Origin of the sequence: Pseudomonas sp. BMS12 (genome assembly GCF_001592875.1) — a bacterium.
GTDB lineage: Bacteria > Pseudomonadota > Gammaproteobacteria > Pseudomonadales > Pseudomonadaceae > Aquipseudomonas.
Map to the genome: position 1 here is coordinate 1 of NZ_LSOF01000004.1, position 52,796 is coordinate 52,796.

General features: G+C 63.7%; 66 protein-coding genes (1 of these 66 running past the window's edge). 35 read left to right on the top strand and 31 right to left on the bottom strand.

The genetic code is table 11. The features are described from left to right. Positions 1-238 precede the first annotated feature (238 nt). On the bottom strand, positions 239-1,138 hold the full coding sequence (locus AYB31_RS02185) for a LysR substrate-binding domain-containing protein (RefSeq protein WP_068825347.1): 900 nt from the start codon (positions 1,136-1,138) through the stop codon (positions 239-241). Positions 1,139-1,257: 119 nt separating this feature from the next. On the opposite strand from AYB31_RS02185, the gene AYB31_RS02190 reads away from it, so the two are divergent. From AYB31_RS02190 to AYB31_RS02200, 3 genes are all read left to right on the top strand, one after another. Continuing rightward, positions 1,258-1,959: an FMN-dependent NADH-azoreductase gene (locus AYB31_RS02190; RefSeq protein WP_068825349.1), complete on the top strand. Its 702-nt coding sequence runs from the start codon at positions 1,258-1,260 to the stop codon at positions 1,957-1,959. Between the two features lie 422 nt (positions 1,960-2,381). Beyond that, positions 2,382-2,993, top strand: a complete 612-nt coding sequence (locus AYB31_RS02195; RefSeq protein ID WP_068825351.1) for a hypothetical protein — start codon at positions 2,382-2,384, stop codon at positions 2,991-2,993. Positions 2,994-3,004: 11 nt separating this feature from the next. Further along, positions 3,005-3,592, top strand: coding sequence for a hypothetical protein (locus AYB31_RS02200; protein ID WP_068825353.1), 588 nt, complete (start codon positions 3,005-3,007; stop codon positions 3,590-3,592). A 271-nt stretch (positions 3,593-3,863) separates the two neighbouring features. Here the strand turns inward: AYB31_RS02200 and AYB31_RS02205 are convergent, their stop codons facing one another. Then, positions 3,864-4,607, bottom strand: coding sequence for a class I SAM-dependent DNA methyltransferase (locus AYB31_RS02205; protein WP_068825355.1), 744 nt, complete (start codon positions 4,605-4,607; stop codon positions 3,864-3,866). Positions 4,608-4,789: 182 nt separating this feature from the next. Between AYB31_RS02205 and AYB31_RS02210 the strand changes: the two genes are divergently transcribed. After that, the gene (locus AYB31_RS02210) at positions 4,790-5,470 is read left to right on the top strand and encodes a GNAT family N-acetyltransferase (protein ID WP_068825356.1); all 681 of its coding nucleotides are present in this window, start codon (positions 4,790-4,792) and stop codon (positions 5,468-5,470) included. 214 nt (positions 5,471-5,684) lie between these two features. Here AYB31_RS02210 and AYB31_RS02215 read toward each other — a convergent pair whose 3' ends face one another. Then, the gene (locus AYB31_RS02215; RefSeq protein WP_068825358.1) at positions 5,685-6,284 is read right to left on the bottom strand and encodes a DJ-1/PfpI family protein; all 600 of its coding nucleotides are present in this window, start codon (positions 6,282-6,284) and stop codon (positions 5,685-5,687) included. A gap of 227 nt (positions 6,285-6,511) precedes the next feature. Between AYB31_RS02215 and AYB31_RS02220 the strand changes: the two genes are divergently transcribed. Together AYB31_RS02220 and AYB31_RS02225 are read left to right on the top strand one after the other, a co-directional pair. Then, positions 6,512-6,877, top strand: coding sequence for an STAS/SEC14 domain-containing protein (locus AYB31_RS02220; RefSeq protein WP_068825360.1), 366 nt, complete (start codon positions 6,512-6,514; stop codon positions 6,875-6,877). 75 nt (positions 6,878-6,952) lie between these two features. Next, positions 6,953-7,399 (top strand): hypothetical protein, encoded by a 447-nt coding sequence (locus AYB31_RS02225; protein WP_068825362.1) that lies wholly within the window; start codon positions 6,953-6,955, stop codon positions 7,397-7,399. Positions 7,400-7,405: 6 nt separating this feature from the next. On the opposite strand, the gene AYB31_RS02230 is transcribed toward AYB31_RS02225, so the two are convergent. Continuing rightward, a complete protein-coding gene (locus AYB31_RS02230) occupies positions 7,406-7,906 on the bottom strand; it encodes a DUF2938 family protein (RefSeq protein ID WP_068825365.1) in 501 nt (166 codons plus the stop codon). Between the two features lie 73 nt (positions 7,907-7,979). On the opposite strand from AYB31_RS02230, the gene AYB31_RS02235 reads away from it, so the two are divergent. Both AYB31_RS02235 and AYB31_RS02240 read left to right on the top strand, forming a co-directional pair. Next, on the top strand, positions 7,980-8,408 hold the full coding sequence (locus tag AYB31_RS02235; RefSeq protein WP_068825366.1) for a helix-turn-helix domain-containing protein: 429 nt from the start codon (positions 7,980-7,982) through the stop codon (positions 8,406-8,408). Between the two features lie 164 nt (positions 8,409-8,572). Further along, entirely contained in the window at positions 8,573-9,226 is a 654-nt protein-coding gene (locus AYB31_RS02240; protein ID WP_068825368.1) for a peroxiredoxin, read from the top strand. Positions 9,227-9,238: 12 nt separating this feature from the next. On the opposite strand, the gene AYB31_RS02245 is transcribed toward AYB31_RS02240, so the two are convergent. After that, positions 9,239-10,087 (bottom strand): CAP domain-containing protein, encoded by an 849-nt coding sequence (locus AYB31_RS02245; protein WP_068825370.1) that lies wholly within the window; start codon positions 10,085-10,087, stop codon positions 9,239-9,241. 121 nt (positions 10,088-10,208) lie between these two features. On the opposite strand from AYB31_RS02245, the gene AYB31_RS02250 reads away from it, so the two are divergent. After that, a complete protein-coding gene (locus AYB31_RS02250) occupies positions 10,209-11,102 on the top strand; it encodes a class I SAM-dependent methyltransferase (RefSeq protein ID WP_082805173.1) in 894 nt (297 codons plus the stop codon). Between the two features lie 60 nt (positions 11,103-11,162). Here AYB31_RS02250 and AYB31_RS02255 read toward each other — a convergent pair whose 3' ends face one another. The 4 genes from AYB31_RS02255 to AYB31_RS02270 all read right to left on the bottom strand — a co-directional run bounded on the left by AYB31_RS02255 (position 11,163) and on the right by AYB31_RS02270 (position 13,692). Then, positions 11,163-11,621 carry a hypothetical protein gene (locus AYB31_RS02255; RefSeq protein ID WP_068825372.1) on the bottom strand — a complete coding sequence of 153 codons (459 nt, stop codon included), beginning with the start codon at positions 11,619-11,621 and terminating at the stop codon, positions 11,163-11,165. A 145-nt stretch (positions 11,622-11,766) separates the two neighbouring features. Beyond that, positions 11,767-12,951, bottom strand: a complete 1,185-nt coding sequence (locus AYB31_RS02260; protein ID WP_068825374.1) for an NnrS family protein — start codon at positions 12,949-12,951, stop codon at positions 11,767-11,769. Beyond that, positions 12,938-13,195 carry a transmembrane sensor/regulator PpyR gene (locus AYB31_RS02265; protein WP_068825376.1) on the bottom strand — a complete coding sequence of 86 codons (258 nt, stop codon included), beginning with the start codon at positions 13,193-13,195 and terminating at the stop codon, positions 12,938-12,940. The genes AYB31_RS02260 and AYB31_RS02265 overlap by 14 nt, the downstream gene beginning before the upstream one ends. A 173-nt stretch (positions 13,196-13,368) precedes the next feature. Next, positions 13,369-13,692 carry a putative quinol monooxygenase gene (locus AYB31_RS02270; RefSeq protein WP_068825378.1) on the bottom strand — a complete coding sequence of 108 codons (324 nt, stop codon included), beginning with the start codon at positions 13,690-13,692 and terminating at the stop codon, positions 13,369-13,371. A 151-nt stretch (positions 13,693-13,843) separates the two neighbouring features. Between AYB31_RS02270 and AYB31_RS02275 the strand changes: the two genes are divergently transcribed. From AYB31_RS02275 to AYB31_RS02285, 3 genes are all read left to right on the top strand, one after another. Further along, the gene (locus AYB31_RS02275) at positions 13,844-14,434 is read left to right on the top strand and encodes an NAD(P)H-dependent oxidoreductase (RefSeq protein WP_068825380.1); all 591 of its coding nucleotides are present in this window, start codon (positions 13,844-13,846) and stop codon (positions 14,432-14,434) included. A gap of 96 nt (positions 14,435-14,530) precedes the next feature. Further along, complete coding sequence (locus AYB31_RS02280) at positions 14,531-15,085, top strand: GNAT family N-acetyltransferase (RefSeq protein ID WP_068825382.1); 555 nt, start codon at positions 14,531-14,533, stop codon at positions 15,083-15,085. Between the two features lie 64 nt (positions 15,086-15,149). Continuing rightward, the gene (locus tag AYB31_RS02285; protein ID WP_068825384.1) at positions 15,150-15,431 is read left to right on the top strand and encodes a peptidylprolyl isomerase; all 282 of its coding nucleotides are present in this window, start codon (positions 15,150-15,152) and stop codon (positions 15,429-15,431) included. A gap of 64 nt (positions 15,432-15,495) precedes the next feature. On the opposite strand, the gene AYB31_RS02290 is transcribed toward AYB31_RS02285, so the two are convergent. Then, the gene (locus tag AYB31_RS02290; protein ID WP_068825386.1) at positions 15,496-15,912 is read right to left on the bottom strand and encodes an HPF/RaiA family ribosome-associated protein; all 417 of its coding nucleotides are present in this window, start codon (positions 15,910-15,912) and stop codon (positions 15,496-15,498) included. A 232-nt stretch (positions 15,913-16,144) separates the two neighbouring features. Between AYB31_RS02290 and AYB31_RS02295 the strand changes: the two genes are divergently transcribed. Next, complete coding sequence (locus AYB31_RS02295; protein ID WP_068825388.1) at positions 16,145-16,468, top strand: hypothetical protein; 324 nt, start codon at positions 16,145-16,147, stop codon at positions 16,466-16,468. A 59-nt stretch (positions 16,469-16,527) separates the two neighbouring features. Beyond that, a complete protein-coding gene (locus AYB31_RS02300) occupies positions 16,528-16,917 on the top strand; it encodes a DUF3597 domain-containing protein (protein WP_068825390.1) in 390 nt (129 codons plus the stop codon). Between the two features lie 114 nt (positions 16,918-17,031). On the opposite strand, the gene AYB31_RS02305 is transcribed toward AYB31_RS02300, so the two are convergent. Beyond that, entirely contained in the window at positions 17,032-17,955 is a 924-nt protein-coding gene (locus AYB31_RS02305) for a LysR family transcriptional regulator (protein WP_068825392.1), read from the bottom strand. A 113-nt stretch (positions 17,956-18,068) separates the two neighbouring features. On the opposite strand from AYB31_RS02305, the gene AYB31_RS02310 reads away from it, so the two are divergent. From AYB31_RS02310 to AYB31_RS02340, 8 genes are all read left to right on the top strand, one after another. After that, positions 18,069-18,818, top strand: a complete 750-nt coding sequence (locus tag AYB31_RS02310) for a 3-oxoacyl-ACP reductase family protein (protein WP_068825394.1) — start codon at positions 18,069-18,071, stop codon at positions 18,816-18,818. Positions 18,819-18,915: 97 nt separating this feature from the next. Beyond that, positions 18,916-19,278: a hypothetical protein gene (locus tag AYB31_RS02315; protein WP_068825396.1), complete on the top strand. Its 363-nt coding sequence runs from the start codon at positions 18,916-18,918 to the stop codon at positions 19,276-19,278. An 81-nt stretch (positions 19,279-19,359) separates the two neighbouring features. Further along, complete coding sequence (locus tag AYB31_RS02320; protein ID WP_068825398.1) at positions 19,360-20,061, top strand: YebC/PmpR family DNA-binding transcriptional regulator; 702 nt, start codon at positions 19,360-19,362, stop codon at positions 20,059-20,061. Next, complete coding sequence (locus AYB31_RS02325) at positions 20,061-20,249, top strand: hypothetical protein (RefSeq protein ID WP_068825400.1); 189 nt, start codon at positions 20,061-20,063, stop codon at positions 20,247-20,249. The genes AYB31_RS02320 and AYB31_RS02325 overlap by 1 nt, the downstream gene beginning before the upstream one ends. Further along, entirely contained in the window at positions 20,246-20,650 is a 405-nt protein-coding gene (locus AYB31_RS02330) for an NUDIX hydrolase (RefSeq protein WP_068825402.1), read from the top strand. Before AYB31_RS02325 ends, AYB31_RS02330 begins: the two co-directional genes overlap by 4 nt. A 124-nt stretch (positions 20,651-20,774) precedes the next feature. Then, positions 20,775-20,906 carry a hypothetical protein gene (locus AYB31_RS22105; protein WP_269085687.1) on the top strand — a complete coding sequence of 44 codons (132 nt, stop codon included), beginning with the start codon at positions 20,775-20,777 and terminating at the stop codon, positions 20,904-20,906. 196 nt (positions 20,907-21,102) lie between these two features. Beyond that, positions 21,103-21,426, top strand: coding sequence for a DUF2025 family protein (locus tag AYB31_RS02335; protein ID WP_068825404.1), 324 nt, complete (start codon positions 21,103-21,105; stop codon positions 21,424-21,426). A 68-nt stretch (positions 21,427-21,494) separates the two neighbouring features. Continuing rightward, on the top strand, positions 21,495-22,346 hold the full coding sequence (locus AYB31_RS02340; RefSeq protein WP_068825406.1) for a substrate-binding periplasmic protein: 852 nt from the start codon (positions 21,495-21,497) through the stop codon (positions 22,344-22,346). A gap of 139 nt (positions 22,347-22,485) precedes the next feature. Here the strand turns inward: AYB31_RS02340 and AYB31_RS02345 are convergent, their stop codons facing one another. From AYB31_RS02345 to AYB31_RS02360, 4 genes are all read right to left on the bottom strand, one after another. Continuing rightward, positions 22,486-23,772 (bottom strand): phospholipase, encoded by a 1,287-nt coding sequence (locus AYB31_RS02345; RefSeq protein WP_068825408.1) that lies wholly within the window; start codon positions 23,770-23,772, stop codon positions 22,486-22,488. Between the two features lie 101 nt (positions 23,773-23,873). Continuing rightward, positions 23,874-24,722 carry an FHA domain-containing protein gene (locus AYB31_RS02350; RefSeq protein ID WP_068825411.1) on the bottom strand — a complete coding sequence of 283 codons (849 nt, stop codon included), beginning with the start codon at positions 24,720-24,722 and terminating at the stop codon, positions 23,874-23,876. Between the two features lie 17 nt (positions 24,723-24,739). Then, positions 24,740-26,410, bottom strand: a complete 1,671-nt coding sequence (locus AYB31_RS02355; protein WP_068825413.1) for a serine/threonine-protein kinase — start codon at positions 26,408-26,410, stop codon at positions 24,740-24,742. A gap of 12 nt (positions 26,411-26,422) precedes the next feature. Beyond that, the gene (locus AYB31_RS02360) at positions 26,423-27,214 is read right to left on the bottom strand and encodes a PP2C family protein-serine/threonine phosphatase (RefSeq protein WP_068825415.1); all 792 of its coding nucleotides are present in this window, start codon (positions 27,212-27,214) and stop codon (positions 26,423-26,425) included. Positions 27,215-27,393: 179 nt separating this feature from the next. On the opposite strand from AYB31_RS02360, the gene AYB31_RS02365 reads away from it, so the two are divergent. The 5 genes from AYB31_RS02365 (at position 27,394) to AYB31_RS02385 (ending at position 30,493) form a co-directional block, all read left to right on the top strand. Continuing rightward, positions 27,394-28,083, top strand: a complete 690-nt coding sequence (locus tag AYB31_RS02365; RefSeq protein WP_068825798.1) for an endonuclease — start codon at positions 27,394-27,396, stop codon at positions 28,081-28,083. Between the two features lie 205 nt (positions 28,084-28,288). Beyond that, entirely contained in the window at positions 28,289-28,498 is a 210-nt protein-coding gene (locus AYB31_RS02370; protein WP_068825417.1) for a cold-shock protein, read from the top strand. Positions 28,499-28,571: 73 nt separating this feature from the next. After that, positions 28,572-28,751 carry a hypothetical protein gene (locus tag AYB31_RS02375; RefSeq protein ID WP_068825419.1) on the top strand — a complete coding sequence of 60 codons (180 nt, stop codon included), beginning with the start codon at positions 28,572-28,574 and terminating at the stop codon, positions 28,749-28,751. A 107-nt stretch (positions 28,752-28,858) separates the two neighbouring features. Then, positions 28,859-29,872 carry a GGDEF domain-containing protein gene (locus AYB31_RS02380; RefSeq protein WP_068825421.1) on the top strand — a complete coding sequence of 338 codons (1,014 nt, stop codon included), beginning with the start codon at positions 28,859-28,861 and terminating at the stop codon, positions 29,870-29,872. Positions 29,873-29,938: 66 nt separating this feature from the next. Next, positions 29,939-30,493: an NAD/FAD-utilizing enzyme apparently involved in cell division gene (locus tag AYB31_RS02385; protein ID WP_068825423.1), complete on the top strand. Its 555-nt coding sequence runs from the start codon at positions 29,939-29,941 to the stop codon at positions 30,491-30,493. Positions 30,494-30,550: 57 nt separating this feature from the next. Here the strand turns inward: AYB31_RS02385 and pdxJ are convergent, their stop codons facing one another. The 12 genes from pdxJ to rpoE form a co-directional block, all read right to left on the bottom strand. Beyond that, the gene (gene pdxJ, locus AYB31_RS02390; RefSeq protein ID WP_068825425.1) at positions 30,551-31,297 is read right to left on the bottom strand and encodes a pyridoxine 5'-phosphate synthase; all 747 of its coding nucleotides are present in this window, start codon (positions 31,295-31,297) and stop codon (positions 30,551-30,553) included. Continuing rightward, on the bottom strand, positions 31,290-31,988 hold the full coding sequence (gene recO, locus AYB31_RS02395) for a DNA repair protein RecO (protein ID WP_068825427.1): 699 nt from the start codon (positions 31,986-31,988) through the stop codon (positions 31,290-31,292). The genes pdxJ and recO overlap by 8 nt, the downstream gene beginning before the upstream one ends. A 137-nt stretch (positions 31,989-32,125) precedes the next feature. Then, on the bottom strand, positions 32,126-33,028 hold the full coding sequence (gene era / locus AYB31_RS02400) for a GTPase Era (RefSeq protein WP_068825429.1): 903 nt from the start codon (positions 33,026-33,028) through the stop codon (positions 32,126-32,128). Next, positions 33,021-33,710 carry a ribonuclease III gene (gene rnc, locus AYB31_RS02405; protein ID WP_068825431.1) on the bottom strand — a complete coding sequence of 230 codons (690 nt, stop codon included), beginning with the start codon at positions 33,708-33,710 and terminating at the stop codon, positions 33,021-33,023. The genes era and rnc overlap by 8 nt, the downstream gene beginning before the upstream one ends. After that, positions 33,707-34,084 carry a DUF4845 domain-containing protein gene (locus AYB31_RS02410; protein ID WP_068825433.1) on the bottom strand — a complete coding sequence of 126 codons (378 nt, stop codon included), beginning with the start codon at positions 34,082-34,084 and terminating at the stop codon, positions 33,707-33,709. Before AYB31_RS02410 ends, rnc begins: the two co-directional genes overlap by 4 nt. A 107-nt stretch (positions 34,085-34,191) precedes the next feature. After that, a complete protein-coding gene (gene lepB, locus AYB31_RS02415; RefSeq protein ID WP_068825434.1) occupies positions 34,192-35,043 on the bottom strand; it encodes a signal peptidase I in 852 nt (283 codons plus the stop codon). Between the two features lie 5 nt (positions 35,044-35,048). After that, positions 35,049-36,848 carry a translation elongation factor 4 gene (gene lepA / locus AYB31_RS02420; protein ID WP_068825436.1) on the bottom strand — a complete coding sequence of 600 codons (1,800 nt, stop codon included), beginning with the start codon at positions 36,846-36,848 and terminating at the stop codon, positions 35,049-35,051. Positions 36,849-36,999: 151 nt separating this feature from the next. Then, positions 37,000-38,421 (bottom strand): DegQ family serine endoprotease, encoded by a 1,422-nt coding sequence (locus AYB31_RS02425; protein WP_068825439.1) that lies wholly within the window; start codon positions 38,419-38,421, stop codon positions 37,000-37,002. Positions 38,422-38,455: 34 nt separating this feature from the next. After that, positions 38,456-38,899 carry a SoxR reducing system RseC family protein gene (locus AYB31_RS02430; protein WP_068825441.1) on the bottom strand — a complete coding sequence of 148 codons (444 nt, stop codon included), beginning with the start codon at positions 38,897-38,899 and terminating at the stop codon, positions 38,456-38,458. After that, positions 38,896-39,822 (bottom strand): MucB/RseB C-terminal domain-containing protein, encoded by a 927-nt coding sequence (locus AYB31_RS02435; protein WP_068825443.1) that lies wholly within the window; start codon positions 39,820-39,822, stop codon positions 38,896-38,898. The genes AYB31_RS02430 and AYB31_RS02435 overlap by 4 nt, the downstream gene beginning before the upstream one ends. An 8-nt stretch (positions 39,823-39,830) precedes the next feature. Next, a complete protein-coding gene (locus AYB31_RS02440) occupies positions 39,831-40,415 on the bottom strand; it encodes a sigma-E factor negative regulatory protein (protein ID WP_068825445.1) in 585 nt (194 codons plus the stop codon). 31 nt (positions 40,416-40,446) lie between these two features. Then, the gene (rpoE, locus tag AYB31_RS02445) at positions 40,447-41,028 is read right to left on the bottom strand and encodes an RNA polymerase sigma factor RpoE (RefSeq protein WP_068825447.1); all 582 of its coding nucleotides are present in this window, start codon (positions 41,026-41,028) and stop codon (positions 40,447-40,449) included. Positions 41,029-41,363: 335 nt separating this feature from the next. On the opposite strand from rpoE, the gene nadB reads away from it, so the two are divergent. Beyond that, on the top strand, positions 41,364-42,980 hold the full coding sequence (gene nadB / locus AYB31_RS02450) for an L-aspartate oxidase (protein ID WP_068825449.1): 1,617 nt from the start codon (positions 41,364-41,366) through the stop codon (positions 42,978-42,980). Here the strand turns inward: nadB and AYB31_RS02455 are convergent. Continuing rightward, a complete protein-coding gene (locus AYB31_RS02455) occupies positions 42,949-43,401 on the bottom strand; it encodes a protein YgfX (protein ID WP_068825451.1) in 453 nt (150 codons plus the stop codon). The genes nadB and AYB31_RS02455 overlap by 32 nt on opposite strands. Then, positions 43,385-43,639 (bottom strand): FAD assembly factor SdhE, encoded by a 255-nt coding sequence (locus AYB31_RS02460; RefSeq protein ID WP_068825453.1) that lies wholly within the window; start codon positions 43,637-43,639, stop codon positions 43,385-43,387. Before AYB31_RS02460 ends, AYB31_RS02455 begins: the two co-directional genes overlap by 17 nt. A gap of 119 nt (positions 43,640-43,758) precedes the next feature. Here AYB31_RS02460 and ygfZ point away from each other — a divergent pair, with 119 nt between their 5' ends. The 3 genes from ygfZ (at position 43,759) to AYB31_RS02475 (ending at position 46,535) form a co-directional block, all read left to right on the top strand. Continuing rightward, positions 43,759-44,700 carry a CAF17-like 4Fe-4S cluster assembly/insertion protein YgfZ gene (gene ygfZ, locus AYB31_RS02465; protein ID WP_068825454.1) on the top strand — a complete coding sequence of 314 codons (942 nt, stop codon included), beginning with the start codon at positions 43,759-43,761 and terminating at the stop codon, positions 44,698-44,700. 110 nt (positions 44,701-44,810) lie between these two features. Next, positions 44,811-45,647, top strand: a complete 837-nt coding sequence (locus AYB31_RS02470) for an HDOD domain-containing protein (protein ID WP_068825456.1) — start codon at positions 44,811-44,813, stop codon at positions 45,645-45,647. A gap of 135 nt (positions 45,648-45,782) precedes the next feature. Then, complete coding sequence (locus AYB31_RS02475; RefSeq protein ID WP_068825458.1) at positions 45,783-46,535, top strand: substrate-binding periplasmic protein; 753 nt, start codon at positions 45,783-45,785, stop codon at positions 46,533-46,535. On the opposite strand, the gene AYB31_RS02480 is transcribed toward AYB31_RS02475, so the two are convergent. Both AYB31_RS02480 and AYB31_RS02485 read right to left on the bottom strand, forming a co-directional pair. Continuing rightward, entirely contained in the window at positions 46,532-47,923 is a 1,392-nt protein-coding gene (locus tag AYB31_RS02480; protein ID WP_068825460.1) for a sensor histidine kinase, read from the bottom strand. The genes AYB31_RS02475 and AYB31_RS02480 overlap by 4 nt on opposite strands. Then, positions 47,916-48,587, bottom strand: a complete 672-nt coding sequence (locus AYB31_RS02485) for a response regulator (RefSeq protein ID WP_068825462.1) — start codon at positions 48,585-48,587, stop codon at positions 47,916-47,918. Before AYB31_RS02485 ends, AYB31_RS02480 begins: the two co-directional genes overlap by 8 nt. A gap of 207 nt (positions 48,588-48,794) precedes the next feature. Between AYB31_RS02485 and AYB31_RS02490 the strand changes: the two genes are divergently transcribed. The 4 genes from AYB31_RS02490 to AYB31_RS02505 all read left to right on the top strand — a co-directional run. Beyond that, positions 48,795-50,051, top strand: coding sequence for an OprD family porin (locus tag AYB31_RS02490; protein WP_068825464.1), 1,257 nt, complete (start codon positions 48,795-48,797; stop codon positions 50,049-50,051). Between the two features lie 30 nt (positions 50,052-50,081). Beyond that, entirely contained in the window at positions 50,082-51,056 is a 975-nt protein-coding gene (locus AYB31_RS02495; protein WP_068825466.1) for a Bug family tripartite tricarboxylate transporter substrate binding protein, read from the top strand. A gap of 87 nt (positions 51,057-51,143) precedes the next feature. After that, positions 51,144-51,590 (top strand): tripartite tricarboxylate transporter TctB family protein, encoded by a 447-nt coding sequence (locus AYB31_RS02500; RefSeq protein ID WP_068825468.1) that lies wholly within the window; start codon positions 51,144-51,146, stop codon positions 51,588-51,590. A gap of 1 nt (position 51,591) precedes the next feature. Further along, positions 51,592-52,796, top strand: the 5' portion of a protein-coding gene (locus tag AYB31_RS02505) for a tripartite tricarboxylate transporter permease (RefSeq protein WP_068825470.1). It continues 304 nt past the right edge of the window; only the first 1,205 of its 1,509 coding nucleotides appear in the window; it begins with the start codon at positions 51,592-51,594; its stop codon lies off the right edge, out of view.

The following is a 52,796-nucleotide window of genomic DNA, read 5'->3' on the forward strand; positions in this document are numbered from 1 at the left end:
CGCTGGTTGCTCATGGCACCTCCTGATGGACCTCATTATGAGGCTTGGAGATGTCTACGAAACCAGGGGCGATTCAACCCGGAGCGAAGCGCAGGGCCGGATGCAGGGGCAAGACCTTTTGGTTCCTTTTGGGGGCCGGCCATCCGGGCGACTGCCAAAAGGAACCCGCCCAGCAGGGCGGAACAGATGTATCAACAAACACAAAAACGAGCAGCGGCACGAAAACCGCGGAACAAAACTAAAGCGTACAAAGCCCCCCTGGCACCGCCATCACCCACTCCCTTATCGCCCTGATCGCCGGCTCATCCCGCCGCCCCTCCGGATACACCAGAAAGAACGGCTTACCCTCCAGCTCCGGCCCGAACGGCTGCACCAGCCGCCCTTCCCTCAGCTCATCCTCGATCAACTGCCGGCTCATCAACGCCACCCCCTGCGCGCCGATGGCCGCCGACACGGCGTGGGTCTCGTCGGAAAACACCAGCCCGGCACTGACATCCAGTCCCGGCACCTGGGCCTGCTTCTGCCACAGCGCCCAGTCCAGCGGCGACGAAGCCACCGCCTGGTTGCGGAAGTGAATCAGCGAATGCCGCGGCAGATCGGCCATATCCTGCAGGCCCAGCAACGGACTGCATGCCGGGATGAAGGTGTTGTCGAACAGCTTCTCCGCCACCAGCCCCGGCCAGCGGCCGTCGCCGTAGCGGATGGCGATATCGGCGGTGACGCCATCCAGCGCCACCGGCTCGTGCGAGGCGTGGATGCGCAGGTCGATATCCGGATGGGCATCGCGCAACAGGCACACCCAGGAAAGCAGCCAGCGCACCGCCACCGCCGGCGTGGTGCTGAGGGTGATGGCCTGGCGGCAAGGTTTGGCACTGAGGCGTTTGGCCGTGGCGCTGATGCTGTCGAACGCGCTTTCCAGCACCTGCTGCAGCTCGCGCCCCTGGGCGGTCAGTTCGAGCTGGCGCGGCTTGCGCAGGAACAGCGCGACGCCGAGCGATTCCTCCAGCGCGCGAATCTGGTGACTGATCGCCGTGGCGGTCACCGAGAGTTCTTCCGCCGCCTGCTTGGCGCTCTCGTGGCGAGCGGCCGCCTCGAACGCACGCAGGGCCGAGAGCGAGGGTAGCCAGCGCTGACTCATGAATGAGTTCCTCTCAGGCATAGCGAAAAATAATGATCGTTTGTCGCCAATTTCGGTGGGCAATAGCCTGAGTCTGCTGCGAAACACACCTGAGTACAACTTCAAGCAGGAGACTCAACATGTCACACCTACTGCACCTCGATGCCAGCGCCCGCCCCGGCCTCGCCGGGCAGGATCTGCACGGCTCGCACAGCCGCAACCTGAGCCAGCGCTTCGTCAGCCAGTGGCTGGCCCGCCGCGCGCAGGACAACGTCACCTACCGCGACATCGGCCAGAACCCGCCATCGTTTATCGACCATGACTGGATCGCCGCCGCCTTCACCCCGGAGCCGCAGCGCGAGCAGTGGATGCGCGACACCCTGGCGGAAAGCGACCTGCTTGTGGACGAACTGCTGGCCGCCGACGTGCTGGTGATCGGCACGCCGCTGTACAACTTCGGCATGCCGGCCGCACTCAAGGCCTGGGTCGACCAGATCGTGCGCGCTGGCCGCACGGTGGATATCGACACCAGCAATCCGCTCGATCCCTATGTTGCGAAACTGGCCGACCGCCCACGCCACCTGGTCATCCTCAGCGCCCGCGGTGGCATCGGCTTTGGCCCCGGTGGCGAGATGGCGCACATGAACCACCTGGAGCCGAACCTGATCACCGCCCTCGACTTCATCGGCATCACCCGCGTGCACCAGATCGCCATCGAGGGCCAGGAATTCGGCGGTGAACTGCTGGCCGCCTCGGTCGAGCAGGCCCTGCACAAGGTCGATGCGCTGGTGGTGGAGTTGCAGCAGGCGCTGCAGACAGAACGCACGCCAGAGCCGGCCTGAACTTGTAGGAGGCGCGGCCATCCGCCTTGGCCGCGACACAGGCAGAACCGAAGTTGCAGTGGTCGCGGCCAGTGCCCCTCCTACGAGAAGCAAGAGCAGCAGGGTGTCAGTTCAGGCTGTGTGGGAGCGGCTTTAGCCGCGATGCGGGGGCTACGCCGCCCACACCCACAGCGCCGCTACGAGAGCATCGCGATCGGCCGTCTGCCCCATCGATACTAGCTCAGCACCACGCCTCGAGCCCCCTACGCAGCACCTTTGCCCGGATTTCTGACGGGGGCTCAGACTCCGAGTTGCCTGCCAGCCTGATCATTCCCACACCCGCGTTTGAATGATCAGGAAACACACCTTCCCTTACCGCTCACAATCGCTAAAATGTCGCCCGCCCAACAGTGGCACATCGCCTCCATGAACAAGGACGCTCAATGAAAACCCTGCATTATGCTGTAGCAGCCCTACTCAGCCTGAGCCTTACAGGCTGCGTCTCCTTCAATCCCGCCGGCCCCATCAGCGAACCGGCACAGAAAGCCAGCACACCTCGCCAACAAGCCGTGATGGTCGATGACGTGGTGGTCTCGGACAGCAGCATCAACGCCGAAGTCCGCAAGAATCTGGGCAGCCAGTTCACCGCCCAGCTGAACAAGCGCATTGAGCGCGGCGAGTACTTCCGTGAAGTGATCAGCTTTCCAGCCACGCTCGGCGAGCAGGATGCCCTGCTCAAGCTGGAGTTCAGCTCGCTGAAAGGCAAGCGCACCCCTCATCCAGGCTATTTTCCCGGCGCCATCCTGACCCTGACCGGCTGGATCTGGTTCAACGGTCCTATCTATGTCGACAAGTACGACCTTACAGGCACGCTGACCTTCGAGGACGCGCAGGGCAAGAACCTCGCCAGCAGCCAGAAGACGCTGCACCTGGAACAGAACACCGGCCTGTGGGATGACGACTATTTCAATATCTCCCTCGGCGCCACCCAGCTCAACGAGCTGGTCGAACAACTGCTGCAGGATAGCCTCCAGCAACTGGCCAAAAAGCCCTAAGGACACACACCATGAACCGGATTTTCTCCCTGCTGCTGGCCACCCTGCTGCTTAGCCTGACGGGCTGCGCCACTTACTCCCACGATGATCTGAGCCCCATCACACAATGGCCACCGGCTGCCACCAGCAGCGACAAACCCAGCCTCTACCTTAAGGTAGAGGGCCAGTACCTGTTCAACGGTAACGCCGCCGGCGCAGGTTTCAATCAGGCCAAGCTGGCAGAGCTGGTACTCAAGGAATATCAGGGCAGCGAGCAGTTCGAGAGCGTCACCCTCGATCAGCAAACCTCCGATATCTACGCGTCCGTACAGGTCACCAACCATGAGCGCGGAAGCATGGCCAGTGCCTTCATCACCGGCTTCACCCTGTTCCTCATCCCCGGCAAGTACGACAACACGCTGACAATGGAAACTGTGTTCAAGGACGGCCAGGGCAAGGTACTGGGCCGTGTCGAGAAGCATGAAACCATGACCACCTGGATGCAGCTGCTGCTGATCTTCGCGCTACCCTTCAACGAATCCGCAGACAATGTGCTGACACATCTGGCGCAGAGCAGCCTGGAAGACGCCGTGCAACAAGGGCTGCTGGTCACTAAATAAGCCTGCAAAGCCGACTGAGAAAGGGGCCGAGACAAGGCAGCAGATTTATTTCCCAGGCCACTGGGTTAAACAAGCCGGTCAAGCCCCCTCTCACGGGAGCCCTCTGCCGCTGCATGTGGATCCTCGCCTGGCACCAGTGGCATCTTCCGTAAAAGGGGTCACGGCCAAGGCCCCTCCCACAGAGCGACAGAGTGTCAGTTCAGGCTGTGTGGGAGCGGCTTTAGCCGCGATGCCGGCGGCATCGCAGTTGTCCGGCCTCGACAGCCCCGCCCTACAGCTTCACGCAAGCAAACAGGGCGTTCCCGGAAGCCCCGTCCCAGGGCAGGAGCTTCTCGTAGTCGTGCTCCAGCACATGCACTTCGAAGTAAGGGCGCAGGAGTTCCTGCAACTCGGCGAAGCCCACGGCCACCATGGGGTGTTCGTCGTGCCAGACCTGGGTTTGCCCCGCCGTCGTCCTGGCGATGTTGAGTTTCAGTGACTGCCGCTCGCCGGCGCCGCCGTAGTGCCAGCCGGAGCTGAAGCGGAACTGGCTGCCATCGTGCTGGGCGCTATGACTGACAGAGAGCGCGTTATCGATCTTGTGCTTGTCGACCGCGTTGAAGCAGAACACGCCACCCACGCTGAGCGCAGCATGCACGCTGGCGATGCAGGCCTGCAGGCGCTCGATGCTGGCGCTGTAGTGGATGGAGTAGAGGAAGCAGGTGATCAGATCCTGCGGTTCGTCCACGTTGAACGCGCACATGTCCTGCAGGGAAAAACGCGCCTGCGGGCAGCGCAGGGCCGCGCGGTCCAGCATGGGCTGGTTGATGTCGAGCCCGCCGCTCTGGTAGCCGGCATCGAGGAAGTGGCGCACATGCGGCCCGGTGCCGCACGCCAGGTCGAGGTGGCGGCTGCCGCCGTTGCCGAACAGCTGCTGCAGGCGGTGGATGCAGTGGCTCTGCGCCTGGTAGTCGATATCGGCGCACATCAGGTCGTAGTAACCGGACAGGTCGGTGTAGAGGGCATTGGCGGACATGGCGACCTGGCGGTTTCAACCGGCATTTTTGAGGTCGCGCATCATACAGGCCGGAGCGCTGGATGGCCTGAATTTATTGGCCTGCAGGCTGCAAGCCAGCAAGATTGGCAGTACCACTACCCGGGCGCCCGGGCGTTACAATGCCGCCGCCCCTGCCGGGCACACCCGGAGCCAGATTGCCGATGTTCACCCTCGTCCACCTCGATACCCCTCCACCGGAAGCCCTGAAGAGCCAGGTGCTGCAGATGGTGGTGGACTACTTCAGCGACATCAGCCCGGCGCCACTGACGCCCAGCAACCCGCTCTACCAGCTGTACCAGTACGTGATCGGCTACGAGGTGCACCTGTACCTGCAGGCCATGGACAGCGCCGTGGCGAGCAGCGCGCGACTGATTCTGGCCCTGGATGATGACGACCCGTCCCAGGTGCTGGGTTTTGCCCTGTACCTGCCGAGCCAGGACGATCCCGAGGCCTGCACCCTGGTCTACCTGGCCGTGCAGGCCAGCCGGCGCCGGCACGGCATTGCCCGCGCCATGCTGCAGCAGATGACCGCTCGCCGCCCGCATGCCGAGCTGGCCTGCGTGGCCAGCCAGGTGCCGATCTTCGAAGCGCTGGGCTTTCGCGTGCTCGCCGCGCGCGGGCCGCAGGTGCTGCTCAATACCCGCGACTACAGCTCCAACGGCCTGGTGGCGGTGCAGGACCTGGCACCGATCTTCCAGTCCAAGGACGTGCGGCAGATCCACACCTACCTGCTCAAGCAGAACGGCAGCAAGGCCATGAGCGACGCGGAGCGCAAGCGCGACTACCTGCTCGACCAGTTGGCCCGCCAGGCTCAGGCGCTGGTGGCTGAGCGGCTGACTTAGAGAAAGGCTGCGGAAAAAGCGGAGGCTTCCCCGTACCAAGGCTCCCGCCAGCGCGGGAGCGACGGTGAATGGTGTTTCCGGAGCGTGCAGCCCGCGGACATTTACGGGCGCGGATACAGCCACGTGCGGGCAGCAGCGCTACTGACTCGCTAACACAGGTGAACGCCTGGCAAGTCCCCCCATCAGCCCAGAAGCTGCGTGACCAGGCTCGTGTCTACAGATAAGGCCCGATATTGCCCAGCGCCCGTTCGACGTATGCCTCCTTCTCCCCTACCGGTGCGACGTAGTGCAGCGCCTCGGCCGCCGCATCGCGCCCGACCAGACGCGCCAGGGCCCAGGCGGCGAGGTAGATGGAAGCCAGGCAGCCGCCGGCGGTCGCCAGGTTGCCGCGCGCAAAGAAAGGCTGCTCAAGCACCTCGATACCAGCCTCCTGCACCCAGGGTTTGCTGGTGAGGTCGGTGCACCCCGGAATATCGGCCAGCAATCCTGCCTTCGCCAGCAACAGGGTGCCGGAGCATTGGGCGCCGATCAGTTGCCGTGTGGGATCGAGCCGTGCCAGGGTCTGCATCACGGCGGTGTCCTGGGCAATCTCGCGGGTCTTGATGCCACTACCGACAAGCACCGCGTCGAAAGCCTCGATCTCGTCCAGCTCGGCCTGGCGGTACAGCTGTACGCCGTTCATCGAGGTGACCGTGGCGCTCGGCGCGGCCAGGGACACACGCCAGCCCGGTGCCTTGATGCGATTGAGGATGCCCAGGGCAATCAGCGAATCCAGTTCGTTGAAGCCGTCGAAGGTAAGGATGGCGATGTGCATGGCAGCCCCGGCGCGATGAAGTCCGTGAATTCTCCGGCTGAGCACGCCCGAACAATAGACACAGTGGCGCATGGCAATAGCGGAACAGAAGCCGGGCCGCACTCACTCGACCTACGGCGCTCTGCGGGAATAGACGCGGCGTCACTGGCGACCGATCATCCAGAAAAGCCCACTCACCCTCAGCCGGCGTATGGTGGAAAGAGCAGCCTGTTTAGGGAGGATTGCTCATGTTCCAGGTAACGCGAAATGGCGAGAACCGCCTCGATGTGGATTTCGCCGGCAAGCTCGACAGCCAGGCCATGCACAGCGCGCTCGACGAGCTGAGCCTGAAGGCGGAAGGCATCGAGCACGGCCGCATGCTCTATCGCATCGGCGAATTCCAGATGCCGACCCTTGGCGCCATCGGCGTGGAGATGTCGCGCCTGCCACAGATGTTCCGCTTCGTCCGGCGTTTCGAGCGCATGGCCGTGGTGGCCGACAAGCAGTGGCTGCGTACTGCCAGCCAGATCGAGGGCGCGCTGATTCCGGGCCTGACGGTCAAGGCCTTCGAGCAGGGCCAGGAGGCCAGCGCCGAGGCCTGGCTGCAAGGCTGACCTGGCGCTGACCGAGCACCGGCACGCGCCGGGCTAGACTCCCACGAGCGATAACGCCCCGAAGGAAACCTGCCCATGCGCGCAAGCCGCCTGTTGCTGCCAATCCTGCTCGGTGCCTGGCTGACCGGCTGTTCCGGCAGCGACGGCGCTGGCGACAGTATTGAGGTCAAGCTCACGGCGACGCCCCGCAATGCCGGCAGGCTCGGCCAGGCGACGCTGTCGCCACGCGGCGAGCGCACCGAGCTGTCGGCCTTCATCAGCGGCGTGCCGCTGGGCATGACCCAGCCCGTGCGCCTGTATGCCTACGTGTACGCCGGCAGCTGCGCGAAGCCTGGTGCGCAGCCGGCCTACGAGTTGAACAACACGGTGCTGACCTCTCGCCTCGGCCCGGTCGACGGCTGGCGTTTGTCGCGCAGCGCCCAGGTGCCGCTGGCGACGCTGCGCGCCACGCCGTATGCCCTGGTGCTGCGCACGGCGCCTGCGGATGGCGGCTACGACATCTTCTGCGGCGATATTCACTGAGCGCACTCATGCCGCGCAGCCCCACCCGCCTACCGCCAGCGCGACCAGATACAGACCGGCACCGAACACCAGATGGCTGAGCAGACTGCGCCGCCGCGCCACCCAGGGTGCGGGCGTGCGCGCGGCGGCGATGCCCATGCCGAAGGCCGGTTGCATCAGCAGCAGCGGCGCCGCGACGGTCGCCGCACCGAAGGCCAGGGCCGCCAGAGGCGCCGGGGCACACAGCCACTGCGGCCCGACGAGCACGAGGAACAGGCCGGCGAAGAGTACGCCGGTCAGGTAATGGAAACCCCAGCCCAGCAGCCGCTCGCCGCGCACGCCCGGCGCCTTGCCGATCGCCGCGTGGCGGAACTGACCATGGCGCATATGCCCGAGCCAGCGCCCGACCAGGGCATAGTCCAGCGCTGGGGTGGCGAACAGGCGCTTGCGCAGCAGGGCCCAGAGGTCCAGCAGCAGGGTTGCGCCCACACCGAGCAGGAGGGTTTGCAGAAGCATCTCGACTGTCATGGCTATCTCCTTCTAATCTGCCTGAAAGGCCTTGCTGAACAGCCTGCCAGTTCAAGTCGACTTGAGGTCAAGCATGAAAGAGATGGATATCGGACAAGTGGCGCGCTGGTCCGGCCTGCCCGCCTCGACGCTGCGCTATTACGAGGAAAAGGGCCTGATCCGCTCCATCGGCCGCAACGGCCTGCGGCGGGTCTTCAACGAGACGGTATTGCAGCGCCTGGCGCTGATCGCCCTGGGCCGCAGTGCCGGCTTCAACCTGGAGGACATCGCCGGAATGCTCGGCAACGACGGCACGCCGGCCATCGACCGCGAGCGTCTGCGCCAGCGCGCCGACGAGGTGGACCGGCGCATCCGCCAGCTCAGCTCGATCCGCGACGGCTTGCGCCACGCGGCCGACTGTCCGGAGGAAAACCACCTGCAATGCGCCAAGTTCCAACGCCTGATGGGGCTGGCGAGCAAGGCATCCGGCAAGCACAGAGCCCGCACGCCGCCGGCAGACTAAAGAGCAGCGACCAGGCTGCGCGCCCCAAGGAAGACAGAATGCAGGCGATTGCCGGTCAGCTCGCCCCATGAGCGCGCAACACCCTGGCAGGCGCGCGCGGACAGCAGGCGCGGTGAAACCTGCTATAGAGTTTCCCGGACTCAACCCACATGGAGCAGATGGCAATGGCACTTCGCATCAACGACAGCGTCCCCGACTTCAGCGCCGAAACCGATCAGGGCAGCCTGAATTTCCATGACTGGATCGGTGACAGCTGGGCAATCCTGTTCTCCCACCCCAAGGACTTCACCCCGGTGTGCACCACCGAGTTCGCCGCCGTCGCCCAACTGGCCGGCGAGTGGCGCAAGCGCAACACCAAGGTGATCGGTGTGTCGGTGGACGGCGTGGACGAGCACAAGAAGTGGAAGACCGATATCGAGCACTTCGGCGGCTGCGCAGCCGACTTCCCGATCATCGCCGACGACGGCCTGGCCGTCTCCAAGGCCTTCGACATGCTGCCGGCCGAGGCCTACCTGCCCGATGGCCGTACCCCGGCGGACAGCGCCACCGTGCGCTCGGTGTTCATCATCGGGCCGGACAAGAAGCTCAAGCTGGCGATGACCTACCCGATGAGCGTGGGGCGCAATTTCGCCGAGGTGCTGCGCGCCTTGGATGCCCTGCAACTGACCTACAACGTGCCGCTGGCCACCCCGGCCAACTGGGCCGCCGGTCAGGATGTGATCGTTGCCCTGGCGCTGAACAACGAACAGGCCGAGCAAAAGTACGGCCCGCTCGACATCAAGCTGCCCTACCTGCGTACCGCCAAGGCGCCGGCCTGACGCGAGCGCACCTCAGGGCGCGCCGAACAGCGCGGTCCAGTAGATACCCGCGTTGCTCTTGGGGTCGACCGCATAGGCTGCGCCCAGCTCGCTGAACTGCGGGTTCATCAGGTTGGCGCAATGGCCGGGGCTGGCCAGCCAGCCGAGCACCACCTTGTCCACCTCGTCCAGCCCGGCGGCGATGTTCTCGCCAATGCGCTGGCCGCTGTAGCCGGCCAGCTCGGCGCGGTCGCCCGGGGTGCGGCCGTCCGGGTCGCGGTGGTCGAAGAAGTTGCCGTTGGCCATGGCCCGGCTGTGGCTTTCCGCAGTGCTGGCCAGGGTGGTATTCCAGCTCAGCGGCGTGGCGGCGGCGAAATCCCTGTCACCACATTGACGTGCCTGGCCACGGGCGCGATTGATACGCTCCAGCAGCTTCTGCCCTTCGGCCTGCCAGTCACCCAGGCGCCCACCGAGCAGCGGCCGCGCCAGCACGATGCGCCAGTCGCGCTCGGCGCGGCTCACACCGATATCGACATACTGCGGGTCCAGCACCACCTGACAGAAGCTCTCCTGCAGCGCCTGCATGGCCGCGCCCGCATCGCGCGGACCGGACAGACTGATGGCCTGCACATTGACCATGGGGTAGCCGGCCCGGGCCAGGGCGTCCTGCAGATTGGCGCTGCCGTTGGCCGGCAGGATCAGGCGCGCATCGACCGCCAGCGGCGGCAATTCCGGCGAGGCCTGCTCGCCACAGCGCTGCACCTGGCTGCGGTAGGCATTGATCGCCTCGATCAACTGGGCCTCGTCGGCGGCCTGCACCGCCGTGGTGAGCAGCCCGAGCACCAGGCTGACGAGACACGCAACGGATGACTTCAAACGCATGTAGATCTCCCTTGATCGGCTGGCACTCATGATGCGCGATTGTGCCGCCGAGATGAAATGCCAGCTTGCCCGGGGCCAGCTGCGCGGCTAGGGTCATGACCCCACGCAAAGGAATGCCGCCATGCAAGACTCCTTCGACCTCAACCGCGCCAACTGGGACGACCGCGCCGAACTGCACGCCGCCTCGCCGGAGTACGAGGCCGAACGCTTCGTCGCTGACCCCGACCACCTCTCCGCAGTGGTGCGCTTCGACCGGCCCCGCCTCACTGACATCAGCGGGCTGCGTGCGGTTCACCTGCAATGCCATATAGGCACCGACACCCTGTCCCTGGCCCGCCTGGGCGCGCAGGTGACCGGACTGGATTTCTCCACGGCTTCGCTGAAGCAGGCACGCCGGCTGGCGGCGCGCTGCAACAGCGCCATCGACTATGTCGAGGCCTCGGTCTATGACGCCGCGCAGGTGCTGCAGCCGGCGAGTTTCGACCTGGTCTACACCGGCATCGGTGCGCTGAACTGGCTGCCGCGCATCGACGACTGGGCGCGCAACGTCGCCACCCTGCTCAAACCGGGCGGGCGCCTGTTCCTGCGCGAAGGGCATCCGCTGATGTTCAGCCTGGACGAGGAGCGGCAGGACGAGCTGGTGATCCGCCATCCCTACTTCGAGCACGCCGAACCCATGGTCTGGGACGATGACGCAACCTATATGCGGACCGAGCGACCGCTGACGGCCACGGTGACCCACGAGTGGAACCACGGCCTGGGCGAGGTTGTATCCGCCCTGCTGCGCTACGGGCTGGAGATCACCGGACTGGAGGAACACGACAGCCTGCCCTGGGAAGCCCTGCCAGGGCAGATGGAGATGGGCGCCGACGAGGAATGGCGCCTGCGCCACGACCGCCCGCGCGTGCCGCTGAGCTATACGCTACAGGCGATCAGAACCTGTTTCCGGTCTTCTGAATTAGAGCCAGACAAGGCAAAAACGGACGAAGAAGCGCAGTTTACGAGAGGTAAATGAGCATTCTGAGACCGCTTTTAACGCAGTCTGGCCGACAGTCAGGAGATCGTAAGCAGGTTCTCAGACGTAGACGCTGATACCGCCCTTCTCCTGCAGCCAGTCGCGGTAGGTGGCCAGCGAGTCGGTCTGCTGGCCGTCGTTGAAACCGACGAAGCTGCCGCTGTCACCCAGGCCGGCGTCGATCAGCTTGTCGACCTGCACCAGCAGCTTGGCCGCGTCGTCGCGGTCCATGACCGAAACATCGGGCAGCTGGATCTGCGTGCCACTGCTGCCCTGGCCACTGCTCTGGCCGACGCGATCACTGGCCAATGCCGACGTGGAAGACGACTGGTTGCTGCTGTTAAGCGCACGCAGCAGGCCACCCTCGCTGCGCGCCACCATCTGCGAAGCCAGGCGGCGCAGCTCGGCGATGGGGTCACTGTTGGTGTTTTCCTCGGCACTGCTCGAACTGCTGGCAGCTGACTTGCTGACGCTGGCCAGGTAAGTGGCCAGTGGCGAAGTGCTGTTGATGGTGGTCATGACCAATCCCTGCAAATGTTCTTCGCCGCCTATCAAGCAGGATGCGCGCCATAACCCTGCAGGGCGCATGGCAACTGGCTTTCAGACATTTACCCTGAGCCCCGGACGGCACTGCCTTGCCGCAGCCGGGACAAGCCTTGCCGCCTCATCCCGGGTGACCGTCCACCCGCGCCGCCCACAACATCGGCGCGTAATGGCGCAGGAACAGGGCGAAGGCCAGGCACCAACCCAATGCCGCCAGCCACAGCCCGTATGAGGTGAAGCCGGCCAGCAGCACCCGGCAGCCTGTCGCCAGGTGCAGCAGGACGAAGGCCCAGGTCATGGCCGCTGGCGGGGTCAGCGCACGGCCGGTGTGGCCCAGGCTGACGCGCGCCAGCATGGCCAGAATCAGCCCGCCCATGGCGCCCACGGCCAGGGCATGACTGGCCAGGCTCTGTTGCTGCAGCCAGCCGAGGTGCCAGAGCGCCATGCCGAGGGCAGCCAGCGCCATCCAGGCGTAGGCCAGGTGCAGCGACCAGAGCAGCGGCACGCGCCAGATGCCGGGCCGATACCAGTGCCACAGGCGCAGGCCGTGTAATCCGGCGACCAGCAGGAACAGCGGCGTCAGCATCACATGCGGCTGCAGGGAGAAACCCGCGGCCGTGAGCCCGGCGATGGCCAGCGAACCGCCGAGCAGGCTCCACATCAGCCAGGGGCGCGCCGGCGCCTGGCTGCTCAGCCCCAGGCCGCGTTGGGTGAAGAAGGGAATCACCCGCCCGCCGATCATGCCCATCAGCGCCGCCACCAGCCACAGCGTGGCCAGCACGCCACGCCGCTGCAGCGCGTCGTCGCCATGCAGCAGGCCCAGCAGGGTGAGGGCCTGGCAGGCGGCGAGCAGACCGAGCAGCAGCACGATGGGTGCGTTGTGGCGTTGCCTGGCCCGGTAGATCAGCCGCGCGAAGGCCAGCAGCAGCACCAGTACGAACGCCAGCTCAATCGCTACCAGGGCCACTGCCGGCAGCGGCGGGAACCAGGCCAGGCGCCCCACGATCCAGAGCAGGAACAATGCCAGCAGCGGACGACCGGCGAGGCTGGGCAGGCCGGTCCAGGTCTGCACGGCGGTGAGCAGGAAACCGGCGATGATCGCCAGCCCAAAACCGAACAGCATCTCGTGACGGTGCCAGGCCAGCAGGCCGCCGAGGGGCTGCACGCCAACATGGCCAGCCAGGGCCATGGCCCAGAGTGCGATGGCCAGCAGGGCGAACAGGGCGCCGCCCAGGAAGAACGGCCGAAAAGCCAGGCGCCAGAGCGGCGCTATGGCCAGGGCAGCCTTGCGATCAAGCATCTGCACGGCACGGCTCCTGGTCGGCCTTGCGCAGGTAGTGCTGGGCGATCAGGCGCATCACGTAGCCGATTTTCAGCAGGGTCGGGCCGATCACCACGCCGGAGTGGGCGATCACCAGCGCCGCGATGCTGAGCTGCCCCTCCAGGCCGTAGCCGGCACCTATGCCGGCCAGCAGCATCAGCAGGCCGACAATCAGCATCTGACCGGACACACGCAGAAGGTTCTTCGGGCAACTCAGAAACTCGATCATGGTGGCGCCTCCCTTGAAGTCGGGGGCCTTACGCCCCTGCCACCTTGCTTCAATCAGAAAGCGTGCCACTTATTTTTTACTTAAATAACAAATACTTAATAACAGATAGTCGTAATGACTCACCACACAAAAGAGTCATTACGACAACATAAAGTCAGAACAACAACACAGCATCACGGTGTGATGGCAGGCTTGCTGGCCGGGCTGAGCATTTCGATCTCGCGGATCTCGAAATCGCGCTGCAGGTATTCCATGCGTCGTTCGTGGAATTCGCGCATGTGCGGCAACGCGCTGTGCAATGCCAGGTGCTCCCGCGACCGCCAGACCTCGAAGAAGATGAACAGGCACGGGTCATGGGCGTCGCGCAGCATGTGGTACTCGATGCAGCCAGCCTCGGCGCGGCTCGGCTCGACATAGGCGCTGAACAGCGCCGCGAAGGCCTCGGCCATCTCCGGGCGGGCGTGGGCATGCAGGATGAATCCGTAGGGCGTGGTCATGGCTGACTCCTGGCAGGTTTTTATCAACCCTAACGCAAGTACCAATCATCAACTCATGCATTTGCAGCAAATATCATTTGCTCGGCACAGGGTTTTTCCCCAACCCCAGGGTCATTAGCCTGCCGTCCATTCATTGATGGAGGCTCACGCCATGCAAAAGATCCTGCTCCTCAACGGTGGCAAGCAGTTCGCCCACTCCGACGGCCGCTACAACGCCACCCTGCACGAAGCCGCCCTCGCCCACCTCGACCATGCCGGCTTCGAGCTCAAGGAAACCTTCATCGACGGCGGCTACGACATCGACGAGGAAGTGCAGAAATTCCTTTGGGCCGACGTGATCATCTATCAGATGCCCGGCTGGTGGATGGGTGCGCCCTGGACCGTGAAGAAGTACCTCGACGAGGTATTCACCGCCGGCCACGGCAGCCTCTACGCCAACGACGGCCGCACTCGCTCCGACGCCTCGCAGAAATACGGCAGCGGCGGCCTGATCCAGGGCAAGCAGTACATGCTCTCGCTGACCTGGAACGCCCCGCAGCAGGCCTTCGACGACCCGAGCGACTTCTTCGAGGCCAAGGGCGTGGACGCGGTCTACTTCCCCTTCCACAAGGCCAACCAGTTCCTCGGCATGACCCCGCTGCCGACCTTCCTCTGCGTGGACGTGATGAAGCGTCCGAACATCGAGGCCGATGTACTGCGTTACCAGCAGCACCTGAGCGCGATGCTGCCCGCCCAGGCATAGCGCACCGGGTGCTTGCCCGTGATCGTTGAACTGCCGGACGGCACGCTCTAGATTGAGCCTCTGCCGCCCGGCAGCTGCAATGGATTGAAGTACGACATGGACACCGCACTGCCCACTTTCAGCACCACACCCCTGCTCCTGCGCCCGCTGGAGCTGGCCGACGCGCCGGCCATCCAGCGCGTATTCGCCCAGTGGGAAATCGTCAGATACCTGACCAGCCAGATTCCCTGGCCCTACCCCGCCGATGGCGCGCTGACCTTCCTCCGCGACTTCGCACTTCCCGCGATGGCACGCGGCACCGAGTGGCACTGGACGATTCGCCCGCGCGGCGAGCCGGAATGTCTGATCGGCATGCTCAGCCTGCGCGAGGAAGCAGGCAACAACCGCGGTTTCTGGCTGGCTCCACAATGGCAGGGCCAAGGCCTGATGCAGGAAGCCTGCACGGTGGCGACCGACTACTGGTTCGAAACCCTGGACAAGCCATTGCTGCAGGCGCCGAAAGCACTGCCCAACATCGTCTCGCGGCGCATCTCCGAACGCAGCGGCATGCGCCTGGTGGCGACCCGCGAAAGCGACTATGTGGCCGGCCGACTGCTCAGCCAGATCTGGGAAATCACCCGGGAAGAATGGCGCGAGCAGCGCAGGTTGTAGGCGATGGATGCGCCAAGCCCGCCCCTGCGCTAGGCTCTGCACCTTTCTTAAAGGAGATACACCCATGCCCCGCGCTACTGCCCGTCACATCCTGGTTGCCAGCGAAGCCAAGTGCAACGAACTGAAAACCGCCATCGAAGGCGGCGCCGACTTCGCCCAGATCGCCAAGGAAAACTCCACCTGCCCGTCCAGCCGCCAGGGCGGCGACCTCGGTTCCTTCGGCCCGGGCCAGATGGTTCGTGAGTTCGACCAGGTGGTGTTCAGCGCCCCGGTCGGCGTGGTCCAGGGCCCGGTGAAAACCCAGTTCGGCTACCACCTGCTGGAAGTTACCTCGCGCCAAGACTAAGTGCGGAGGCAACAAAAAGCCGCCGGCAGTCGAGCTGCCGGCGGCTTTTTTGTGGCTGGAGGAATCAGGCGCTGCGTTGCAGCTGCCGGGTCATGAAGTCTTCTTCCAGCAGCTGATCCTGTTCGCCGCTGGTATCGAGTTCGACGTTGTCGCGATGGCTCGGCCCGCGCCGCTGGCGCAGCTTGCCGAGTTGGTGTTCGAGGGCGTGGTTGAGTTTTTCCATGGCGCCATCGAGGGCGAACTCCAGGGATTCGGCATGGTGAGTCACCGAGATCGGCTGCAGGCCCTTGGGCCGCGCCTCGATCTGGCAGCGCTTGTCGTGGCTGCCGGCCTTATGGCCATTCTCGTCGTTCAGGTGGACCACGACGCGGGTCAGTTCCTCTTCGAAACGTTGCAGTTGGCTGGTGATACTGGCGCTGACCCAGCTAACGAGACGGGCGCTGCCTTCAATGTGGTTATCGCTATGAACCTGGATTTGCATAAAGCCTTCCTTATTCAAACGTTCAGCCATATGTCGCTCTGCAGCGACGACCTCAGCCTACGCCTTCCAACGCCGAAATGGATAGAGCGAATAATCGAGAAATACTCTTTGCTGAGCTGGATCAAGGTTTCACCCGCCCGCTCAGGCGTTTCGAAAAAGACCACACGGTCGACAGCAACCGCTCTATCTGGCATCTTTCGGCCATCAGGAGTAATCAACGCAAGGAGCGCAGATGAAAGGATTGTCCGCCGGCCTGCTACTGGCCGGCACCCTGTTAGGCGGCTGTGAGCGGCCAGGCGAGCAGTACCTCGGCAAGTGGCAGGACACCCGCTCCACCAGCACCACCCTGGACATCGTGCGTAACGAAGACCAGTTCATGATCAGCGAAACCCGCCCCGCCATGAGCACCGATCAGCCCGATACCAGACAGATTCCTGCCCTGTACAGCGGCGACGCGCTGCAGTTGCGCAACGGCCAGAGCCCATCGCGGCTGAGCATCGACCCGGCCAGCGGCCACCTGAGCAATGGCCAGCGCGAATTCCGGCGCCTGAACTGAAGCCGCCCGCCCCATGGTCTAAGCTCCCGCTTCCATATCGGAAAACTGGAGGGAACCCCATGGGCCTGTTCAACAAGATCCTGCAAGTACTCGGCTTCGGCGACGAAGCCCAGGCCGCACCAGCAGCGCCCAGCGCCGCACCGGCAGCCAGCGCCCCGACCGCCGCACCTGCGCCGCAAGCCATCGCCGTGGTGGACGTGGTCGCCAAGCTCGAAGGCCTGGCCGCCAGCCACCCGGAAAAGCTCAACTGGAAAGTCTCCATCGTCGACCTGCTCAAGCTCCTCGGCCTGGACAGCAGCCTGGGCGCCCGCAAGGAACTGGCCACAGAGCTGGGCTGCCCGGCGGAGAAAATGGGCGACTCGGCGCAGATGAACATCTGGCTGCACAAGACGGTGCTGCAGAAGCTGGCGGACAACGGCGGCAACGTACCGGCCGACCTGCTCGACTGACGGAAACGCCAAGCGGATCGGCGCATACGCGCCTTTCCGTTCCCTCCCACGCCTGCATCAGCGCCGACAGGCCTGTCCCGAGCAGTTGACTAGGCAGGCCGTGCAATCTACCGTTCAGTGCGCACTGAAGCGCTTGGCCAAGCCCTGGGCACGGAACTGCTCGACCACGAAATCGACGAACACCCGGGTCTTCTGCGGCAACAGCTTCTGCGCGGCGAAGTGGATGGAGATGATGCCGGTGTCCACGTACCAGTCCGGCAGCACCCGCACCAGCGTGCCATGGACCAGGTGCGGCAGCGCATGCGGCATGGCCACCAGGCAGATGCCGAGATGCGACAGCGCCGCCTGGCAGGCCGCCTCCGGATCACCCAGAACGATGCGTGGGCGCAGCTCGATGCTGGCCTGCAGCCCCTCGCGATTGCGCAGCAACATGGCACGAATTCGTCCGATCTGCGGAGCACGGATCAGGATGCCGTCATGCCTGGCCAGCTCGTCCGGCGCACGCGGCTCGCCGTGCTCGGCCAGGTAGGCTCGCGAGGCCAGCAGTACCCGATGCGCCGGCGCCAGCTCGCGCGCCACCATGCCCGGCGACATCTCGAAGCCACCACCGACGGCGGCATCGAAGCCTTCGGCGATCAGGTCCACCGGGCGATTATCGAAGTGGAAATCCGGCTGCACACCCGGGTAGCGCGCCAGGAACTCGGGCAGCAGCGGCATCACGTAATAGCGGCCGAAGGCCGGGGCCATGCTGACCTTGAGCACCCCGGCCGGCTGGCCCTGCAGGCTGGACAGGTTGGCCATGGCCGCCTGCAGGCCACTCAGCCCGCTCGCCGCCTCGCGCAGGAAGTGCTCGCCGGCCTCGGTCAGCGACAGGCTGCGGGTACTGCGCTGGAACAGCCGCACCTGCAACTCGGCCTCCAGACGCGCCACGTTCTTGCCCACCGCCGCCGGCGTCAGGCCCAGGCGCCTTGCGGCCTCGGCAAAGCTGCCGGCCTCGGCGCTGCGCACAAAACACTCGATGCAGTTGAGGGTATCCATGGCCGGACTATAAACCATCAGTATCGAAAGAAACGCGAAAATACCGACTAATCAGAATTCAATTCCGGGCAGATACTCGTTTCCACCAAACACCTACCCCCGTGGAGACGATCATGACCAACACCCTCACCCTGCAAGACAAAGTGGCATTCATCCAAGGCGGCTCGCGCGGCATCGGCGCCGCTGTAGCCAAGCGCCTGGCCCGTGAAGGCGCCGCCGTGGCCCTGACCTACAGCCAATCGCCGGACGCCGCCCAGGCCGTGGTTCAGAGCATCGAGGCCGCTGGTGGTCGCGCCTTGGCGATCAAGGCTGACAGCGCCGACGCCGACGCCATTCGCGGCGCGATCCGCCAAGCCGCGGAAGCCTTCGGGCGCCTCGACATCCTGGTCAACAACGCAGGCGTGCTGGCCATCGCACCGATCGAGGAGTTCGCCCTGGAAGACCTCGACCGCACCCTGGCAATCAACGTGCGCAGCGTGGTCATCGCCAGCCAGGAGGCGGCCCTGCACATGGGTAATGGCGGGCGCATCATCCAGATCGGTAGCACCAATGCCGACCGCATGCCCTTCGCTGGTGGCGCCGTGTACGCCATGAGCAAGTCGGCGCTGGTCGGCCTGACCAAGGGCCTGGCCCGCGACCTAGGCCCGCGCGGCATCACGGTCAACAATGTGCAGCCCGGCCCGGTGGACACCGACATGAACCCGGCCAACAGTGACTTCGCCGAATCCCTCAAGCAGCTGATGGCAGTGGGGCGCTACGGCCAGGTCGAGGAGATCGCCAGCTTCGTCGCCTACCTGTCCGGCCCGGAAGCCGGCTACATCACTGGCGCCAACCTGCTGATCGACGGCGGCTTCTCCGCCTGATCCACACCACAACCCCGTGCCGGCATGCCCGCGCACGGGGTTTTCTTTTGCCCCGGCAGTGGCGAAACTGCGCGCCCTCCTGATCAGGAAACGCCGCATGGACCGCGCCGCCCCAGCTCCCCGCTCGAAACTGAAGATCGCTCTGTCCTTACTCGCCCTGCTGGCCGCGGCCACCATTGCTTACGGGCAGTGGCAGGCACTACCGCAGTACGCACAGCTGTTCGCCGCTTTTGGCGCCGAGGTTCCCTGGCCCAGCGCCCTGCTGGTCGAGCATCCGCAAGGCGTCTGGATATACCTGCGCTGCGCACTGGCACACAACTTCGTCTGGTTCTGTACCTGGCTGATCAGCAGAGAACGCTGGGCCTCCGCAGGGCTCGGCCTGGCCACCGCCTGCACATGGCTGTCTCTGGCACTGATACTGATCGCCCTCTATCTGCCGATGTTCACCATCGCCGTCTGAAAGCAGACCCGTTAGAATCTCGCCCCTCAGTTCGTCCCGCCATGCGGGGCTCCGTCAGACGCAACCAGCGAGAACACCGCCATGGGCGCACAGTGGAAAGCCAAACCTAAAGAAGCCGCAGCCAACGCCAGGGGCAAGATCTTCGGCCGCCTGGTCAAGGAGATCATGGTCGCCGCACGCAACGGTGCCGACCCGGACACCAACGCCAAACTGCGCGTCGCCGTGCATGCGGCCAAGAAAGCCTCGATGCCCAAGGACACCCTGGAGCGGGCGATCAAGAAAGGCGCCGGCCTGCTCGGCGAGACCGTCAACTTCGAACGCACCACCTACGAAGGCTTCGCCCCGCACCAGGTGCCGGTGGTCGTCGAATGCCTGACCGACAACGTGAACCGTACCGTGGCGGAAATCCGCGTGCTGTTCCGCAAGGGCCAGATGGGCGCCTCCGGCTCGGTGACCTGGGACTTCAGCCACGTTGGCATGATCGAAGCTTCCTCCGACAGCGGTGCCGATCCAGAGCTGGCCGCCATCGAGGCCGGTGCCCAGGATTTCGAGCCATCCGATGAAGGTAACACCCTGTTCGTCACCGAACTGACCGACCTCGACGCCGTGTGCAAGGCTCTGCCGGAGCATGGTTTCACCGTCAACTCGGCGAAGATCGGCTACATGCCGAAGAACCCGGTGACCAACCTGACGCCCGAGCAGCTCGAAGAAGTCGAAGCCTTCCTCGAAGCCCTCGACAACCACGACGACGTGCAGAACGTCTACGTCGGCCTCGCCGGCTGATGAGCCGGGCCAGCTTCCACCAGCAGCACGCCGCAGGCGCCGAGGCCGAAGCCCGACGCCTGCTGGAGCAGCGCACCGCACTGGGTGCGCGCTGGCTGGACTGGGTAGCTGCCGAGCTGTACCGCCTCACCCCGCCCGAATACGCCGCCATGGTGCGCCGCGAGCTGCAACGGCTACGCGACGCTTGAACCTGCTGAGCATCGCCGCCGCCTGCCTGCTCGACGAACAGGGCCGTCTGCTGCTGGTGCGCAAACGCGCTACCCGTGCTTTCATGCTGCCCGGCGGCAAGGTCGAACCTGGCGAAGCACTGCTCGACGCCCTGCAACGCGAGCTGCGCGAAGAGTTGGACTTGCACCTAGACCCGGCGACCCTCACCCCGCTCGGCCGCTTCCGCGCGCCAGCCGCCAACGAAGCCGACACCAAGATCGATGCCAGCCTGTTTCTCGCCCGCCTGACGCAACCGGTGCAGGCAGGTGCAGAACTGGAAGAACTGCGTTGGTACGCCCTACAGCAACCCGAGCCAGACGATCTGGCGCCGCTGCTGCACCTGCACGTACTGCCCGCCCTGCGCCGCCTGACGCGCGGCTGAACCGGCCTCGCCGTTCGCGACTATGCTTGCAGACACGGCATAGAGCAGGCTGGCGCAGCCTGGGAGGTGGCAATGATCCTGAAACCGAATCACCGCAACTGAATCGTTTTCGGAGGACTCCACCATGAGCAAGGCACTCGACCGGCACAAGGAGGCGAAGAAAAAGCCCCTGAAGACCGCCCAGGAAAAACGCATGGCCAAGCGCTCCAAGAAGTCTGGCGCCACCCTGCTGGGCAGCCACGCCGCCAATCCCTGAAACACCGGCACCCGGCTTCGGCCGGGTGCTCGTTTCTACGGCCAGCACCAGCGCTGGCGACCTCCTCTCTCCCGCCCCATCAGCAAACCTCCGCGTTGATCCACGGCAAGGCGCGTTACCCGCCAGCGCCTAATATCGCCCGCGAAAAAACACCCGCCCCTGAGACGGAACCCGTATCAACAAACAGGAGGTTTTCATGAGCATCACTTCATCGAGCATCTGCGCCGCCGCAGAGGCCCTGCAAGGTCTGGTCGGCTACAACGCCAAGCACCAGCAACATATCGTGCGTTTCAGCGAGGACTCCTTCGGCCTGGACGTCAGCGAAGACAGCATCCAGCCCTGCTGCGAGTTCGTCTGGCAACCGCTCAAGGGCAAGCTGATGACCCTCAGCCGGGCACGTCTGGGCCTGTTGCTGGAACAACGCATCGACGAGCGCCTGAACATTTCCGAGCCGCTGCGGGTCTATCTGCACCGCAGCGATCTGCCGGAAATCATCGCCGAGCGGCGCAAGCAGGGCTGACACGCGGAGAACGCTGGGCAGTATGGGCTGGCATAATGCGTGCCCGACGATTGAAAGGACTGCAATCGATGCTCTCGCGGCTTCTGCCCTGGCTGCTCGCCCTGTCACTGAGCGCTACGTCCTGCCTCGCGGCGGAGGGCGAGCTGCGCTATCCACGCGCCCCGCAGGGCGACGAGTTCCGCCCACGCTACCCTCTGGCGCTGCTGCAACTGGCCCTGGACAAGGCCGGCAGTGCGCTGCGCATCAAACCCTCCCGCCACCCTATGGAGCAGGACCGCGCCCTGCTCAATCTGGAGCAGGGCACGGCGGTCGATGTGGTCTGGACCATGACCAGCATCGAGCGCGAACAGCGCCTGCTGCCGGTACGCATTCCCCTGGACAAGGGCCTGTACGGCTGGCGTATCGCCCTGTTGCGCAAGGATCGCCGCGAGCTGCTGCGCAACGTGCATAGCCTCGCTGAGTTGCAGGCGCTGCGCGCTGGTCAGGGCCACGATTGGCCGGACACGGACATCCTGCGCAGCCACGGCCTGCCCGTAGAGGTCAGCGCCAGCTACGACAGCCTGTTCCTGATGCTGCGCGCCGAGCGTTTCGACTACTTCCCCCGTGCGGTGTTAGAGGCCAACGCGGAACTCGCCCATGTCAGCGCGGGCGATCTTGCGCTAGATCAGCACCTGGCCCTGCACTACCCCACGGCCTTGTATTTCTTCTTCTCCCGCCAGCGCCCCGAGCTGGCCGAAACGGTGCGCGCAGGGCTGGAACTGGCGCTGGCCGACGGCTCCTTCGAGCAACTGTTCCAGCAGTACCACGGCGCCGATCTGGCACTGGCCCGACTGGACCAGCGCCGAGTGATCGAACTGGATAATCCGCTGCTGCCGGTACAGACACCGCTGCAGCGTGCCGAGCTGTGGTATCGACCTTAGAGCCTGTTCAAAGGCTGCTGCGCGTCGGCCATGCGTCGTTAAAAACAGGCTCGAAATGCTCATTTACCATCCGTAAACTGCGCTTCCTCGCCTGTGTTTGCCTAGCCTGGCTCTAGCTCGCAAGCCTTTGAACAGGCTCTTAGGGTTGCGTACCTTTGAGGGCATTGCGTGTGTGGCTGCCGAAGTGACTGAACAGTTCCACCAGCAACGCATCCAGCGCCGGATCGGGTTGCGCCGGCGCCAGCCGATTACCCTCGCTGAAACCCTGGCTGGCAACGCCACGCGCCAGCCACTGGCCGATCAGCGCATCGAATTCATCGGCACGCGCATTGGACTCGGCCGCCACCACATCCACCGCGTAGTCCACGGAGAAGGCCGGATAGCTGGCATCGCGCCCCTGCTCGGCATAGGCCGTCAGCAGCGGGTCATGCATCTGGCCCTGCGCCAACAAGGCCTGCATGCGCTCGAACTGGTACTGCTCGATAGCCGTGTGACGGTCGGCGACCCGCTTGATCGCCGCCTCGCGGTCCTCGTTGAAACCGGCCTGGGCCTTGGCCTCGATCAGCACCATGTCGGCCAGGTCGACACCCGGTAGCACGCGGCTGTGGTACGGCTGGGTAAGGTCCTGCAGGTAGTGCATGGCCCAGCCGAGAAAGCGGTAGCCCCAGTAACGATGACCACTGGCGAAGGCCAGGCGCGCCAGCCCGGTGTACTGGTAGATGCGCCAGTGCGGCAGGGTCTGCCCCAGGTAGGGTGCCGCCGTGAACACCAGCGCCGACTCGTGGTAGTAGCCGATATGAAACGGCGCCTGCGACGAATACTCGAAACGTGCATCGCCAAAGGGTTGCGGGCCGAAGTTGTAGCGCTGCCCGGCTGTACCGGGATTGTCGCTGAACAGGTTGATGTCGTGACCATAGTCCGGCTCGTCGGCCGCACTGGCCAGCACCTGCAACGCGGTGACCCGTTCGCCCGGCTGCAGCGCCAGGTAGCGCCAGTGACTCCAGGGCCCGACCTTGCGGAACACCAGCACCCGGTCGCTGGCCAGTGTCGGTCGTCCAGCGGCGTCCTGCCCCGGCAACTGCTGGATGAAACTGGCCAGACGCACCTCGGGATTGATGCGCAGGGCCGCGAGAAAGGTGGCCCGCCGATCACTACCGGCCGCGCCCCGCCAGCGCAGTGCATCCGGACGCTCGGGATAGTAGGCGAAGTGTTCGCGGGCATAACGCTCCTGCTCGTCCAGCAACTGCTCGATGGCGGGCGCCTGGTCAACGAGGAACGCCTCCAGCGGCTCCACCGTCACCGCCTCGGCAACTTGCGCCACATCGCGCAGGGCCAGCAAGCTGCCCAGTGAGTGGTTGGACCAGGCCAGGGCCTGGCAGGACAGGGCCAACAGACCGATGCAGGACAACAGTACGAGCGCTCTCACACAGGCTTCCCGAAGAGAAAAATGAGCGGCAAGCCTACCGGCGCGAAACGCGTCCGACACTGTCAGGTCGCGCCACTGGCAGTCACCAATCGGGCAGCTCGTCAGACGATGAAGGCCAGCCCCGCACCAATGAGCAGCAACAGTCCGATGGCCAGCCCGGCCATGCGCCATGCGCCGCCACTCGTTGGAGGTGATACCGAACGCGCTTGGGCCGCCGCGTGCAAGGGGTTGATGGTTGGCGCAGCGGCCACGCCGGGACGCGCCCTGGCCGGCTTGGGCAGCGGCAGATCGACGGCACGAACGAACAGGGTGGCATCCTCGTCAGCCTCCTCCACCTGCTCCGTCTCGACCCTGGGACCTATCACCAGCAGGGTGACCGAACCCATGCGCAACTGGTCTCCGGGCTTGAGCTGCGCTGCGTTGATCTTCTCGCCGTTGACCAGCACACCGTTGGCCGAGGCCAGGTCCTTGACCTCCAGCACATCGTCCTTGAGGAAGAACTCGCAGTGCCGCCGCGACAGCTGCGCATCACCGAAGCACAGCTCGCACTTGGCCGAGCGGCCAAACGTCATCGAGCCACTGATGTGGAACTTCCGCCCCTCGTGCTCGCCCTGCATCACCTGCAGGAACCAGCGCTGGGTGACGTCATCGCGTGGCGTGCCGCGGCTCGGGTCGCTCAGCAGCAACTCCACGCCGCCCAGGCGCAGGCAGTCACCGTGGCGCAACTGATAGCGCCCGGCGACCCGCTCGTCATTGACGAAGGTGCCCTGCTCGCTGTCGCAGTCGCCAATGAAATAAAGCCCGTCTTCCTGGCGAATCTCGGCGTGGAATGGGCTGATCCCGGTATCTTCCAGAACCAGCTGGTTGCGCCGATCGCGCCCCAGGGTGACGCGCTCTTCAACCAGCCAGACCGGGGCCTGGCGACTGTCCTTGAAATGCAGTTTGAGCATGATGCGGGTCCTGTCGGTCAGCGACCGAAGATGTTGTTCCATGCGCGCTTGAGTGGGTTGCTGTCGCGCTCTTCACGAGCGGCGGCGCGGGCCCTGGAGGCCCTGGCCGAGTCGAGCAGCTGCTGATGCTCGCCCTGCATCTGCAACAGCTCTGGGTTGTCCGGTTCGGCCTGCAGGCCGCGCTCGATCATGGCCAGCGCCCCGGGGAAATCGCTGCGTCGGTATTCGGCATTGGCCATGTCGCGGTACAGCAGCGCCACGCGGTTCAGACCCTCGATAGCCGCGGAATTATCCGGGGCCCAACCCAGAATCTGCCGGTAGTAATGCACCGCGCTGTCCTCCTCGGGCAGCAACAGGCGCTTGTCGGCGATGCTCTGCTCGGCCAGCTGCAGGTAACGTTCGATACGCGCAGCCAGCACGCGCTGAAGGCCTTGCAGGGCTGCGGCATGCTGCGCGTCGATGGCCAGAGCCTGGCGGTAGTAGTAATCGGCGTTGTCGCCAGCCGGCTCGGTGAGCTGCCCGGCGGCCAGGCGCTGCTCGGCCAGGGCGAGGAAGGCCTCGATCCGCGCCGTGCGGATCCGTTGCAGACCGGACAGGGCCTCTTCGCTGTCGTCGTCGAGCTGCAGCACCTGGTTGAAATAGTGCTCGGCACTGTCCTGCGCAGGCTCGATCAGCTGGCCAGCATCAAAACGCTGCTCGGCCTGAGCCAGCAAAGCCTCGATCTGCCGCCGCTCCTTGAGGTAGAGCGCAGTCGAGGTAAGGGTGCCGATCAGCACCAGCAGGGTAAGCCCCAGCAGCAGCGGCATGGCCGAACGACGCCGGCGTGGCGCGCGACTCGTCTGTTCGGGCAACGCCAGCGCCGGGCGCAGCTGGGTTTCGTCCAGCTCGCTCAGCTCCACGCCATCCAGCGCCAGCAACAGCTCGCGACAATCGGCAAAGCGCCGCTCCGGGGCCTTGGCCAGCATTCGCGCCAGCAGCCCCTGGAATGCCGTCAGATGATTGGGGAGCGCCGGCAACGCCATCTGCACATGGTTGACCACGGTCTGGGTGTAGTTGCCACCGCGGAAGGGATTACGACCCGTGAGCATCTCCAGCAGGATCACGCCCAGGCTGTAGATGTCACTACGGGCATCCAGCACCTGACACTGCGCCTGCTCCGGACTGCTGTAGGCGGGGCTGCCGACGGCCACGCCGAACTGGGTCAGCTCGCTGTCGATGTCCAGATCCTTGGCCACGCCGAAGTCGGTGAGCACCGCGGTGCCATCCTCGCGAAACATAATGTTGGCCGGCTTCACGTCACGGTGTACCAGGCCCTTGTCGTGCACCACGGCCAGGCCGCTGGCCACCTGACGAACGATCTGCAGGGCGCGCTCGGGAGCGAAAAATTCGCCCTTGTGCCGTGCCAGATCGCCACCAGCGAGGAACTCCATGGCCAGGTAATCGCGCCCGTCGGGCAGGCGGCCGACATCGTGAATGGTGATGATCGATGGATGATTGAGCGAGGCGACTATGTGCGCCTCGCGCACGAAGCGCTTGCTGAACGCTTCGTCCTCGGCATCGCGCAGCACCTTGATCGCCACCTTGCGATGCAGCGACTGCTGGGTAGCCAGGTAGACCTCGGCCATACCGCCTTTGCCCAGTTGCCCGTGTACGCGGTAGCCGGGTATTTCAAGCAGAGTGTCGCTCATTGGATGTGTCTGTCAGTGCTTGCGGGAAGTGAGCCAACGACTAATGAAGTTGCGCGATTTTGTAGCGATTTGTGGCGAGTCGGCCACGTTATGGGCCAGCGCGACGCAGGAAATATTGTCTCTGCCGCCCAGCTGGTTTGCCAGCCCCACCAGTTGCTCGACCAACTCATCGAGAGTGGCCGCACTGGCACAGACCGCCTGAATCTGTTCATCGTTCAGTTCGCCGGTCAGGCCGTCACTGCACAGCAGCAGCAACTCACCCGGCTGCAGCCGCCCACGCACCCGCCCCACTTCGAGCGCCTGCCCGGCCAAGCCCAGGCACTGGGTCACGATATTGCGCCGCGGATGCTGGCGAGCCTGCTCCTGGCTCAGCTCACCGGCGTCGATCATTGCCTGCACCCAGCTATGGTCGTGGGTCAGCTGCACTATCCCGTCCAGGCTCACACGATAGGCTCGACTGTCGCCGACCCAGGCCACTTCGAACTCATCGTCCACAAACTGCACGGCAACCAGCGTGCTGCCCATGGCACGCCCTCCCGCCTGCTCACTGGCCGCCAGGATATTGCGATGGGCACAGAGGATCGCCTGATCCAGCGCCGTACCTGAGCCAACTTCGTCGCCCAGGATCTTCAGCGCCAGGGCACTGGCCACCTCGCCGCACTGATGTCCGCCCATGCCGTCGGCCACCGCCCACAAGCCAAGCCGGGGCAGACATAACACGGCGTCCTCGTTATGTTCGCGCACCTGACCGGCGACGCTCTGCGCCGAATATCCGAGGGACTGCTGGGTGAGCGACATGCTCATGGGCGAACGACCTCCTGACTGCATAGGTGCATGATGCGGCGCCGGCCCACGCCTGTCAGCCCAGGGCGGTGGAACTGTTAAGCAGTCCTCAGCCAGCGGCACGTGGCAGGCAGCGCAGCAAGCCCATCGCCAGCATGCAGCCAGGTATGATGCCGCGCTTTTTTCGGGATGCCGTATCCATGCCCAAGCGCTGTGCCCTGCTGTTGCTGCTCTGCATCACTCTGCCCGCCCTCGCCACACCGCCACGCACTTTCAGCGAAGCCAAGAAAGTCGCGTGGCGACTCTATGCCCACCAGTCGATCGAGTTCTATTGCGGTTGTCGCTACAACGGCAATCGGGTCGACCTGAAGAGCTGCGGCTACCTGCCGCGCAAGAATCCCCAGCGTGCGGCACGTATCGAGTGGGAGCACCTGGTACCGGCCTGGGTCATCGGCCATCAGCGCCGCTGCTGGCAGCAAGGTGGACGGAAGAACTGCGCCCGCAACGACGAAACATTTCGCCGAGCCGAAGCCGACCTGTTCAACCTGGTGCCCGCCATCGGCGAGATCAACGGCGACCGCAGCAACTACTCCTTCGCCTGGCTGCCACAGCAACCGCAGCAATATGGCGCCTGCCCGATGGTGGTGAATTTCAAGGCGCGCAAGGCCATGCCGCGAACGCGGGTACGCGGCATGATCGCCCGCACCTACTTCTACATGAGCCAGCGCTATGGCCTGCGCCTGTCGCGCCAGGAGCGCAAGCTCTATGAGGCCTGGAATCACGCCTACCCGGTGCAGAACTGGGAGCGCCGGCGCAATCAGCGAATAGCCTGCGTCATGGGCTGGGGCAATTCATTCGTCGGCAAAATCGACCTGAAAGCCTGCCGCTGAAGCGCGACCACTTACCGGAAAAAAGCAAAAATCATTAGGTAAAACCCGGCTTTACCTGTAGGGTGTCCGGACTGTGCTGCATGTGTCACCGCAAATCGACCGGTTTAGATCTCGGTCCGACCTACCTCGGTTTCTTTACTCTTTGCACTCAGTCATGGCCTGGGCTGTTCCAGTGCTGTGTTCACTTTGTTCAAGGAGATATCCCATGTCCGCACGTCAAACTGGCACCGTTAAGTGGTTCAACGACGAGAAAGGCTTCGGCTTCATCACCCCGGAAAGCGGTGCTGATCTGTTCGTTCACTACCGCTCCATCCAGAGCACCGGTTTCAAGAGCCTGCAGGAAGGCCAGAAGGTTTCCTTCATCGCCGTCCAGGGCCAGAAAGGCATGCAGGCCGACGAAGTTCAGGTTATCTGATCTTCCCGGCTCTAAAAGAACCGGCCCACGGGCCGGTTTTTTTATCCCCGTAATTTCCCTAATGAGGTGAACCATGCGAGCCAAGAAAGCCACCCCGCAAGCCAAGCCGCCAGCAGCTGTGGAGACCCGTGAGTCCCTGGAAGCACAGGTTGCCGCCTTCCTCAGTTCCGGTGGGGAAATCCAGCAGGTCGCCAAAGGTGTCAGTGGCCAATCCTGGACGCCCACCCGCCAGATCAGTCTGGGCAAGAAGTAAGTCGAACCGCCGCGCGGCAGAAATACTGGCACTTTGCCCAGCAGTTCCTTGCCGCGCCCGACAAAGCGCTGCATGCTTGCGCTCATAACAACTATGAGCACGCGCTGATGTTCAAGCGACTGCGCAACGACTTCCAGCTGTCCATAATCGCCCTGATGGGCGTTATCGGTGTGCTCGGCATCACCCCTTACGCGGTCTATAGGTTGCTGCACGGCAACTACCTGGTCGGCATCGCCGACAGCATCATCGTCCTCTCCACCATAACCGCCGTGATCTATGCCTGGCGCACCGGAGACACGGAGAAACCCGGCCTTTATCTTGCCGGCGTATTTTCCGTAGGCGCCACCCTGATCGCCATCAATCTCGGGGTCAATGGTCTGTTCTGGATCTATCCACTGATCCTCTTCAACTTCTTCATGGTCTCCCCCGGCAAAGCGATAGTTGCCAGCCTGCTGGTTCTCGCTGGCCTGGTCGGTCATTCCATCTGGGTGCCCGGCAGCGTATTCGACAGCCACTACCAGATGATCTCCTTTCTCGTCACCAACGCCATGGCCGGCGTACTGACCTTCATCTTCGCCTACCGCACCCGCATACAGCGCGAGCAACTGCAGGTACTGGCAATTCATGATCCGCTGACCGGCGCGCGCAACCGCCGAGCGATGAACGAAGAGCTGAAGATCGCCGTATCCAGTCAGCGCCGCCACGGTCGCCAGTACGGGGTATTAGCCATGGATCTGGATCACTTCAAGAAGATCAACGATCAGTATGGCCACCACGCCGGCGACCTGGTTCTGGTCGAGTTCGTCGAACTGATCAAGACCTGCTCACGCAAGGAAGACCGCCTGTTCCGCTTTGGCGGCGAAGAATTCCTGCTGCTCCTGCCCGATACCACCCCCCAGGGCCTGAAGGCTGCTGCCGACAACCTGCTGGAGCAGGTGCGTATCCAGCTGCGCAGCCCGGGAGGAATGGTCACCGTCTCCATCGGTGGCGCCATGCTGCGCCAGGACGAGCCCTGGAGTCACTGGTTACAGCGGGCCGATCAATGCCTGTACCAGGCCAAAAGCAACGGGCGCAATCGCAGTATCATCGATACCAGCCGCGAACCGCTGACTACACTGTAAGCAGGCCAATCATGGCCCTTGACCAGCCGCCCCGGGGGAGCGACGCCTTGAGATGGGAGGTGTGCCATGAACCGGCATTACTACATCAGCGACGACCTGAACGATCTGGAACAACTGGAAAGCGAGCTTGAAGCTGGCGGCATCGCCACTGAACAGATTCATGTCCTGAGCGAACGGGACGCCGAGGTAGAGCAGCACCAGCTGCACGAGGTGCCCTCGATCCTCAAACAGGACGTGGTTCACTCTGGCCAGATTGGCAGCCTGATCGGCATAGCCCTGGCCGCAGTGGTGCTGCTACTGGCCTGGCTGAACGATTGGGGCAATACAGCGGCAGGCTGGATCCCCTTCATTTTCCTCGCCGCCGTGTTACTCGGCTTCAGCATCTGGGAAGGCAGCCTGTTCGGACTGCAACAACCCAACAGCGCCTTCCGCCACTTCGCGGATCGCCTGCATGAAGGCAAGCACCTGTTCTTCGTGGATGTCAGTCAGGCCCAGGAACCGATCCTGGCACAGGCCATCGCCCATCACCCCCAACTGCAACTTGCTGGCATGGGGCAGGCCAGCCCCGGGTGGGCGGTAGCCTTGCACCACAAACTGCATCAACTGCGCAAACTGATGTGACAGTCAGCCAGGCGCAGGCCCCGACGCCTGCGCCTACTGCACTACAGAGTGCCGACATCAGCCACGTGCCGCAGCTGCGACGATCAGCTGCTTCATCTCCGCCACCGCAGCCTTGAAGCCGACGAACAGCGCGTGAGCGACGACGGCATGCCCGATATTCAGCTCATGCACACCAGCAATCGCAGCTACCGGCTCGACGTTGTGGTAGTGCAGGCCATGGCCGGCATTGACGATCAAGCCATGGGCCAGTCCGCAGGCAACACCATCACGAATACGCGCCAGCTCACGGGCGGCCTCCTCCGGGGTATGAGCATCAGCGTAGCGGCCGGTATGCAGCTCTATAGCCGGCGCGCCAATACGCCGCGCCGCCTCAATCTGGCGCTCCTCGGCATCGATGAATAACGAGACTTCACAGCCCAGCTTGGCCAGGCGCTGCACTGCAGCCCTGATACGCTCCTCTTGCCCAGCCACGTCCAGGCCGCCCTCGGTAGTCAGCTCCTGACGGGTTTCCGGCACCAGACAGATGTGCTCAGGACGAATCTGCTCGGCGAAGTCGAGCATGAAGTCGGTAACGCCCATTTCAAAGTTCATGCGTGTCTGCAGCACATCCTTGAGCAACCGGACGTCACGCTCCTGGATATGCCGACGATCTTCACGCAGATGCACGGTGATGCCATCGGCCCCAGCCTCTTCGGCATCCAGAGCCGCCTTGACCGGATCGGGATAGCGGGTGCCACGTGCCTGGCGCAGGGTGGCGACGTGATCGATATTGATGCCGAGCAGAATACGGTTGGCTTCAGTCACGAGCAGGTTCCTTGAGATTCATGAAGAGTTCGCGACTGACCAGCGGTCGGCCGCCCAGATGAGGCGCCAGCGCCTGGCGCATCAGGCGCTTGGCCGCCGCCAGTGCACCTGGAGAGGACCAGTCAGCATTGGCCATGGCAAGCAGATCGGCACCCTGAAACAGCCCCGGCTGCAGCTGCAGCACCGACTCGAGCCCGGCGTCCGGCTGCAGCCGATACAGACCACTCGCCCTGATGGGCTGACCATCGATATCGACATCCAGGGCAAAACCATAGCCCAGCTCATCCAGCAGACGCCATTCGAATGCGCGTAGCAGAGGCTCCAAGGGAGGATTACCAGCCAGGGCCTGGAGCGTCAGACTGTAGTGGTCGAACAGCAACGGATGAGGGTCCTCTGCCGGCAGTAGGCGCAACAGGAGCTCATTGAGATACATGGCACTGTAGAGCGTCTGTCCCTGCAACCAATGGGAGACACCATCAGACTCCAGACGAGCCACATTCTTCAGCTCACCACGCCCTCGCAACTCCAGCTCCAGAGGCGCAAAGGGTCGCGCCAGACTGCCGGCCTTACCACGCGCACCACGCAACACCGCACGCAGACGCCCCTGCGGGGTCAGAAAGTCAACCAGCGCACTGGTTTCCTTGTAAGGGCGACTGTGCAGGACAAAAGCCGGAAGCGCACCGGGGAGCATGGAATCAAATCCTGTTAAGGAGTCGCAAGCTAAGTCTGGCAAGCGGAAACAGGTGAACGCACGGTGCTTATCCAGAGCTACTCGACCCGAGTCGTATCAACAAACCAGAGCCTGCCGATACGCCACGGGGACAGGGATCAGAAGTCGGTATAGCCCAGGGAACGCAGCGCTCGCTCGTCGTCGGACCAACCACCCTTCACCTTGACCCAGAGGTTGAGCATGATCTTGGAGTCGAACAGCACCTCCATGTCCTTGCGCGCCTCCTGACCGATGCGCTTGATCCGCTCACCCTTGTCACCGATGATGATTTTCTTCTGCCCATCACGCTCGACCAGAATCAGACCGTGAATGTGCAGGATGCGCCCTTCCTGCTTGAACTCCTCGATCTCGACAGTGATCTGGTAGGGCAGCTCGGCACCGAGTTGACGCATGATCTTCTCGCGGATCATCTCGGCAGCCAGGAAGCGACTGGAACGGTCAGTGATCTGGTCTTCCGGATAGAAGTGCTCCGACTCCGGCAGCTTCTCCGCCACCAGACGTTCGAGCGTGTCGAGGTTCTGCCCGTGCAAGGCGGAGATCGGCACCACTTCAGCCTGCGGCAACTGAGTGGCCAGCCACTCCAGATGCGGCAGCAGTTCGCTCTTTTCCTCCAGACGATCGGCCTTGTTGACCGCCAGCAGGATCGGACACTTCACATACTGAACCTTCTCCAGAACCATCTGGTCTTCATCGGTCCAGCGGGTACGGTCGACCACGAACACCACCACATCGACATCCTTGAGGGCCGTCGATGCACTGCGGTTCATGTAGCGGTTGAGCGCCTTCTCATTGTTCTTGTGCAGGCCGGGAGTATCCACATAGACGGCCTGCACCTCACCCTCGGTCTTGATGCCGAGCATGTTGTGGCGGGTGGTCTGCGGCTTGCGCGAGGTAATCGCCAGCTTCTGCCCGAGGATATGGTTGAGCAGAGTCGACTTGCCCACGTTGGGGCGACCAACAATGGCAACATAGCCACAGCGTGTTACGGGTACATCAGTCATGGCTATTCTCCACGCCGAGGGCCACCAGGGCGGCAGCGGCGGCGACCTGCTCGGCGATGCGCCGGCTGGCGCCCTGCCCCTGGGTCTTGTCGGTCAGCAGAGACACATCGCACTGCACGAAGAAAGTACGGCAATGAGGCTCGCCCTGGATATCCACCACCTCGTAGCGCGGCAGCTCGACTGCGCGCGACTGCAGGAACTCCTGCAGGCGCGTCTTCGGGTCCTTGTTGGTATCCACCAGGGTCAGGCTGTCCAGCTCGTTGGTCAGCCAGGCCAATACCCGCTCGCGCGCGACATCCATGCCGGCATCCAGGTAGATGGCACCGATCAGCGCCTCGAGGGCATCGGCAAGAATCGACTCACGACGGAAGCCGCCACTTTTCAGCTCACCGGAGCCCAGGCGCAGGTACTCACCCAGATCGAAACCACGCGCCAGTATGGCCAGGGTCTCACCTTTCACCAGGCGTGCACGCAATCGTGACAACTGGCCTTCACGTGCCTGGGGAAAGCGCTCGAACAACGCCTCACCAGCAACGAAGTTAAGAATGGCATCACCAAGGAACTCCAGACGCTCATTGTTGCGCCCGGCAAAGCTGCGATGGGTTAGGGCCAGGAGCATCAGCTCCTGGTTCTGGAAGACATGGCCGAGCTGACGCTCCAACCTGGCAAGGGAAGCGCTCACGGCTTGCGTACGCGGAATTCTTTATCGAAAGTGGCGACCAGAGAGAGATTCTGAATTAGCGGCTCACGACGTTCATAGCTCAAATGCACAAGAAATTCATTACCCTCAAGCTTAACGTCTAGCGAATCTTTCAGATCGAAATCACGAATACCATTGACCTCAAGGCCCCGAGACACGTGCCCGTAAAACGCACCAACGGAGTTAATATCTTGGCTCGCATCTGTTTCGACCGAGGAAATGATCTTCTCCAGAGACATGTACTCCATGTAGTGGGGAAACATCTTGAATACTGCACTGGCCAGAAAAACGACCAGAGATAGAACCACCATCCACCCCAACAGGGACATGCCTTTCTGCGAACGCGCAAATGTCATGGTCAACCTCAATTATCAATGTTGTTATGCAATGCCCGAAGGCGAAGGGCATGACTATATATAAGCAGGCGCCGTCAGATTGAACAGCGCGCCACAGATTAGCTGCATCAGTGGATCAGTCCGACCCGGGAGAGATTCGGCAGATTGCTCAGCTTCGGATCCGGCCAACTCAGCCAGACGGCGAAAGCCTTACCGACGATGTTGCGATCCGGCACCATACCCCACAGCTCCCGCGGGATATGCGCATCGTTCCAGTAGCGACTGTCATTGGAGTCATCGCGGTTATCGCCCATCATGAAGTAATGCCCCTCAGGCACTGTCCACTGGTCGCCGGGCATGATGTTGCGGCGTAATTGCTTGCGGATCATGTGTTCGATCTCGCCCAGTTTCTCCTTATAGAGCAGGGTCCGCCCCAAGGAGCCTTCCTCCTCGCCAAGGAACTGCTCAGCCACTGGCTTGCCGTTGACCAACAGGTGCTTGTCCGCCGTATAGCTGATCTGATCGCCAGGCAAACCCACCACCCGCTTGATGTAGTTGATGCTCGGGTTGCTCGGGTAACGGAACACCATCACATCACCGCGCTGCGGATTACCCACTTCGATGATCTTGGTATCGATTACCGGTAGACGAATGCCATAGGCGAACTTGTTGACCAGGATGAAATCGCCCACCTCCAGGGTTGGTTTCATCGACCCAGAGGGAATCTGGAACGGCTCCAGCAGAAAGGAACGCAGCACCAGCACAATGGCCAGCACAGGGAAAAACGACTTACCGTACTCAACCAGCAGCGGTTCACGACTGAGGCCCTGCAGAACCTGCTCATCAGGCTCGCCAACCTGGCCTTCATAGGTCGCGATGGCTGCTCGGCGACGCGGCGCCAGCAGCAGCAGGTCCAGCAAGGCCAGGGCGCCGCAGACCGCAACGGCGATCACCAGAATCAACGGAAAATTGAACGACATAGGGATTAACTATCCACCTTGAGTACGGCGAGGAAGGCTTCCTGGGGGATTTCCACGCTACCGACCTGTTTCATCCGCTTCTTACCGGCCTTCTGCTTTTCCAGCAGCTTCTTCTTACGGCTGACGTCGCCGCCGTAGCACTTGGCCAATACGTTCTTGCGCAGCGCCTTGACCGTGGTACGGGCAATGATCTGCCCACCGATGGCAGCCTGGATCGCCACGTCGAACATCTGCCGTGGGATCAGTTCCTTCATCTTCTCGGTCAGCGCACGCCCTTTCTGGTGAGCACGATCACGATGCACGATCAGCGCCAGCGCATCGACCTTCTCGCCGTTGATCATGACGTCCAGACGCACCAGATTAGCCGACTGGAAGCGATCGAAACTGTAGTCCAGCGAAGCATAACCACGACTGACCGACTTCAATCGGTCGAAGAAGTCCATCACCACCTCGTTCATCGGCAAGTCATAGGAAACCTGTACCTGACTGCTGAGGAACTGCATATCGCGCTGCACGCCGCGCTTCTCGATACATAGGGTAATGACGTTGCCCAGATGCTCCTGCGGCACCAGGATATTGGCCCGCACGATGGGCTCGCGCATGTCGAGGATGCCGGCCGGGTCGGGCAACTTGGACGGGTTGTCGACATACAGCGTCTCGCCGTTCTTCATCTCCACTTCGAAGACCACGGTCGGCGCAGTGGTGATCAGATCCAGGTCGTATTCGCGCTCCAGGCGCTCCTGAATGATTTCCATGTGCAGCATGCCGAGGAAGCCGATGCGGAAGCCGAAGCCCAGTGCATCCGAACTTTCCGGCTCGTACTGCAGCGCAGCATCGTTCAACGTCAGCTTCTGCAGGGCTTCACGAAAATCTTCGAAATCATCCGAACTGACCGGGAACAAACCTGCATAAACCTGCGGTTTGACTCGCTTGAAACCCGCCAGCATCTCGACATCGGGCGTCGCCGAGAGGGTCAGGGTATCGCCCACCGGCGCACCGTGAATATCCTTGATGCCCGCGATGATGAAGCCGACTTCACCAGCCTTGAGATCGGCGGTTTCCGTGTGCTTGGGAGTGAATACGCCGACGCTGTCGACCTGATGGACCTTGCCGGTGGACTTGACCAGCACCTTGTCGCCTTTCTTGATACGGCCATGACGCACGCGCACCAAGGAAACCACGCCCAGGTAATTGTCGAACCAGGAGTCGATGATCAGCGCCTGCAACGGCGCATCGATCTCACCAGTGGGCGCCGGAATCACCTTGACCAGTTGCTCCAGCACATCAAGGACGCCCATACCGCTCTTGGCGCTGCAGGGCACGGCATCCGTGGCGTCGATGCCGATGATATGTTCGATTTCATCCTTGACCCGCTCCGGCTCGGCCTGGGGCAGGTCCATCTTGTTCAGTACCGGCATGACCTCAAGGCCCTGCTCGATAGCGGTGTAGCAGTTGGCAACCGACTGTGCCTCGACGCCCTGGCCGGCATCGACCACCAGAATCGCACCCTCACAGGCCGCCAGGGAGCGGCTCACCTCATAGGTGAAGTCGACGTGCCCCGGGGTATCGATGAAATTCAGCTGATAGGTCTTACCGTCCTGCGCCGGATAGTGCAGGGTCACACTGTGAGCCTTGATGGTGATGCCGCGCTCACGCTCCAGGTCCATGGAGTCGAGAACCTGGGCCGCCATCTCGCGGTCGCTCAGGCCACCGCATATCTGGATAAAGCGGTCAGCCAGGGTCGACTTGCCATGGTCGATGTGGGCGATGATGGAAAAATTGCGGATATGACTCAGGTCACTCACAGATCGACACTCGAAAAAACCGCAGGCAGGCTGCCCGCCGAAAAATAGCCGGGAATTCTACCCGATCAGCGACTTGCCCGTCACCCACGCTCCGCGCGCACCGCGCACAAAAAAGGGCGACCGGAGTCGCCCTTTACGAGACGCACTAGCCTTATTCCGCCAGCTTGAAGGTAATGAAGCTGGCACGCCCCTGACGCAGCACGCGCATCGATACCGAACGATTGGCCGGCAGCTTGCTGGCTACCTCATCGAACGTCTTGGCCGTATCGATGGCCTGATTGTTAAGGTGAGTAATGACATCACCCGGACGCAGGCCAATCAGCGCGGCAGGACCGTTCTGCACCTCCTTGATGACCACACCACCGCGCAGGTCGAGCGCCTTCTTCTGCTCGGCGCTCAGCTCCACCACGGACACGCCCAGGCGATTGCTGCTGCGCTCGATACCGGAAGCCTCGTCGAGGGCGATCTCATCGCCCTCCTCCGGCAAGGAGCCGATCTCGAGCTTGATACGCTTGCGTTCGCCGTCACGGACCACTTCAAGCACAGCCTTGCTGCCTGGCTTGAGCGCACCCACCAGATGCGGAAGGTCGGCAGACATGACAATCGGCTGATCGTTGAGATTGAGAATCACATCCCCAACCTGCAGGCCACCCTTGGCCGCCGGACCGGACTCCAGAACCTGAGCCACCAGAGCACCGGCAGGCTTCTCCAGACCAAAGGACTCGGCCAGATCCTTATTTACTTCCTGAATCACCACGCCCAGCCAACCCCGACTGACCTTGCCGTCGGCCTTGAGCTGATTGGCGACGTCCATGGCCACATTGATCGGAATGGCGAAAGACAACCCCATAAAACCGCCGGAACGGGTGAAAATCTGCGAGTTGATGCCCACCACCTCACCATCCAGGTTGAACAGCGGCCCACCGGAGTTGCCCGGATTGATCGCCACGTCGGTCTGGATGAACGGCACATAGTTCTCGTTAGGCAGGCTGCGCCCCTTCGCCGAGACGATACCGGCAGTCACCGAATGGTCGAAGCCGAAGGGCGAGCCGATCGCCAGCACCCACTCGCCGACCTTCAACTCATCGGACTTGCCCAACTTCACGGTCGGCAGATTCTTGCCCTCGACCTTGAGCAGCGCCACGTCGGTACGCGGGTCAGCGCCAATCAACTTGGCCTCCAGCTCGCTACGGTCCGACAGGCGCACGATGATCTCGTCGGCATCGGCCACCACATGATTGTTGGTCAACACATAACCATCATCGGAAATGATGAAACCGGAACCCAGCGACTGCGCTTCACGCTGGCGCCCACCCGGATTGCGCGGTATCTGCGGAATGCTGCGCTCGAAGAACTCGCGAAACATCGGCGGCAACCCTTCCAGGTCAGGCATCTGCCCCTGGGCAGCCACCTCGCGCTGCGGCAACTTCTGCCGCGTACTGATGTTCACCACGGCTGGCGAGGCCTGCTCGACCAACTCGGTAAACTCCGGCAATTCAGCCCTGGCCAGAGACACCTGCCCCAGCAAGAACAGCGCCAGCAAACCAGACAACGGGGATTTCAGGCTCAGCATCGACTTCAGCTCCATCCACTCAGAACATTTGCAATCAATCAGCCGCCAGCAGCGCTCGCACCACCACCGGTTGTAAATCAGGACTTTCGGCCGTGCGCCGACTGCGCCAGCGCACCAGCAACCACCCCAGAGCAAGACCAGACACACCAGCCGCAGCAATCTGCGGTTCGCCGGCGCCAAGTGCCTGCGCCAGCAGGGCTGCCGCAAAGAGACAGGCCAGCGGCAGCAGGTAGACCAGCAGCGAACCGCGCACCAACAGATCCTCGCGAACTCCGATCACCACCGAGTCACCGACCTCCAGGCGCAGGCTGCACAATGCACGCACCAACCCTCGGCGACGGCCGACACCCAGCTTGTCCATCAACCCTTGACCACAGCCAGCATTGGCCGAACAGCTGGAACAGGTGCTCTTGTGCAAAGTCTCTACCCAGACCGCGCCATCCTCGACAGCGACGACCCGCCCCGACTCCTCGATCACTGGGCCGGGTCCTGCATGGACAACGCCACACGCTCCGCAGTGCCCATGGGAATCTCACCCACCACGGTGACCATCATGTCGCCATTGCCGGTACTGATCCGTCGCGATACCACGGCAGTCGGGCCCAGCTGACTGCGGGCATCCTCGGCACCCGCGCCGTTGAGCGGTTCGAGAAACACCGTGAAGCGCGCCAGGCCATCGCCGTACAACAGACTGGCGACAGGCTGCGAAGATGCCGGGCTGGTGCGTTGCAGCGCCCGGGTAAGCTCAAAACCCGGCGGCACCCAGCCGGCCTTCCAGGCCTGAGTCAACTCTTCAACCTTGCTGTAGCTCACCGGCCGGCAAGCGCCGCCCGGCTTGAGCGCATCATCATCCAGCCGCTCGCGCGGCTCTAGGCTGACGAACTGGAAGCGTTCCAGCAGCTGCCCCTTCTCGCTGATCAGCAGCGACTTGAGCGGCAGTGCCGTTTCCTCGTCCAGATGCAGTTCGAAGGCATAGCGGTACTGATCACGCGGAATCAGCGCCAATACCACCGCAGGCCTACCCGCCACCCGGGAATGGCCAAGCAGGCGCATTTCATAACGCTGTTCGAGCTGAGCGGCGTCCAGATGGCGAGCCGGCCACTGCACGTCGGCAACCTGGTCGGCCAGGCCACCGCTCACGCATTGCGGATGACCATCGACGCGCAACACTTCCTGAGCCGAGCCATCGAGCTGCAACAAGCGCTCGCTCACGCGCCCCTCGCCACCCTGGTGCCAAATACCATGAGTGGAGAAGCTGCCATTACGTTCGTAAATGAAGGTGCCCTGGAAGCTCTGTTTATCGGCCTGGGCCAGGCGCTGCAACCAGGCCTGTGGCTCGGCTGCCTGAGCCTGTAGAGCCAGGCAGCCGCTGAACAATGCAAATAGCGGGAGGACGCGCATGGAACCTCTCAGCGGTTTTCCAGACTGGCGGCACGAGCATATGGCAGAGCGGAATCCGCACCGCTGGCCGCAGCCTGCTGGGCATGCTGACGCAGGTAGGCGGGCAGACGCTGCTCATGCCAACCGGAGCTGGGCTGCTCGACAACCGACTGCAACGGCATGGCACTCGCGCCCGTACTGTAGCCCGCCAGCACGGCCGGCCCCTGCACCTGCGGCAGAGCCAAACCTGGCTGCGGGGTTTGCTGGGCCAGCTGCGGCCCGGCAAGCTCATCCTGGTTGTAGAAACGAACGCCAGCCAATACGGCAAGGGTCACCGAAGCGGCGACCGCGACACGCCCAAGCGTACGCCAGGGAGCGCGCGCCGGTTGTGCCGGCAGCGCCTCATCGGCCAGGGCTGCAGAGACTGCAGCGGCAATATCCAGGCGCGGCTCGAGCATCTCCTTGTGCATCACCGCACGCGCCATCTGGTAGCGCGACCAGGTGGCACGCAGTTCCACGTCATCGCTGGCAGCCAGCACTCGACGCAGTTCCAATTCGTCCGCTTCGTTATCCATCACCGCGGACAGCGATTCCTGCAGGGCTTCACGACTCATGGTGGTTCCTCTCTTGGCTGTCGCCGCTGTCTCAGGTTTCCTGCAGCAACGGCTGCAGGGACTTGTCGATGGCCTCACGCGCCCGGAATATCCGCGAACGCACGGTACCAACCGGACACTGCATGACGCTGGCAATGTCCTCGTAACTCAGCCCTTCGAACTCGCGCAGGGTCAACGCCGTGCGCAGGTCTTCCGGTAGCTGCTGAATGGTTCGATGCACGGTTGCTTCGATTTCATCCCGCAACATCATTCGTTCCGGCGATTCGATGTCCTTGAGAGCGTGATCGCCGTCGTAGAACTCCGCATCCTCGGTGCTGACATCACTGTCCGGTGGTCGACGTCCGCGTGACACCAGGTAATTCTTCGCCGTGTTGATGGCGATGCGGTACAGCCAGGTATAAAAGGCGCTGTCACCGCGAAAATTACCGAGCGCACGATAGGCCTTGATAAAGGCCTCCTGTGCCACATCCTGAGCCTCATGACTGTCGTGCACGAAACGCACGATCAGCCCGAGAATCTTGTGCTGGTACTTCAGCACCAATAAATCGAAAGCCCGCTTGTCGCCGCGCTGTACCCGCTCGACCAGCTGCTGATCGTCTTCCTGGGTTAGCATGGATACTCCTCATCTACTTCGAAGGAGTTTGCTCGCGGCCAGTCCACTTGCCTGCCTGGATAGACTCGGGCTCTACGCAAAAGTTCTCCCCTCCGAACACGTTTCGCACTGCCCTGCGGCTTTGGCGAAAAACTGCAGCGGTGTCTGACCACTGCCTGATTATTCTGCAGCCGAGCGGCAGCCATGCACGCCCTCGGCAACTCCCTTTGGAACCTGATCGACTAAGAAAGTTCCAAGGCACACCACTCTGTCATAAGCCAGCTATTGTGCTGAACACCCCGTCTATATACTAGGCAGCGCATTTGCCATCCGGTCTTCATGAGAGCCAGCAGTCGATGAGCCAACACTACCAGCATGACGTTCTGATCATCGGCAGCGGTGCCGCCGGCCTGACACTGGCCCTCACCCTGCCCGATCATCTGCGCATCGCGGTGCTGAGCAAGGGCGACCTTGCCAACGGCTCCACCTATTGGGCCCAGGGCGGTGTCGCTGCCGTGCTGGACGACAGCGACACCGTGGAATCCCATGTCGGCGACACGCTCGCGGCCGGTGGCGGCCTGTGCCGCGAAGAGGCCGTACGCTTTACCGTCGAACACAGCCGCGAAGCCATCCAGTGGCTGATCGAACAGGGCGTCCCCTTTACCCGCGATGAAGAGCCTGACCGCGAAGACGGCGGCTTCGAATTCCACCTGACCCGCGAGGGTGGACACAGCCACCGGCGCATCATCCACGCCGCCGACGCCACCGGTGCGGCGATCTTCAACACGCTGCTGGAGCGCGCCAGCCAACGCGACAACGTGCAGTTACTCGAACAACGCGTCGCGGTCGACCTGATCACCGAACGCAAGCTCGGCCTCGCCAGCGAGCGCTGCCTGGGCGCCTACGTGCTGAATCGTGCCAGCGGCGAAGTGGACACCCACAGCGCCCGTTTCGTCGTCCTCGCCACGGGCGGCGCGGCCAAGGTCTACCTCTACACCAGCAACTCCGACGGCGCCTGCGGCGACGGCATCGCCATGGCCTGGCGCGCCGGTTGCCGCGTGGGCAACCTGGAATTCAACCAGTTCCACCCCACTTGCCTGTACCACCCGCAAGCGAAGAACTTCCTGATCACCGAGGCCCTACGCGGTGAAGGTGCCCTGCTCCGCCTGCCCAATGGCGAACGCTTCATGCCGCGCTTTGACGAGCGTGCCGAGCTGGCCCCGCGCGATGTCGTCGCCCGCGCCATCGACCATGAAATGAAGCGTCTGGGCATCGACTGCGTCTACCTCGACATCAGCCACCAGCCGGAAGACTTCATCAAGAGCCACTTCCCCACCGTTTACGAACGCTGCCTGGGGTTCGGCATCGACATCACCCGCCAGGCGATCCCGGTCGTGCCGGCCGCCCACTACACCTGTGGCGGCGTGGTTATCGACCAGGCCGGGCGTACCGATGTTCCAGGGCTGTATGCCATCGGCGAAACCAGCTTCACCGGCCTGCACGGCGCCAACCGCCTGGCCAGCAACTCGCTGCTGGAATGCTTCGTCTATGCCCGCTCGACGGCCGCCGACATCCTCACCCAACTGGAGCAGATCGAGCTCCCCGGCCAGCTCCCCGCCTGGGACGCCAGCCAGGTGACCGACTCCGACGAGGACGTGATCATCGCGCACAACTGGGACGAGCTACGGCGCTTCATGTGGGACTACGTCGGCATCGTGCGTACCAACAAGCGCCTGCAACGCGCCCAGCACCGCGTGCGCCTGCTGCTCGACGAGATCGACGAGTTCTATTCCAACTACAAGGTCAGCCGCGACCTGATCGAGCTGCGCAACCTGGCCCAGGTCGCCGAACTGATGATCGAGTCGGCCATGCAGCGCCATGAGAGTCGCGGCCTGCACTACACCCTGGATTACCCGGGCCTGCTGCCGGAGGCGCGCGACACTATCCTGGCGCCGCCCACCTACGCCGGCTGAACTTCAGGCGCACGCGCAGACGTCTGTGCACCTCGCGAGGCAAGGCATCGTGGGCGATGCACAGGCCGCGCACGCGCCGCTCGCCCGCCAGGCGAAAGTGCAACACTACCACCAGCGGCAGGGCCAGACTGTCCGGGCGCAGCTGCACCGCCTGCCAGCCGGTGCGACGACTGAACAGCTGCCAGCCGCTCTCGTCCCGGCGCAAGCCGGTAAACGCCGCGTCATGCGTCAACAACAGCTTTCGCGGTAACACCCAAGCGGCGTGCAGCAGGCACAGCCCTGCTCCGGCAGCAGCCGACCAGGAAGGCACATCGATCAGAAAAAGCGTGGTCAGCGCCAGAGACAGCACTGCCAGGTAGAACGCCAGTAGCAGGCGCGAGGCCTGCCAATGGCATTCGAAGTGGTCACTTGGGCTGGACACGATCCAGGATCATCCGAACCATGCGTCGCAGGTCAGCATCCTCAGGTTCGCCGCGCTGCATGAACCAGCCGAACATGTCCTGATCCTCGCACTCCAGCAACTTGCGGTAGCGAGCCTGGTCATCGGCGTCCAGCGTGGCGTAGACCTCACGCACAAAAGGCACCAGCAGCACATCCAGCTCCAGCATGCCGCGACGGCTATGCCAGAAGAGTCGGTTCAGTTCGGTTTGCTCGACCATGCGCGGGCTCCTGTTCGAAAGGTGCGCAGTATAACGATGCGACCGGCCCAGGGCACGCTGACAAGGCAGCAGGTGAGCTCTATGATGACGCCCCTGACTTCTGCAACCAGCGAGCGCCCATGGCCGACTCCGCCTTCTTCTCCCTTCTGAACCACGAAGCCCTGCTTGCCGTGCGCGGCCCGGATGCCGCCAAGTTCCTCCAAGGCCAGCTCACCTGCAACCTCAACTATCTCGACGAACGGACCGGCAGCCTGGGCGCGCGCTGTACACCCAAGGGCCGCATGACCTCCAGCTTCCGCATCCTCCAGGACGGCGACGGCTACCTGCTGGCCATGGCCGACGAGCTACTGGAAGCCCAGCTGGCCGACCTGAAGAAATACGCCGTGTTCTCCAAATCGAAACTGGCCGATGAATCCACCGCCTGGGTTCGCTTCGGGTTGAGTGGCGGCGATGACGCCCTGCTCGCCCTGGGCCTGGATCTGCCGCTGCAGGCCGACAGCGTGGTCCGCGCCGGCGCCCTGCTCGCTCTGCGCCTGTCCGACGGGCGCGCCGAGCTCTGGGCGCCGGCCGCCGAGCGCGAAAACCTGAACACACGTCTGGCCGCGCAACTGCGCGAGGCGCCACTCAACGAGTGGCTGCTCGGCCAGGTGCGTGCCGGCATCGGCCAGGTATTCGGCAGCACCCGCGAGCTGTTCATCCCGCAGATGATCAACCTGCAGGCGGTCGGTGGCGTCAGCTTCAAGAAGGGCTGCTACACCGGTCAGGAAATCGTCGCGCGCATGCAGTACCTGGGCAAACTCAAGCGCCGCCTCTATCGCCTCAGTCTGACAGAGGGCGAACTACCGGCGCCTGGCGCTGAGCTGTTCTCGCCCGTGCATGGCTCCAGTGTCGGCGAAGTGGTGCTGGCAGCCCGCGCCGAGAACGGCGTCGAGCTGCTGGCCGTGGTCCAGGAGGATGCGAAAAACGATGGCCGCCTCCACCTCGGCAGCGTCGAAGGCCCGAGCCTGAGCCTGCTCGACCTGCCCTATGAACTGGACGCCGATCGCGAAATTCAGCGCTAGACAAAAAAGCGGATGCATCACCCCGAGCAAACGCGGTACAACCCGGACATCCCAGAACAGAGTTCGCTTCAGCACCTAAACTGAAACGACCGAAAACCCCGAGAAGCACAATGAGCAAGCTTGCCGAGAAAGTCCAAGAGGAACTGATCCACGCCATCGAGAACGATGAGCTGGTGCTGCCGACCCTGCCCGAAGTCGCCCTGAAAGTGCGCGAGGCGGCGGAAGACCCGAACATCAGCATTCCCGACCTGAGCAAGGTGATCGGCAATGATGCGGCGCTGACCGCGCGCATCATCAAAGTGGTGAACAGCCCCCTGCTGCGCACCAGCAAGGAGATCACCGACCTGCAGATGGCCGTCGGCCGCCTCGGCATCAACTACACCTGCAACCTGGCCACCGGCCTGGCCATGGAGCAGATGTTCCAGGCCACCAGCGACGTGGTCGACCGCAAAATGCGCGAGGTTTGGAACAAAAGTACCGAAATCGCTGGCATCTGCCACGTTCTATGCCGTCACTACACCCGCCTGATGCCGGACCAGGCCACCCTCGCCGGCCTGGTACACCAGATCGGCATCCTGCCGATCCTCACCTACGCCGAAGAGAACAATGCGCTGCTGGCCGACTCCATCAGCCTCAACCATGTGATCGAGAAGATTCACCCGATCATCGGCGACAAGATCCTGCGCGCCTGGGAATTCCCCGAGCCGATCGCCATCGTGCCCAGCCAACACCTGAACTTCAGCCGCAACTCGGCCAAGGTCGACTATGTCGACATCGTTCAGGTCGCCACCCTGCAGAGCTATCTGGGCAGCGAACACCCCTATACCCAGCTGGACTGGAGCCAGATCCCGGCCTTCGCCAAACTCGGCCTCGACCCGAACGTCGACATGCAGGCCGACGAAGACCTCTCCGCGGCCATGGAAGCAGCCACCAGCATGCTGCAATAAGGCTGCAGCACCCGCGCCTTATCCTGACTAGACTTGCAACGAACCCGGCCGTATGGCCGGGGGCGATCCGTGTAGTACGCCGCGTGACCGAGGGACCCGGTCACGCTCGCGAAGTTCTGGATAAGGAAGCGCCTCATGCCCGCACTCCTGCTTCTACTACTGTTTTTCGCCCTCCCCGCCGTCGCCGACGAGGTTCATCTGACCAACGGCGAATGGAGCCCCTATCTCGGCCAGAACCTGCCGTATCACGGCGTTGCCTCGCGCATCGTCGAGGAGGCCTTTGCCCTTGAAGGCATCCAGGTGCAATGGGAGTTCTACCCCTGGGCTCGCGCACTGCGCCATGCCGAGCGCGGCAAGAGCGATGGCAGCGCCGTCTGGCTACGCAGCCCGGAGCGCGAGCAGGCCTTTTTCTTCAGCGATCCGGTGGTGGAGAGCGGCTACTACCTTTTCCACCGCAAGGACGTGCCATTTAGCTGGCAAACGGTCGACGACCTGCGCGAGCTGCGCATCGGCGGCGCCATCGACTATGACTACGGCCAGGCTTTCCAGCAGGCCGAGAACGAGGGGAACCTCAAGGTCAAGCGCCTGAGCAGCGAAGAGCAGGGTCTGCGCATGCTGCTGGCAGGCCGTCTGGACCTGTTTCCGATCGACAAGGTGGTGGCCTTCGACCTGCTTTACAGCCGTTTCAGCGCACAGGAGCGCAAGCAGTTGAGCTTTCACCCCAAGCCACTGCGCAGCGACAGCATGCATCTACTGCTTTCGAAGCAAGTACCAGGCAATGCCCAGCGCATGCAGCGCTTCAATGATGGCCTGCGCAAACTGCGCGACAGCGGCAAGGTGAGCCAGTGGCTGCTGGAAATTCAACGCCCGCTCAGCAGCATCGACTAGTCCGTCGGAAAACGCACACGCACCAGCAGGCCTCCCAGCTGCCCCTGATCCAGCGCAATGCTGGCGCGATGGGCGGTGCAGATCTCACCGACAATCGCCAACCCCAGGCCGGCCCCGTTTCCCTGCGGGTGGCGTCGATAGAAGCGCTGGAACACCTGCTCACGCTCATCGGCTGGAATGCCGGGGCCGTCGTCTTCTACCTCTAGCAGCGCGGGCGCCAGCACGCGCAGCACCACATTGCCGCCTGCCGGCGTATGTGCCAGGGCATTGTCCACCAGGTTGTAGAGCAGCTCGTTGAGCAGCGTCGCCTCGCCCTGGATGAAGGTTTCGCACTCCGCTTCCAGCGCCAGGGCGATGCCGCGCTGATGCGCCAACGGAGCCAAAGCCAGGGCCAGTTCGCGCACCAGCCCGGCCAGCTCGACCCGTTCCGCACCGCCTTCGGCGATGGCCCGGGCGCCGCGCTCGATACGCGCCAGCGAGAGCAGCTGATTGGCCAGATGGGTCAGCCGGTCGGCACTCTGCGCCGCCTTCTCCAGCGTGCTGTGCCACACCTCCGGCGTGCGCTCGCGCAGGCCCAGCTCGATACGCGCCTTGAGCGCGGCCAGAGGCGTGCGCAGCTCGTGGGAAGCGTCGGCGATGAACTGCGCCTGGCGTTCGAACTGCTGGCGCAAGCGTTCGGTGAAGTGATTGAGCGAGGCCACCAGCGGGCGCAACTCGTCCTGCACCTGCACCATGGGCAACGGGTTGAGATCATCCGGCCGGCGCTCCTCTACCGCTCCGCGCAGCCGCTCCAGCGGCCTCAGGGCCGCGCTCACCGCCAGCCACACCAGCGCCAGGGTGATCAGCGCCAGCAGGCCCATGCGCCACAGGGTATCGAGCAGCAGGCCGCGGGCCATGCGCTCGCGAGCACCGACCGTCTCGGCCACACGAATCTCGGCCATGCCGTTCATCCCCGGCTCGCTGACCGGCTGCAACAGGCTGACCAGACGCACACCGACGCCCCGGTGCTCGCCGTCATAGAAGCGCGCCAGGGCCGGATAGTCATCGGTGCGCGGCGTGTCCGGTGCCGGCGCCGGCAGGTCGTCGTAGCCGGAAACCAGACGCCCCTCGAGATCGCTGACCTGATAGAAGATGCGCCCCTGGCTGTCGTAGGCGAACACATCCAGCGCCACATAAGGCACGTCGGCGCGCAGCTTGCCAGCATCCGTATAGAGGCCGTCGGCGATGGCCCGCGCCGAGGCCAGCAGGGTGCGATCGTAGGCCGCATCGGCCGCCGCACGACCATTCCAGTAAGCACTCACACCGCCAATCAGCAAGGGAATGCTCAGCAGGCCCGCCAGCCGCCACAGCAAGCGGCCCCGCAGGCTGCCGCCACGCCGCTCACTCACCCGCAGCCTCCAGCAGATAGCCCAGGCCACGGAAGGTGACGATGCGTACGGCACCGCCCTCCAGCTTCTTGCGCAGGCGGTGGATATAGATCTCGATGGCGTCCGGGCTGGCATCCTGATCCAGGCCGAAGACCTGGTCGGCCAGTTGCTCCTTGCTCATCACCCGTCCGGGACGGGCGATCAGCGCCTCCAGCACACTCTGCTCACGGGAAGTCAGGGTCAATGCCTGGCCAGCCAGCGCGAAGCGTCGCGTACCCAGGTCATAGACCAGCTCGCCACAGCGCTGTTGCGCCTCGCCGCCGAGCACGCTGCGCCGCAGCAGCGCCTTGACCCGGGCCTCCAGCTCGCTCAGCTCGAAGGGTTTGGCCAGGTAGTCGTCGGCGCCCAGGTTGAGGCCGTGGACACGGTCCTTGACCTCGCCGCGCGCGGTCAGCATCAGCACCGGCAGCACCTTGCCGCGGGCACGGATGCGCGCCAGCACCTCGAAACCGTCACGCCGTGGCAGCCCCACATCGAGTACCGCCAGGGCGTAGTCCTCGCTGGCCAAGGCATGTTCGGCAGCTACGCCATCGTGCAGCACATCGACGGTCAGACCTGTTGCACGCAGGGCCTGGGCCACGCTTTCAGCCAGTGGCAGATGGTCTTCGACCAGCAGGATTCTCACGTTGAAGGCTCCGCGAGCTCGTTGTTGTGCCGCCGAGTTTAACGGCCACGCGGCACCTGTGAAGGCCGACGGCGATTTCTTTCAACCTGAAAGCCTGGCGAAAGTTTCGCTCCATAGCATCCGCAACAGGGTGGCAAGAACCACCCACAGAGTGCCGGACGCGTGGTTGCTCCGGCACAACAAAAACAACAATCGGAGACCACCTGCATGCATCCTGCATTGCCTGCCCGACGCCTCACCCTGGCGATTCTCGCCGCCTCTGCTGCAACTGCGCCTACCGCCCAGGCTGCCTTCATCGAAGACAGCAGCGCGACCCTGACCACCACCAATATCTATCTGAACCGCGACTTCCGCGAAGGCAGTGGCCAGAACAAGCGCGAGGAGTGGGGCCAGGGCTTCCTGCTCGATATCCAGTCCGGCTACACCGAAGGCACCGTCGGTTTCGGCGTCGACGCCCTCGGCATGCTCGGCGTCAAGCTCGACTCCGGCGGCGGCCGCACCGGCACCGACCTGCTGCCGGTACAGGATGACGGCGGCACCCCGGACGAATTCGGCCGTATCGGCCTGACCGGCAAAGTGAAGATTTCCCAGAGCGAGTTCCGCTACGGATCGCACATCCCCGAGCTGCCGGTGGTCAAGGCCAGCGACAGTCGTCTGCTACCGCAGATTTTCGAAGGCGGCCTGCTGACCTCCAAGGAAATCAGCGACCTGACCTTCACCGGCGCACGCTTCAACCAGGTGATCGACCGTGCGTCGACCAACTCCGAAGACCTGCTGCTGAACAGCAAGAACAAGCGCTTCGCCAGCGGCGTGAGCGGCGACCACCTCAACCTTGCCGGCCTCGACTACCAGTTCGCCAAGGGCCTCACCGGCCGCTACTTCTATGGCGAGCTGGAAGACGTCTACCGCCAGCACTTCCTCGGTCTGCTGGCCAGCCAGCCGCTGGGCGGCGGCACTTTCAGCGCCGACCTGCGCGTGTCGATCAGCGACGACAGCGGCGACGCCAAGGCCGGCAAGGTCGACAACCAGGCCTGGAACGGCATGCTCGGCTATGCCCACAGCGGCCACAAGGTCAGCCTCGGCTACCAGCAGATGAACGGCGACACCGGCTTCGCCTACCTCGATGGCAGCGACCCGTTCCTGGTCAACTTCGTGCAGATCAACGACTTCGCCAACGCCGACGAGCGCTCCTGGCAGGCCCGCTACGACTACAACTTCGCCGCCCTCGGCCTGCCTGGCCTGAGCTTCCTGACCCGCTACATCAAGGGCGACAACGCCGAAGTGGCCGGCAGCACGGAAGAAGGTCGCGAGTGGGAACGCGACATCGAGTTCAAGTACGTGGTGCAGAGCGGCCCGCTCAAAGACCTGTACGTGCGTGCCCGCAACGCCAGCTTCCGTTCCAGCTTCGCCCGCGATGCGGACGAGAACCGCCTGATCGTCGGCTACTCCCTGCCTATCTGGTAAGCCACAATAAAACTCCACAGGAGATAGATGATGAAAACTGCCCTGTCGCGCATCGCCCTGGCCCTTGGCACCCTGGCCCTCAGCAGCCAGCTGCTGGCCGAGCCCAAGCGCCCCGAATGCATCGCCCCGGCCAAACCGGGTGGCGGCTTCGACCTGACCTGCAAACTGGCCCAGAGCGGCCTGAAAGACACCGGCCTGCTCAAGGCGCCGATGCGCGTCACCTACATGCCCGGCGGTGTCGGCGCCGTGGCCTATAACGCGGTGGTCGCCCAACGGCCGAAAGACCCGGGCACCATCACCGCCTTCTCCTCCGGCTCGCTGCTCAACCTGGCCCAGGGCAAGTTCGGTCGCTACGACGAGCACGCCGTGCGCTGGCTGGCCGGCATCGGCACCGACTACGGCGCCATCAGCGTGCGCGCCGACTCGCCCTACCAGACCCTCGATGACCTGGTGCAGGCGCTGAAGAAGGAGCCGGGCAAGATCGTCTTCGGCGCTGGCGCCACCATTGGCGGCCAGGACTGGATGCAGACCGCACTGATCGCCCGCGCCGCTGGGATCGAGCCGCAGAAGCTGCGCTATGTGGCCTTCGAAGGCGGCGGCGAAACCCTCACCGCCATGCTCGGCGGCCATGTCCAGGTCACCTCCAGCGGCCTGGGCGAAGTCACCCCGCAACTGGCCGCCGGCAAGATCCGCGTGCTGGCGGTGCTCTCCGACGAGCGCCTGCCGGGCAAGCTGAGCAACCTGCCGACCGCCAAGGAACAGGGCTACGCCATCAGCTGGCCGGTGATCCGCGGCTTCTACATGGGCCCGGAAGTCAGCGATGAAGACTTCAACTGGTGGAAAGGTCAGTTCGACACGATGCTGGCCCGCGACGACTTCGCCCAACTGCGCGAGCAGCGCGACCTGTTCCCGCTGAACATGACCGGCGCCGAGCTGCAGGCCTTCGTGCTCAAGCAGGTGCAGGAGTACAAGGCCCTGGCCGGCGAGTTCGGCCTGGTCCAGTAAGCCTCCCGCGGACCGGGGTGTCGCCAAGCACGCCCCGGCCTGCGGTCTGCCACACCCTCTTCAATACCCCCTCACGAGACCGCCACCATGTACGTCCGCCTGTTCTCGGCGAGCTGGCTGCTGCTCTGCATCTGGCTTGCCTTTGTCGCCTGGGGCTTCCAGGCACCCTTTGCCTATGACCCGGTCGGCCCCCGCGCCTACCCGCTGCTGCTGCTCGGCCTGATGGGCGCTGGCTCGCTCTGGCTGATCATCAACCCTGGGAAACAGGACGGACAGGTGCTGCACGTACCGGCGGCCCTGCGCTCGCTGTCATGCATTGCCGTATTGCTGGCCTATGCCCTGTTGTTCGAGCCACTCGGTTTCATCGTCAGCACGAGCCTGGCGACCTTCGCCCTGGGCCTGCTGTTCACCGGCCGCCTGCTGCCGTGCGCCATCAGCGCCGTACTGATGGGCCTGCTGCTGTTCGGCCTGTTCGATTACCTGCTGGATGTCCCGCTGCCGCTCGGCGTGCTCGACGTGTTCGTGGAGAGCTGAAATGGAAACACTGAATTTTTTGCTGCAGGGCTTTGATGTCGCCACCCGGCCGAGCAACCTGCTGGTAGCCCTGTTCGGTGCCTTCGTCGGCACCATCGTCGGCCTGCTGCCCGGCCTCGGCCCGATCAACGGCGTGGCCCTGCTGTTGCCGCTGGCCTTCGCCCTCGGCCTGCCGCCGGAAACCGCGCTGATCCTGCTGGCCGCCGTGTACCTGGGCTGCGAATACGGCGGACGCATCTCCGCCATCCTGCTCAACGTGCCAGGCGATGCCGCCGCGGTCATGACCACCCTCGACGGCTACCCGCTGGCGCGCCAGGGCAAGGCCGGCATCGCCCTGTCGCTGTCCGCCGTCAGCTCCTTTATCGGCAGCATCATCGCCACCTGCGGCGTGGTGCTGTTCGCCCCGCTGCTGGCCAAATGGGCAGTGGCATTCGGCCCTGCCGAATATTTCGTGCTGATGATCTTCGCCATCGCCTGCCTCGGCGGCATGGTCGGCGACAAGCCGGTGAAAACCCTGATGGCCGCCCTGATCGGTCTGGCCCTGGCGACCGTCGGCGTGGACTCCACCACCGGCGTGTACCGCTTCACCTTCGGCAGCGTCAGCCTGAGCGACGGTGTGCAGTTCGTGATCGTGGTGATCGGCTTCTTCAGCGTCAGCGAAGTGCTGCTGATGCTGGAAAACACCCACAACGGCCAGAAAGCGGTGAAGGCCAGCGGGCGCCTGCTGTTCAACCTGAAGGAGTTCTGCGCCACCTTCTGGACCATGATCCGCAGCGCCGTGGCCGGCTTCGTCATCGGCACCCTGCCGGGCGCCGGCGCCACCATCGCCAGCGCCATGACCTACATGACCGAGAAACGCCTGGCCGGCAGCAGCGGCAAGTTCGGCGACGGCGACCTGCGCGGCCTGGCCGCCCCGGAAGCGGCCAACAACGCCTCGGCCTGCGGCTCGCTGATCCCGATGCTGACCCTCGGCGTACCGGGTTCGGGCACCACCGCGGTGATGATCGGCGCCCTCACCCTGTACAACATCACGCCTGGCCCGCTGCTGTTCGAACAGCAGCCGGATGTGGTCTGGGGCCTGATCGCCTCGCTGTTCATCGGCAACGTCATCCTGCTGGTGATGAACATCCCGCTGGTCGGCCTGTTCTCGCGCATGCTCAGCGTGCCCAACTGGGTGCTGGTACCGGCAATCACCGTGATCAGCAT

What these genes read in the sequence shown, in the direction of transcription:
- lepB (WP_068825434.1), bottom strand. Translation starts at nt 35,043, where the DNA reads ATGTCGTTCAATTTTCCGTTGATTCTGGTGATCGCCGTTGCGGTCTGC.
- AYB31_RS02470 (WP_068825456.1), top strand. Translation starts at nt 44,811, where the DNA reads ATGAGCAAGCTTGCCGAGAAAGTCCAAGAGGAACTGATCCACGCCATC.
- AYB31_RS02295 (WP_068825388.1), top strand. Translation starts at nt 16,145, where the DNA reads ATGAAAGGATTGTCCGCCGGCCTGCTACTGGCCGGCACCCTGTTAGGC.
- AYB31_RS02205 (WP_068825355.1), bottom strand. Translation starts at nt 4,607, where the DNA reads ATGTCCGCCAATGCCCTCTACACCGACCTGTCCGGTTACTACGACCTG.
- AYB31_RS02270 (WP_068825378.1), bottom strand. Translation starts at nt 13,692, where the DNA reads ATGACCACGCCCTACGGATTCATCCTGCATGCCCACGCCCGCCCGGAG.
- AYB31_RS02215 (WP_068825358.1), bottom strand. Translation starts at nt 6,284, where the DNA reads ATGCACATCGCCATCCTTACCTTCGACGGCTTCAACGAACTGGATTCG.
- AYB31_RS02475 (WP_068825458.1), top strand. Translation starts at nt 45,783, where the DNA reads ATGCCCGCACTCCTGCTTCTACTACTGTTTTTCGCCCTCCCCGCCGTC.
- AYB31_RS02230 (WP_068825365.1), bottom strand. Translation starts at nt 7,906, where the DNA reads ATGACAGTCGAGATGCTTCTGCAAACCCTCCTGCTCGGTGTGGGCGCA.
- AYB31_RS22105 (WP_269085687.1), top strand. Translation starts at nt 20,775, where the DNA reads ATGAGCAAGGCACTCGACCGGCACAAGGAGGCGAAGAAAAAGCCCCTG.
- AYB31_RS02380 (WP_068825421.1), top strand. Translation starts at nt 28,859, where the DNA reads ATGTTCAAGCGACTGCGCAACGACTTCCAGCTGTCCATAATCGCCCTG.
- era (WP_068825429.1), bottom strand. Translation starts at nt 33,028, where the DNA reads ATGACTGATGTACCCGTAACACGCTGTGGCTATGTTGCCATTGTTGGT.
- AYB31_RS02375 (WP_068825419.1), top strand. Translation starts at nt 28,572, where the DNA reads ATGCGAGCCAAGAAAGCCACCCCGCAAGCCAAGCCGCCAGCAGCTGTG.
- AYB31_RS02235 (WP_068825366.1), top strand. Translation starts at nt 7,980, where the DNA reads ATGAAAGAGATGGATATCGGACAAGTGGCGCGCTGGTCCGGCCTGCCC.
- recO (WP_068825427.1), bottom strand. Translation starts at nt 31,988, where the DNA reads ATGCTCCCCGGTGCGCTTCCGGCTTTTGTCCTGCACAGTCGCCCTTAC.
- AYB31_RS02310 (WP_068825394.1), top strand. Translation starts at nt 18,069, where the DNA reads ATGACCAACACCCTCACCCTGCAAGACAAAGTGGCATTCATCCAAGGC.
- AYB31_RS02280 (WP_068825382.1), top strand. Translation starts at nt 14,531, where the DNA reads ATGGACACCGCACTGCCCACTTTCAGCACCACACCCCTGCTCCTGCGC.
- AYB31_RS02240 (WP_068825368.1), top strand. Translation starts at nt 8,573, where the DNA reads ATGGCACTTCGCATCAACGACAGCGTCCCCGACTTCAGCGCCGAAACC.
- AYB31_RS02495 (WP_068825466.1), top strand. Translation starts at nt 50,082, where the DNA reads ATGAAAACTGCCCTGTCGCGCATCGCCCTGGCCCTTGGCACCCTGGCC.
- AYB31_RS02350 (WP_068825411.1), bottom strand. Translation starts at nt 24,722, where the DNA reads ATGCTCAAACTGCATTTCAAGGACAGTCGCCAGGCCCCGGTCTGGCTG.
- AYB31_RS02185 (WP_068825347.1), bottom strand. Translation starts at nt 1,138, where the DNA reads ATGAGTCAGCGCTGGCTACCCTCGCTCTCGGCCCTGCGTGCGTTCGAG.
- AYB31_RS02305 (WP_068825392.1), bottom strand. Translation starts at nt 17,955, where the DNA reads ATGGATACCCTCAACTGCATCGAGTGTTTTGTGCGCAGCGCCGAGGCC.
- AYB31_RS02255 (WP_068825372.1), bottom strand. Translation starts at nt 11,621, where the DNA reads ATGACCACCATCAACAGCACTTCGCCACTGGCCACTTACCTGGCCAGC.
- AYB31_RS02490 (WP_068825464.1), top strand. Translation starts at nt 48,795, where the DNA reads ATGCATCCTGCATTGCCTGCCCGACGCCTCACCCTGGCGATTCTCGCC.
- AYB31_RS02320 (WP_068825398.1), top strand. Translation starts at nt 19,360, where the DNA reads ATGGGCGCACAGTGGAAAGCCAAACCTAAAGAAGCCGCAGCCAACGCC.
- rpoE (WP_068825447.1), bottom strand. Translation starts at nt 41,028, where the DNA reads ATGCTAACCCAGGAAGACGATCAGCAGCTGGTCGAGCGGGTACAGCGC.
- AYB31_RS02265 (WP_068825376.1), bottom strand. Translation starts at nt 13,195, where the DNA reads ATGATCGAGTTTCTGAGTTGCCCGAAGAACCTTCTGCGTGTGTCCGGT.
- AYB31_RS02385 (WP_068825423.1), top strand. Translation starts at nt 29,939, where the DNA reads ATGAACCGGCATTACTACATCAGCGACGACCTGAACGATCTGGAACAA.
- AYB31_RS02440 (WP_068825445.1), bottom strand. Translation starts at nt 40,415, where the DNA reads ATGAGTCGTGAAGCCCTGCAGGAATCGCTGTCCGCGGTGATGGATAAC.
- AYB31_RS02425 (WP_068825439.1), bottom strand. Translation starts at nt 38,421, where the DNA reads ATGCTGAGCCTGAAATCCCCGTTGTCTGGTTTGCTGGCGCTGTTCTTG.
- AYB31_RS02460 (WP_068825453.1), bottom strand. Translation starts at nt 43,639, where the DNA reads ATGGTCGAGCAAACCGAACTGAACCGACTCTTCTGGCATAGCCGTCGC.
- AYB31_RS02315 (WP_068825396.1), top strand. Translation starts at nt 18,916, where the DNA reads ATGGACCGCGCCGCCCCAGCTCCCCGCTCGAAACTGAAGATCGCTCTG.
- AYB31_RS02195 (WP_068825351.1), top strand. Translation starts at nt 2,382, where the DNA reads ATGAAAACCCTGCATTATGCTGTAGCAGCCCTACTCAGCCTGAGCCTT.
- AYB31_RS02340 (WP_068825406.1), top strand. Translation starts at nt 21,495, where the DNA reads ATGCTCTCGCGGCTTCTGCCCTGGCTGCTCGCCCTGTCACTGAGCGCT.
- AYB31_RS02500 (WP_068825468.1), top strand. Translation starts at nt 51,144, where the DNA reads ATGTACGTCCGCCTGTTCTCGGCGAGCTGGCTGCTGCTCTGCATCTGG.
- AYB31_RS02275 (WP_068825380.1), top strand. Translation starts at nt 13,844, where the DNA reads ATGCAAAAGATCCTGCTCCTCAACGGTGGCAAGCAGTTCGCCCACTCC.
- nadB (WP_068825449.1), top strand. Translation starts at nt 41,364, where the DNA reads ATGAGCCAACACTACCAGCATGACGTTCTGATCATCGGCAGCGGTGCC.
- AYB31_RS02210 (WP_068825356.1), top strand. Translation starts at nt 4,790, where the DNA reads ATGTTCACCCTCGTCCACCTCGATACCCCTCCACCGGAAGCCCTGAAG.
- AYB31_RS02360 (WP_068825415.1), bottom strand. Translation starts at nt 27,214, where the DNA reads ATGAGCATGTCGCTCACCCAGCAGTCCCTCGGATATTCGGCGCAGAGC.
- AYB31_RS02190 (WP_068825349.1), top strand. Translation starts at nt 1,258, where the DNA reads ATGTCACACCTACTGCACCTCGATGCCAGCGCCCGCCCCGGCCTCGCC.
- AYB31_RS02335 (WP_068825404.1), top strand. Translation starts at nt 21,103, where the DNA reads ATGAGCATCACTTCATCGAGCATCTGCGCCGCCGCAGAGGCCCTGCAA.
- AYB31_RS02285 (WP_068825384.1), top strand. Translation starts at nt 15,150, where the DNA reads ATGCCCCGCGCTACTGCCCGTCACATCCTGGTTGCCAGCGAAGCCAAG.
- AYB31_RS02365 (WP_068825798.1), top strand. Translation starts at nt 27,394, where the DNA reads ATGCCCAAGCGCTGTGCCCTGCTGTTGCTGCTCTGCATCACTCTGCCC.
- AYB31_RS02220 (WP_068825360.1), top strand. Translation starts at nt 6,512, where the DNA reads ATGTTCCAGGTAACGCGAAATGGCGAGAACCGCCTCGATGTGGATTTC.
- AYB31_RS02370 (WP_068825417.1), top strand. Translation starts at nt 28,289, where the DNA reads ATGTCCGCACGTCAAACTGGCACCGTTAAGTGGTTCAACGACGAGAAA.
- AYB31_RS02200 (WP_068825353.1), top strand. Translation starts at nt 3,005, where the DNA reads ATGAACCGGATTTTCTCCCTGCTGCTGGCCACCCTGCTGCTTAGCCTG.
- AYB31_RS02435 (WP_068825443.1), bottom strand. Translation starts at nt 39,822, where the DNA reads ATGCGCGTCCTCCCGCTATTTGCATTGTTCAGCGGCTGCCTGGCTCTA.
- AYB31_RS02290 (WP_068825386.1), bottom strand. Translation starts at nt 15,912, where the DNA reads ATGCAAATCCAGGTTCATAGCGATAACCACATTGAAGGCAGCGCCCGT.
- AYB31_RS02355 (WP_068825413.1), bottom strand. Translation starts at nt 26,410, where the DNA reads ATGAGCGACACTCTGCTTGAAATACCCGGCTACCGCGTACACGGGCAA.
- ygfZ (WP_068825454.1), top strand. Translation starts at nt 43,759, where the DNA reads ATGGCCGACTCCGCCTTCTTCTCCCTTCTGAACCACGAAGCCCTGCTT.
- AYB31_RS02245 (WP_068825370.1), bottom strand. Translation starts at nt 10,087, where the DNA reads ATGCGTTTGAAGTCATCCGTTGCGTGTCTCGTCAGCCTGGTGCTCGGG.
- AYB31_RS02250 (WP_082805173.1), top strand. Translation starts at nt 10,209, where the DNA reads ATGCAAGACTCCTTCGACCTCAACCGCGCCAACTGGGACGACCGCGCC.
- AYB31_RS02325 (WP_068825400.1), top strand. Translation starts at nt 20,061, where the DNA reads ATGAGCCGGGCCAGCTTCCACCAGCAGCACGCCGCAGGCGCCGAGGCC.
- AYB31_RS02225 (WP_068825362.1), top strand. Translation starts at nt 6,953, where the DNA reads ATGCGCGCAAGCCGCCTGTTGCTGCCAATCCTGCTCGGTGCCTGGCTG.
- AYB31_RS02410 (WP_068825433.1), bottom strand. Translation starts at nt 34,084, where the DNA reads ATGACATTTGCGCGTTCGCAGAAAGGCATGTCCCTGTTGGGGTGGATG.
- AYB31_RS02300 (WP_068825390.1), top strand. Translation starts at nt 16,528, where the DNA reads ATGGGCCTGTTCAACAAGATCCTGCAAGTACTCGGCTTCGGCGACGAA.